Annotated in this window: 62 protein-coding genes, 6 pseudogenes and 1 riboswitch (1 of these 69 only partly in view); of the genes and pseudogenes, 22 read left to right on the top strand and 46 right to left on the bottom strand. The window is 42.2% G+C overall.

All coding sequences use genetic code 11. From position 1 onward, the window contains the following. Positions 1-71 precede the first annotated feature (71 nt). A riboswitch (SAM riboswitch) is annotated at positions 72-221 on the bottom strand. Positions 222-435: 214 nt separating this feature from the next. The 3 genes from H8S01_RS11465 to mgtE all read left to right on the top strand — a co-directional run bounded on the left by H8S01_RS11465 (position 436) and on the right by mgtE (position 3,794). Beyond that, the gene (locus tag H8S01_RS11465) at positions 436-1,551 is read left to right on the top strand and encodes an HD-GYP domain-containing protein (protein WP_207723055.1); all 1,116 of its coding nucleotides are present in this window, start codon (positions 436-438) and stop codon (positions 1,549-1,551) included. An 81-nt stretch (positions 1,552-1,632) separates the two neighbouring features. Next, complete coding sequence (gene spoIIID, locus H8S01_RS11460) at positions 1,633-1,908, top strand: sporulation transcriptional regulator SpoIIID (RefSeq protein WP_021866349.1); 276 nt, start codon at positions 1,633-1,635, stop codon at positions 1,906-1,908. A 458-nt stretch (positions 1,909-2,366) separates the two neighbouring features. Further along, on the top strand, positions 2,367-3,794 hold the full coding sequence (mgtE, locus tag H8S01_RS11455; protein WP_186837244.1) for a magnesium transporter: 1,428 nt from the start codon (positions 2,367-2,369) through the stop codon (positions 3,792-3,794). Positions 3,795-3,908: 114 nt separating this feature from the next. On the opposite strand, the gene H8S01_RS11450 is transcribed toward mgtE, so the two are convergent. Then, the gene (locus tag H8S01_RS11450; protein WP_186837243.1) at positions 3,909-5,252 is read right to left on the bottom strand and encodes an MATE family efflux transporter; all 1,344 of its coding nucleotides are present in this window, start codon (positions 5,250-5,252) and stop codon (positions 3,909-3,911) included. After that, positions 5,245-7,107, bottom strand: a complete 1,863-nt coding sequence (recQ, locus tag H8S01_RS11445) for a DNA helicase RecQ (protein ID WP_243204356.1) — start codon at positions 7,105-7,107, stop codon at positions 5,245-5,247. Before recQ ends, H8S01_RS11450 begins: the two co-directional genes overlap by 8 nt. Before the next feature lie 180 nt (positions 7,108-7,287). Between recQ and H8S01_RS11440 the strand changes: the two genes are divergently transcribed. Beyond that, positions 7,288-8,676, top strand: coding sequence for a TrpB-like pyridoxal phosphate-dependent enzyme (locus H8S01_RS11440; RefSeq protein WP_021866345.1), 1,389 nt, complete (start codon positions 7,288-7,290; stop codon positions 8,674-8,676). 152 nt (positions 8,677-8,828) lie between these two features. Here the strand turns inward: H8S01_RS11440 and H8S01_RS14345 are convergent, their stop codons facing one another. The 13 genes from H8S01_RS14345 to dinB form a co-directional block, all read right to left on the bottom strand. Beyond that, positions 8,829-10,160 carry an HD domain-containing protein gene (locus tag H8S01_RS14345; RefSeq protein WP_186837242.1) on the bottom strand — a complete coding sequence of 444 codons (1,332 nt, stop codon included), beginning with the start codon at positions 10,158-10,160 and terminating at the stop codon, positions 8,829-8,831. An 89-nt stretch (positions 10,161-10,249) separates the two neighbouring features. Further along, positions 10,250-10,699 carry a low molecular weight protein-tyrosine-phosphatase gene (locus tag H8S01_RS11430; RefSeq protein WP_243204363.1) on the bottom strand — a complete coding sequence of 150 codons (450 nt, stop codon included), beginning with the start codon at positions 10,697-10,699 and terminating at the stop codon, positions 10,250-10,252. A gap of 286 nt (positions 10,700-10,985) precedes the next feature. Then, positions 10,986-12,185 (bottom strand): site-specific integrase, encoded by a 1,200-nt coding sequence (locus H8S01_RS11425; protein WP_117918736.1) that lies wholly within the window; start codon positions 12,183-12,185, stop codon positions 10,986-10,988. An 81-nt stretch (positions 12,186-12,266) separates the two neighbouring features. After that, entirely contained in the window at positions 12,267-12,494 is a 228-nt protein-coding gene (locus H8S01_RS11420) for an excisionase (RefSeq protein ID WP_243006712.1), read from the bottom strand. Continuing rightward, on the bottom strand, positions 12,487-12,852 hold the full coding sequence (locus tag H8S01_RS11415; RefSeq protein ID WP_117918740.1) for a type II toxin-antitoxin system PemK/MazF family toxin: 366 nt from the start codon (positions 12,850-12,852) through the stop codon (positions 12,487-12,489). Before H8S01_RS11415 ends, H8S01_RS11420 begins: the two co-directional genes overlap by 8 nt. Continuing rightward, a complete protein-coding gene (locus tag H8S01_RS11410) occupies positions 12,849-13,268 on the bottom strand; it encodes a recombinase family protein (protein WP_117918743.1) in 420 nt (139 codons plus the stop codon). Before H8S01_RS11410 ends, H8S01_RS11415 begins: the two co-directional genes overlap by 4 nt. Position 13,269: 1 nt before the next feature. Further along, positions 13,270-13,620: a helix-turn-helix transcriptional regulator gene (locus tag H8S01_RS11405; RefSeq protein ID WP_117918745.1), complete on the bottom strand. Its 351-nt coding sequence runs from the start codon at positions 13,618-13,620 to the stop codon at positions 13,270-13,272. A 143-nt stretch (positions 13,621-13,763) separates the two neighbouring features. Further along, a complete protein-coding gene (locus H8S01_RS11400; protein ID WP_117918747.1) occupies positions 13,764-14,132 on the bottom strand; it encodes a recombinase family protein in 369 nt (122 codons plus the stop codon). 154 nt (positions 14,133-14,286) lie between these two features. Beyond that, positions 14,287-14,634 (bottom strand): helix-turn-helix domain-containing protein, encoded by a 348-nt coding sequence (locus H8S01_RS11395; protein WP_117918749.1) that lies wholly within the window; start codon positions 14,632-14,634, stop codon positions 14,287-14,289. A gap of 170 nt (positions 14,635-14,804) precedes the next feature. Continuing rightward, positions 14,805-15,008 carry a hypothetical protein gene (locus H8S01_RS11390; RefSeq protein WP_243036308.1) on the bottom strand — a complete coding sequence of 68 codons (204 nt, stop codon included), beginning with the start codon at positions 15,006-15,008 and terminating at the stop codon, positions 14,805-14,807. Between the two features lie 176 nt (positions 15,009-15,184). Further along, positions 15,185-15,439 (bottom strand): hypothetical protein, encoded by a 255-nt coding sequence (locus H8S01_RS11385; RefSeq protein WP_004611568.1) that lies wholly within the window; start codon positions 15,437-15,439, stop codon positions 15,185-15,187. A gap of 5 nt (positions 15,440-15,444) precedes the next feature. Then, entirely contained in the window at positions 15,445-15,687 is a 243-nt protein-coding gene (locus H8S01_RS11380) for a LexA family protein (protein WP_117918753.1), read from the bottom strand. Positions 15,688-15,850: 163 nt separating this feature from the next. Continuing rightward, positions 15,851-17,101 carry a DNA polymerase IV gene (gene dinB / locus H8S01_RS11375; protein ID WP_117918804.1) on the bottom strand — a complete coding sequence of 417 codons (1,251 nt, stop codon included), beginning with the start codon at positions 17,099-17,101 and terminating at the stop codon, positions 15,851-15,853. Positions 17,102-17,337: 236 nt separating this feature from the next. Here dinB and H8S01_RS11370 point away from each other — a divergent pair, with 236 nt between their 5' ends. Both H8S01_RS11370 and H8S01_RS11365 read left to right on the top strand, forming a co-directional pair. After that, on the top strand, positions 17,338-18,072 hold the full coding sequence (locus tag H8S01_RS11370) for an XRE family transcriptional regulator (protein ID WP_117613581.1): 735 nt from the start codon (positions 17,338-17,340) through the stop codon (positions 18,070-18,072). 85 nt (positions 18,073-18,157) lie between these two features. Continuing rightward, positions 18,158-18,358, top strand: coding sequence for a helix-turn-helix transcriptional regulator (locus H8S01_RS11365; RefSeq protein ID WP_022171364.1), 201 nt, complete (start codon positions 18,158-18,160; stop codon positions 18,356-18,358). Between the two features lie 45 nt (positions 18,359-18,403). Here H8S01_RS11365 and H8S01_RS11360 read toward each other — a convergent pair whose 3' ends face one another. The 4 genes and pseudogenes from H8S01_RS11360 to H8S01_RS11345 all read right to left on the bottom strand — a co-directional run bounded on the left by H8S01_RS11360 (position 18,404) and on the right by H8S01_RS11345 (position 21,217). Next, a complete protein-coding gene (locus H8S01_RS11360; RefSeq protein ID WP_117613580.1) occupies positions 18,404-18,862 on the bottom strand; it encodes a hypothetical protein in 459 nt (152 codons plus the stop codon). Positions 18,863-18,879: 17 nt separating this feature from the next. Continuing rightward, positions 18,880-19,269 (bottom strand): DNA-directed RNA polymerase subunit alpha C-terminal domain-containing protein, encoded by a 390-nt coding sequence (locus tag H8S01_RS14145; protein ID WP_242999696.1) that lies wholly within the window; start codon positions 19,267-19,269, stop codon positions 18,880-18,882. Positions 19,270-19,289: 20 nt separating this feature from the next. Then, positions 19,290-19,574, bottom strand: a pseudogene (locus H8S01_RS11350) (macro domain-containing protein); the annotation flags it as partial. Continuing rightward, on the bottom strand, positions 19,574-21,217 hold the full coding sequence (locus H8S01_RS11345; protein ID WP_004607528.1) for a recombinase family protein: 1,644 nt from the start codon (positions 21,215-21,217) through the stop codon (positions 19,574-19,576). The pseudogene H8S01_RS11350 and the gene H8S01_RS11345, both read right to left, overlap by 1 nt. Positions 21,218-21,420: 203 nt before the next feature. Between H8S01_RS11345 and H8S01_RS11340 the strand changes: the two genes are divergently transcribed. The 10 genes and pseudogenes from H8S01_RS11340 to H8S01_RS11295 form a co-directional block, all read left to right on the top strand. Then, a complete protein-coding gene (locus H8S01_RS11340) occupies positions 21,421-21,639 on the top strand; it encodes a hypothetical protein (RefSeq protein ID WP_002604486.1) in 219 nt (72 codons plus the stop codon). Positions 21,640-21,767: 128 nt separating this feature from the next. Continuing rightward, positions 21,768-22,712 (top strand): DUF6017 domain-containing protein, encoded by a 945-nt coding sequence (locus H8S01_RS11335; protein ID WP_002604485.1) that lies wholly within the window; start codon positions 21,768-21,770, stop codon positions 22,710-22,712. Positions 22,713-22,748: 36 nt separating this feature from the next. Further along, complete coding sequence (locus tag H8S01_RS11330) at positions 22,749-23,222, top strand: PcfB family protein (RefSeq protein WP_002604484.1); 474 nt, start codon at positions 22,749-22,751, stop codon at positions 23,220-23,222. Next, a complete protein-coding gene (locus H8S01_RS11325) occupies positions 23,219-25,003 on the top strand; it encodes a VirD4-like conjugal transfer protein, CD1115 family (RefSeq protein ID WP_070087586.1) in 1,785 nt (594 codons plus the stop codon). The genes H8S01_RS11330 and H8S01_RS11325 overlap by 4 nt, the downstream gene beginning before the upstream one ends. Positions 25,004-25,066: 63 nt before the next feature. After that, a pseudogene (locus H8S01_RS11320) lies at positions 25,067-25,195 on the top strand (Maff2 family mobile element protein); the annotation flags it as partial. A gap of 151 nt (positions 25,196-25,346) precedes the next feature. Continuing rightward, positions 25,347-25,721: a hypothetical protein gene (locus tag H8S01_RS11315; protein WP_002591345.1), complete on the top strand. Its 375-nt coding sequence runs from the start codon at positions 25,347-25,349 to the stop codon at positions 25,719-25,721. Positions 25,722-26,407: 686 nt separating this feature from the next. Beyond that, entirely contained in the window at positions 26,408-28,570 is a 2,163-nt protein-coding gene (locus H8S01_RS11310) for a HelD family protein (protein ID WP_117500820.1), read from the top strand. Between the two features lie 206 nt (positions 28,571-28,776). Continuing rightward, entirely contained in the window at positions 28,777-29,196 is a 420-nt protein-coding gene (locus H8S01_RS11305) for a winged helix-turn-helix domain-containing protein (protein ID WP_173821045.1), read from the top strand. Positions 29,197-29,536: 340 nt separating this feature from the next. Further along, positions 29,537-29,932: a plasmid mobilization protein gene (locus tag H8S01_RS11300; protein ID WP_117500819.1), complete on the top strand. Its 396-nt coding sequence runs from the start codon at positions 29,537-29,539 to the stop codon at positions 29,930-29,932. Positions 29,933-29,992: 60 nt separating this feature from the next. Further along, a pseudogene (locus H8S01_RS11295) lies at positions 29,993-30,730 on the top strand (VirB4-like conjugal transfer ATPase); the annotation flags it as partial. Here H8S01_RS11295 and H8S01_RS11290 read toward each other — a convergent pair. The 3 genes from H8S01_RS11290 to H8S01_RS11280 form a co-directional block, all read right to left on the bottom strand. Next, entirely contained in the window at positions 30,681-31,988 is a 1,308-nt protein-coding gene (locus H8S01_RS11290) for a relaxase/mobilization nuclease domain-containing protein (RefSeq protein WP_117500818.1), read from the bottom strand. The pseudogene H8S01_RS11295 and the gene H8S01_RS11290 sit on opposite strands and share 50 nt — an antisense overlap. Continuing rightward, positions 31,949-32,278: a plasmid mobilization protein gene (locus H8S01_RS11285; RefSeq protein ID WP_002584958.1), complete on the bottom strand. Its 330-nt coding sequence runs from the start codon at positions 32,276-32,278 to the stop codon at positions 31,949-31,951. The genes H8S01_RS11290 and H8S01_RS11285 overlap by 40 nt, the downstream gene beginning before the upstream one ends. A 199-nt stretch (positions 32,279-32,477) precedes the next feature. After that, on the bottom strand, positions 32,478-32,834 hold the full coding sequence (locus H8S01_RS11280; RefSeq protein ID WP_044942672.1) for a helix-turn-helix transcriptional regulator: 357 nt from the start codon (positions 32,832-32,834) through the stop codon (positions 32,478-32,480). Between the two features lie 398 nt (positions 32,835-33,232). Here H8S01_RS11280 and H8S01_RS11275 point away from each other — a divergent pair, with 398 nt between their 5' ends. The 6 genes from H8S01_RS11275 to H8S01_RS11250 all read left to right on the top strand — a co-directional run bounded on the left by H8S01_RS11275 (position 33,233) and on the right by H8S01_RS11250 (position 37,937). Further along, positions 33,233-33,418, top strand: a complete 186-nt coding sequence (locus tag H8S01_RS11275) for a cysteine-rich KTR domain-containing protein (protein WP_003431289.1) — start codon at positions 33,233-33,235, stop codon at positions 33,416-33,418. Positions 33,419-33,434: 16 nt separating this feature from the next. Continuing rightward, positions 33,435-34,421, top strand: coding sequence for a 23S rRNA (adenine(2503)-C(2))-methyltransferase RlmN (gene rlmN, locus H8S01_RS11270; RefSeq protein ID WP_006774449.1), 987 nt, complete (start codon positions 33,435-33,437; stop codon positions 34,419-34,421). 469 nt (positions 34,422-34,890) lie between these two features. After that, positions 34,891-35,328 (top strand): sigma-70 family RNA polymerase sigma factor, encoded by a 438-nt coding sequence (locus H8S01_RS11265; protein WP_118341339.1) that lies wholly within the window; start codon positions 34,891-34,893, stop codon positions 35,326-35,328. Continuing rightward, positions 35,312-35,554: a helix-turn-helix domain-containing protein gene (locus tag H8S01_RS11260; protein WP_002604473.1), complete on the top strand. Its 243-nt coding sequence runs from the start codon at positions 35,312-35,314 to the stop codon at positions 35,552-35,554. The genes H8S01_RS11265 and H8S01_RS11260 overlap by 17 nt, the downstream gene beginning before the upstream one ends. Positions 35,555-36,012: 458 nt before the next feature. Beyond that, positions 36,013-36,186 carry a transposon-encoded TnpW family protein gene (locus H8S01_RS11255; RefSeq protein WP_002604472.1) on the top strand — a complete coding sequence of 58 codons (174 nt, stop codon included), beginning with the start codon at positions 36,013-36,015 and terminating at the stop codon, positions 36,184-36,186. 77 nt (positions 36,187-36,263) lie between these two features. Then, positions 36,264-37,937, top strand: coding sequence for a recombinase family protein (locus tag H8S01_RS11250; RefSeq protein WP_002604471.1), 1,674 nt, complete (start codon positions 36,264-36,266; stop codon positions 37,935-37,937). Between the two features lie 7 nt (positions 37,938-37,944). On the opposite strand, the pseudogene H8S01_RS11245 reads toward H8S01_RS11250, so the two are convergent. From H8S01_RS11245 to H8S01_RS14490, 24 genes and pseudogenes are all read right to left on the bottom strand, one after another. Next, a pseudogene (locus H8S01_RS11245) lies at positions 37,945-38,136 on the bottom strand (recombinase family protein); the annotation flags it as partial. Positions 38,137-38,190: 54 nt separating this feature from the next. Beyond that, positions 38,191-38,382 carry a hypothetical protein gene (locus H8S01_RS11240; protein WP_001820669.1) on the bottom strand — a complete coding sequence of 64 codons (192 nt, stop codon included), beginning with the start codon at positions 38,380-38,382 and terminating at the stop codon, positions 38,191-38,193. 71 nt (positions 38,383-38,453) lie between these two features. Next, entirely contained in the window at positions 38,454-38,684 is a 231-nt protein-coding gene (locus tag H8S01_RS11235; protein WP_001206986.1) for a YdbC family protein, read from the bottom strand. A 45-nt stretch (positions 38,685-38,729) separates the two neighbouring features. Continuing rightward, on the bottom strand, positions 38,730-39,584 hold the full coding sequence (locus H8S01_RS11230) for a ParB/RepB/Spo0J family partition protein (protein WP_000743700.1): 855 nt from the start codon (positions 39,582-39,584) through the stop codon (positions 38,730-38,732). Positions 39,585-39,592: 8 nt separating this feature from the next. Further along, the gene (mobV, locus tag H8S01_RS11225) at positions 39,593-40,558 is read right to left on the bottom strand and encodes a MobV family relaxase (protein ID WP_001820668.1); all 966 of its coding nucleotides are present in this window, start codon (positions 40,556-40,558) and stop codon (positions 39,593-39,595) included. A gap of 524 nt (positions 40,559-41,082) precedes the next feature. Next, entirely contained in the window at positions 41,083-42,108 is a 1,026-nt protein-coding gene (locus H8S01_RS11220; protein ID WP_001170964.1) for an AAA family ATPase, read from the bottom strand. A 154-nt stretch (positions 42,109-42,262) separates the two neighbouring features. Further along, positions 42,263-42,737, bottom strand: a pseudogene (locus H8S01_RS11215) (RNA polymerase sigma factor). 83 nt (positions 42,738-42,820) lie between these two features. Continuing rightward, positions 42,821-43,246 carry a sigma-70 family RNA polymerase sigma factor gene (locus H8S01_RS11210; RefSeq protein WP_000323895.1) on the bottom strand — a complete coding sequence of 142 codons (426 nt, stop codon included), beginning with the start codon at positions 43,244-43,246 and terminating at the stop codon, positions 42,821-42,823. A 94-nt stretch (positions 43,247-43,340) separates the two neighbouring features. Beyond that, positions 43,341-43,853, bottom strand: coding sequence for a sigma-70 family RNA polymerase sigma factor (locus H8S01_RS11205; protein ID WP_000241709.1), 513 nt, complete (start codon positions 43,851-43,853; stop codon positions 43,341-43,343). A 596-nt stretch (positions 43,854-44,449) separates the two neighbouring features. Further along, positions 44,450-45,670, bottom strand: a complete 1,221-nt coding sequence (gene tet(40), locus H8S01_RS11200; RefSeq protein WP_024407615.1) for a tetracycline efflux MFS transporter Tet(40) — start codon at positions 45,668-45,670, stop codon at positions 44,450-44,452. Positions 45,671-45,720: 50 nt separating this feature from the next. Beyond that, a complete protein-coding gene (gene tet(O) / locus H8S01_RS11195; RefSeq protein WP_117686175.1) occupies positions 45,721-47,640 on the bottom strand; it encodes a tetracycline resistance ribosomal protection protein Tet(O) in 1,920 nt (639 codons plus the stop codon). A 366-nt stretch (positions 47,641-48,006) separates the two neighbouring features. Then, positions 48,007-48,381, bottom strand: coding sequence for a TnpV protein (locus tag H8S01_RS11190; protein ID WP_186837240.1), 375 nt, complete (start codon positions 48,379-48,381; stop codon positions 48,007-48,009). 54 nt (positions 48,382-48,435) lie between these two features. Further along, positions 48,436-48,678 (bottom strand): annotated as a pseudogene (locus tag H8S01_RS11185) (macro domain-containing protein); the annotation flags it as partial. After that, entirely contained in the window at positions 48,679-49,020 is a 342-nt protein-coding gene (locus H8S01_RS11180) for an arsenate reductase family protein (RefSeq protein ID WP_117918755.1), read from the bottom strand. Position 49,021: 1 nt separating this feature from the next. Beyond that, positions 49,022-49,240 carry an aspartate dehydrogenase gene (locus H8S01_RS11175; RefSeq protein ID WP_117918756.1) on the bottom strand — a complete coding sequence of 73 codons (219 nt, stop codon included), beginning with the start codon at positions 49,238-49,240 and terminating at the stop codon, positions 49,022-49,024. Next, entirely contained in the window at positions 49,227-49,700 is a 474-nt protein-coding gene (locus H8S01_RS11170) for a YaiI/YqxD family protein (protein WP_117918759.1), read from the bottom strand. The genes H8S01_RS11175 and H8S01_RS11170 overlap by 14 nt, the downstream gene beginning before the upstream one ends. A gap of 21 nt (positions 49,701-49,721) precedes the next feature. After that, positions 49,722-50,093 (bottom strand): VOC family protein, encoded by a 372-nt coding sequence (locus H8S01_RS11165; protein WP_117918761.1) that lies wholly within the window; start codon positions 50,091-50,093, stop codon positions 49,722-49,724. Continuing rightward, complete coding sequence (locus H8S01_RS11160) at positions 50,090-50,470, bottom strand: DUF4186 domain-containing protein (RefSeq protein WP_117918763.1); 381 nt, start codon at positions 50,468-50,470, stop codon at positions 50,090-50,092. Before H8S01_RS11160 ends, H8S01_RS11165 begins: the two co-directional genes overlap by 4 nt. 4 nt (positions 50,471-50,474) lie before the next feature. Beyond that, a complete protein-coding gene (locus tag H8S01_RS11155) occupies positions 50,475-51,161 on the bottom strand; it encodes a PAS domain-containing protein (protein ID WP_117918765.1) in 687 nt (228 codons plus the stop codon). Between the two features lie 135 nt (positions 51,162-51,296). Beyond that, a complete protein-coding gene (locus H8S01_RS11150) occupies positions 51,297-52,223 on the bottom strand; it encodes a DUF6674 family protein (protein ID WP_117918767.1) in 927 nt (308 codons plus the stop codon). Between the two features lie 60 nt (positions 52,224-52,283). Further along, positions 52,284-52,973 carry a SpoVG family protein gene (locus H8S01_RS11145; protein ID WP_005340521.1) on the bottom strand — a complete coding sequence of 230 codons (690 nt, stop codon included), beginning with the start codon at positions 52,971-52,973 and terminating at the stop codon, positions 52,284-52,286. 33 nt (positions 52,974-53,006) lie between these two features. After that, a complete protein-coding gene (locus tag H8S01_RS11140; protein WP_117918769.1) occupies positions 53,007-53,375 on the bottom strand; it encodes a hypothetical protein in 369 nt (122 codons plus the stop codon). Continuing rightward, positions 53,368-53,985, bottom strand: coding sequence for a class D sortase (locus H8S01_RS11135; RefSeq protein ID WP_117918770.1), 618 nt, complete (start codon positions 53,983-53,985; stop codon positions 53,368-53,370). Before H8S01_RS11135 ends, H8S01_RS11140 begins: the two co-directional genes overlap by 8 nt. Before the next feature lie 13 nt (positions 53,986-53,998). Continuing rightward, positions 53,999-56,396, bottom strand: partial view of a helicase-related protein gene (locus H8S01_RS14490; protein ID WP_243036948.1) — the 3' portion only. It continues 149 nt past the right edge of the window; 2,398 of the gene's 2,547 nt are visible here — the last part of the coding sequence; its start codon lies beyond the right edge, outside the window; its stop codon occupies positions 53,999-54,001.

Genomic DNA, 56,396 nt, shown 5'->3' with positions numbered 1-56,396 from the left:
TTACATTAATTAAAACATAACGAAAAAAAGAGCCCTCGTAAAAGGACCCGCAATCATCAAGACTCGAAATCCTCTTATTGTTCGAACTTCCGGTATAATCCGGATATCTTCGCTCAGGTTGGCACCTTCCTTGCAACAGCTCAATCATCAAATCACTGCCATTGCCTACGGGGTTGCCGGGCTTCACAGACCCTATGTGTCTCCGCCACTCTAAATAAGGGATGTAATATCATAAAGCATACCGCTACATGATACTCACTCGTTATATTTTTATTTCAAATGAATATTACACAATTAATACTTACTAGTCAAGTGTTTTTACCGAAATATATTTTATTTTATTTTATAAAATTGACAATTTGCCCCATTTTTTCTATAATAAAATCATATTCAAATGCCGATATTATTTTATATCTAAACGGGGGTATTTTAATTATGTCAGATAATAATTCATCATCTAATAACATACATACAAAGACAGTGTTTATTTTTGATGCCGATGACGGAATGACTCTTTCTAAAGATGTTCTTAACAGCGATGGCTCTCTTATTGCTGCTTCAGGCACAAAGCTTGATATGGATATGATTGCAAAGATTTCTGCAAACCATATCCTTGAAATCGAGATTATTGATAAAGATTACACCGAACCTGTAAGACCTGTCGAGAATGACAATTCTACATATTACGAAAAGGTAAGAAACAGTAAAGAATTCAAAGCTTTCTGTAAAGAATACAATGAAGGAATTTCTGATTTAAAATCACAGTTAAATGATATTGTAAACCGTAATGCAGATGTTGACGTGGATGAACTTCTTACTTATCCCCTTTCTCTCATGAATACATATTCAAACAAACTTCAGATGTTTGACATGCTGCACAGTTTACGCCAGTTTGACGACCTTACTTATGCCCATAGCGTAAATGTTGCACTTGTTGCATCTATTATAGGTGAATGGCTCGGTTATTCCGAAGAAGATGTGCATGTTCTTACACTGTGTGGTCTTTTACATGATATAGGCAAAGTCCGTATTCCTAGGAAAATTCTTGAAAAACCAGGCAAGCTTACACCTACTGAATTTGAGGTTATGAAAGCCCATGTAAACGAAGGTTATGATATTATAAAAGATAAAGATATCGACTCAAGAGTTAAAGAAGCGTGTCTGCTTCATCATGAAAAATGTGATGGTACAGGCTATCCTTTTGGACTTACAAGCGATAAGATTCCTGATTTTGCAAAAATAATTGCAATTGCCGACATTTATGACGCAATGACATCAGACAGAGTTTACAGAAGTGCTGTATGTCCTTTTACAGTTATACATCTTATGGAACAAGAGTGTTTTTCAACACTTGATCCTAAATTTGCACTTCCATTCTTTAAAAATGTTGCATCATCATACATTCACAACAATGTCAAACTTTCAAATGGCGAGACAGGTGAAGTTGTACTCATTAACGACAGAAGTTTAAGCAGACCGGTTATACGTTGCAAAGATAAATTTATTGATTTATCTGCAGCACCTGATTTAACTATAACATCCATTCTTTAATCTATATTTTCAAAACGCTTTGAGGTCATATTTGTCTTAATTATTGAATATGATATACAAACAAATATGCAGGGGTTTTGATTGAAAGGTTATATCGAAGAACGGGCTATAAAAACTGCTGAATATATTATCGAAACAAAAGCTACTGTCCGTCAGACGGCAAGAAAATTCGGTGTCAGCAAAAGCACTGTTCACAAAGATGTCACTTCAAGATTAGCACGTATTAATCCCTCACTCGCAAGTGAGGCAAGAAAGGTTCTTGACATTAACAAACAGGAACGACACATACGAGGTGGTCTTGCAACCAAAGAAAAATATCTTCATGAACACAATTTACATACGTCAAAAAATATTTGATTTTTTAATAATAGAGACAGCCATTATATAAGCCATAAATTTATCTGCTTATATATGGTTGTCTTTTTATATAACAGCTCATAATATTTATAATATTATTTCTTGACTTTTTTATTTGCAGTGAACTATAATCTTCTTTGTGGGATTTTTCCGCATATTTATTTTTAATATTATTTTATGAAAACGAGGTGAGATCATGACTGACGACAGTTACGGGCGAAGTAGCATCATTGTCTGCAAAAATCAGAAGAATTCATATAAGAATATAGATTTTAAACCCGGCACTTTTGTCATGGCGGGTCTCATTTTAAGTCTATAGATTTCTTCATTTCTAAATATGAAAAACTTTCATAAATCCGGTTATCTGCATCGGATTTTTTTCTCCTGCTTTTTCTGGCAATGATTTTCATGTCCGGTCGCTACAGACTATTTCTAACTGAATATGAAAGGAGATTGTGATGGAAGAAAAAGACATCGTAAACACAACTGCTGAGGAACTTTCTTCAGCAAAACCTGACTACGAAAAGGAAATCGCTTCTATTATCAGAAGCAACGCATCCCCTGCACAGATTAAAGACAAGCTGCTTGATTATCACGAAAATGATATTGCCGCTGCACTTGACAGCATGAGCATATCAGAAAGACAGAGATTATACAGGCTGCTTAATATTGACGAGCTTTCAGATATATTTGAATATGTTGACGAAGACAATATTCCGACATATTTCAAGGAGCTCGATATCAAGAAGAAAGCTGCTGTTGTATCCGAAATGGACGCTGACAAAGCAGTTTTTGTTCTCCAGCACCTTGATAAAAAAACACGCGATGATTTAATCGAGCTTATAGGTAATGATGCAAGACGTGACATTGCTCTTATCTCTTCATTTGACGATGACCAGATAGGCAGCAAAATGACAACAAATTTCGTTTTAATCCACTCTACACTTACAATTAAACAGGCTATGCGTGAGCTTGTAAATCAGGCCGCCGAAAATGATAATATTTCTACAATCTATGTTGAAGATGAAAATGATGTTTTCTGTGGTGCCATAAGCCTTAATGAGCTTATCATAGCCAGAGCTGATATGCCGCTCTCAGATTTAATTGTAACGTCATATCCTTTCGTCTATGCCAAAGAAGATATTGACGATTGTATCGAATGGATTAAAGATTACTCAGAGGATTCTATTCCTGCACTCGATGAAAATAACAGGCTTTTAGGAGTTATAACCGCACAGGATATTGTTAAAGTCGTTGATGATGAAATGGGTGAAGATTACGCCATGCTTGCCGGTCTTACTTCTGAAGAGGACTTGCATGAGCCGCTAAAACAGAGTATCAAAAAACGTCTGCCATGGCTGATTATACTTCTCGGTCTCGGACTTGTTGTTTCATCTGTTGTAGGAATGTTTGAAACTGTAGTTGCCCAGCTTACTATTGTTATGTGTTTCCAGTCACTTATACTTGATATGGCCGGAAATGTAGGTACGCAGTCACTCGCTGTTACTATCCGTGTTCTCATGGATGAAGATCTGACTGCCAGACAAAAATTCGGACTTGTGTTTAAAGAAGGCCGCGTCGGTCTTATCAACGGACTGATTCTCGGCATATTATCACTTGTATGCATTGGCAGCTATATCCACTTTTTTAAGGGTGCATCAATACTGTTTTCATTCAGCATCTCACTCTGTATCGGTGCTGCACTTATGCTTGCAATGCTTATATCAAGCCTTGTGGGAACACTTATACCTATGTTTTTCAAAAAAATCCATATCGACCCGGCAGTTGCTTCAGGTCCGCTTATCACAACAGTAAACGACCTTGTTGCCGTCGTGACATACTATGGACTCGCATGGATTTTCTTAATAGAAATCATGCATTTTTAAATATACATCTGCACAAAATATGCCATCTGTAACATTGATGTGCAAAGCTTACAAAAAGCTTCACTGTCCGTGAGAATTGCTTTATTCACGGATGCGAAGCTTTTTATCTTTTCTTTATGCTGTTTTTCCTGCTCTCTCAAGTCGTTTTTTACAATACATAAATGCTGGGAACAAGAATATGTCCGCTGCAATCCATGCGAGCGGATTTGCAAGACACGCACCGCTATATCCCATAACCGGAACCAGCATAACTGCCGCAAATGTTCTTGCCGCCATCTCAAACACTCCCGCAAGTATTGCAAATGTTGAAAATCCCATACCCTGTATGCAAAATCTTATTACATTGACAAATGTAAGCGGTATATAGAACAATGCCGAATATACAATAAACTGATGTGTCAGTCTTATTATCTCTGTCTCTGATGCTGCCACAAACAGAAGTGCAATGTAACTTGCAAAGAAATATAAAAGAACAAATGCAACAATGCTGTATATAATTCCTATTATTCCCGCAGCCTTAATTCCCTTTCCGAGACGCTCCGTTTTGCCGGCTCCTACGTTCTGACCGCCATATGTTGCCATCGTCGAACCGAGTGCATCAAACGGACAACATGTAAATGTAAATATCTTTGAGCCTGCTGTCATTGCTGCAACATAGACTGAACCAAGCGTATTAACTGCTGCCTGAAGAATTACACTTCCTATTGCAGTGATTGAATACTGCAGTCCCATAGGAATTCCATTTATGCAAAGATTCTTAACATAAACCTTTTTAAACTTCTTCTCCTGCTTCTGGAATTTCAGTATATCATATTTTTTATTCATATAAACATAACATGCCACACCTGATATAAGCTGTGATATGTCTGTCGCCCATGCAGCCCCGGCAACTCCCATTTTAAATACAAGAATAAATACAAAATCAAGTATTATATTTATAACTGCCGAAACAACAAGAAAATATACAGGTGTCTTGCTGTCACCAAGTGAACGGATTACACCGGAAACCATATTATAAAGGAAAACTGTTGGTATTCCCGCAAATATTACAACAATATATGCATATGCATGCTCATAAATATTGGAAGGTGTCCTTAAAAGTGTAAGTATACCGCGGCAGCCCACAACTGATGCGACCGTCAGCACAACCGAAAATATAATGCTGCAAATATATCCATTGTATACATACTTTCTGAGTTCCGAATATTTGCCTGCTCCAAACTGCTGTGCAACAGGAATCGCAAATCCGTTACATACTCCCATGCAGAAACCAATAATCATAAAGTTAATGCACGCCGTAGCTCCAACGCCCGCAAGTGCATCTACGCCTAATGTTTTTCCAACAATCATTGTGTCCACCAGATTGTAAAACTGCTGAAAAAGCATTCCCATAAGCATAGGAATTGCAAATCCAAGAATCAGTTTCATCGGCGAACCTTTTGTCATGTCTTTAACCATGTGTATCCTCCTGATTTTCGTGTTCTTTTATACATTTAAGAAATTCTTTTCCGTATCTTTCGTATTTATTTTCACCAACACCGTTTACATTAAGCATTTCTGCTTTTGTATGTGGTCTTTTTATGCACATATCAGTAAGTGCCTTATCTGAAAAGACTATATATGGCGGCACATTTTCATTTCGTGCAATATCAATTCTTAACATACGCAGTCTTTCAAACAGCATAAGGCCGTCTGCATCGAGGCTTTTTGGTGTACGCTTTTCTTTTTTGAATTCTTCTTTTCGTTCCGACCATTTCATAATAAGATGCTCTTCACCTGATATCAGCATATCTGAAGTTTCTGTAAGTTTAAGAATTCTGTACATATCATCCGTTTCCCTAAGATACCCATCAAGCAGCATCTTGTCAATAACGCCTTTTATAAAGCTTTCACTCATCTGACGGCACATTCCGAATGTCGAATACCTGTCAACTCCGTAACTTCTTAGTTTTGCCTTATTTTCACCGCGAATCGTCCCTGTTATTACTGATGTTCCAAATCTTTCATGACACTCTTTTATTGTCTTAATAATAACTGAAGCTGTATTTGTTACATCCTTTTCTTCAAATACTGCAGAACAGTTGCTGCAGTTGCCACAGTCATCTTTTCCTGAATACTCGCCAAAATAGTTTAGCATGTATTCTCTCAGACACTCTTTTGTACTGCAGTAGTAACGCATTTTTTTCAATCTGCGTATATCATTGTCATGTACAGCTTTTCTTTCCTCTTCAGTAAATTCGTTATTTTCCCCTTTATTTTCGATGAGGAATTCGTTGATAATAACATCCTGCGGCGAAAAAAGCAATATACATTCTGCAGGTTCTCCATCACGGCCGGCTCTTCCCGCTTCCTGATAATAATTTTCTATACACTGAGGCATATTATAATGAAGCACATATCTTACATTTGACTTGTCTATACCCATGCCAAACGCATTTGTTGCCACAATTACCGGTTTTTCATCATATATGAAATCTTCCTGATTGGCTTTTCTCATATCATTATCAAGCCCGGCGTGATACCTTGTAACTGCAATTCCATTTTTAGCAAGCATCGCATATACTTTGTCAACATTTTTTCTTGTGGCACAATATATTATTCCACTGTCATCCCTGTGAGAAAGCACATAATTAAGCACTTCTGCATCCTTATTATTCGGCTGACGCACTTCAAAATACAGGTTACTCCTGTCAAATCCGGTCACCTTTATAAAAGGATTATTCAGTCCCAGCACGCATACAATATCATCTTTTACTGCCTGCGTTGCTGTTGCTGTAAATGCACTTACAACAGGTCTTTTAGGCAGCATTTTTATAAGATTCACTATTTTAAGATAGCTTGGTCTGAAATCCTGTCCCCACTGTGAGATGCAGTGTGCCTCATCTATCGTAATCATCGAAATATCGGCATTAAGCACAAATTCAAGAAATCTGTTGGTTTCAAGTCTTTCCGGTGCTACATAGACTATTTTGTATCTGCCACACATCGCATTATAAAGTGCTTTCGTAATCTGGTTTTCGGTGAGGGCACTGTTTATGTATGCTGCATGAACCCCTGCCTCGTTCAATGCTTTTACCTGGTCTATCATAAGTGAAATAAGCGGAGATACTACTATTGTTATGCCTGGAAGCAATAACGCCGGAAGCTGGTAACATATTGACTTACCTGCTCCTGTAGGCATTATTCCACAGACATCGCGTCCCAGAAGTATGTTATCCACAATTTCCTCCTGCCCCGTCCTGAATGAATCATATCCAAAGACTTTTCGCAGTACATCTTTTTTTCTGTTTTTCATATCCGCCATTCCTGCCATTGTTTATCTCCGCTAATTACTGTTTTGTGTCTCCGATAGATTATCGCTTTATCGCAAAGTATGCAAGTATTTTTTCTTAATAAATTTGATATTGATGCACTTTTAATCATTGCTAATTTTCACCATTTATGATACGATATTTTAAATATTTTTTAAAAACAAAAGGAGTTATTTATTATTATGGGGTCAGAGAAAAAAATTCCGTACAAAATTTATCTTAAAGAGGATGAGCTGCCAAAATCATGGTACAACGTACGTGCCGATATGAAAAATAAACCGGCTCCGCTCCTCAATCCAGCAACTTTAAAGCCAATGACAGCAGATGATTTGAAAGCTGTATTTTGTGATGAATTAATCGCACAGGAACTTGACGAAACTAATGCATATATTCCTATTCCTGAAGAAATCGTTGATTTCTACAAGATGTATCGTCCGTCACCTCTTGTCCGTGCATATTGTCTTGAGAAAAAATTGCAGACACCTGCTAAGATTTACTATAAATTTGAAGGCAATAACACAAGCGGAAGCCACAAACTTAACTCTGCTATCGCACAGGCTTATTATGCAAAAAAGCAGGGGCTTAAAGGTGTTACAACAGAGACCGGTGCCGGTCAGTGGGGTACTGCACTTTCTATGGCATGCTCTTATTTCGGACTTGACTGTCAGGTTTATATGGTAAAAGTTTCTTACGAACAGAAGCCATTCAGACGTGAAGTTATGCGTACATACGGAGCAAAAGTTACTCCTTCTCCAAGCACAACTACTGAAGTCGGAAAGAAGATTCTTGCTGAACATCCCGGCACAACAGGAAGTCTCGGATGTGCAATCTCTGAGGCAGTCGAAGCCGAATCACGCCAGGAAGGTTACCGCTATGTTCTCGGAAGCGTTCTCAATCAGGTACTTCTCCACCAGACTGTAATCGGTCTTGAGACTAAAGCTGCTCTTGAAAAATATGATATTGTTCCTGATATTATCATCGGATGTGCCGGTGGCGGCTCAAACCTCGGCGGTCTTATTTCTCCATTTGCCGGTGAAATGCTCCGCGGTGAACATGACTATCAGATTATTGCGGTTGAACCTGCATCATGCCCAAGTCTTACAAGAGGCGTGTTTGCATATGATTTCTGCGATACAGGAAAGGTATGCCCTCTTGCTAAGATGTATACACTCGGAAGCGGATTTATACCTTCTGCCAACCACGCCGGCGGATTACGCTACCACGGTATGAGCCCTGTTGTTTCACAGCTCTACCATGACGGAATTATCGAAGCAAGAAGTGTAGAACAGACTTCTGTATTTGAGGCAGCTGAACAGTTCGCAAGAGTTGAAGGCATTCTTCCAGCTCCTGAAAGCAGCCACGCAATCCGTGTTGCAATCGACGAAGCTCTCAAATGCAAGGAAACAGGCGAAGAAAAGACTATTGTATTTGGTCTTACAGGCACAGGTTACTTCGACATGGTTGCTTACGAAAAGTTCAACAACGGCGAAATGACAGACTACATTCCGACTGACGAAGATTTAAAGCCTGGCTTTGACGGAATTCCAAAATTTCCCGGAAATGAATTTTAATATTTTATAGATTTTTATAAATTTTTTTAGTATTACAATACAACACACGTTGGTTAAATAATCCAATTTAATAAATGTCCTGTAAAATTAAGCGGATGAAAAACGATAACTAACTGAATATTTCCTTCTGATTCGTTTTTCATCCGCTGTTTTTATTGTCTTTCTTTTTTTAATGTCGTAATTTCCTTATGTCCCGGATAAATCAGATAATTTCCGTCTATATCTTTTAAACGCTGTAAAGACTTAATCATATCTTCTTCATTTCCACCCGGCAGACTTGTCTTTCCGTGTCCTCCCGCAAGCATGGTATCACCCGTAAAAATTATGCCTTTTATATTATCCGGTTCATTTGAATCACCAACCTGATATATTGTATTTTCAGCATCCATATATTTGGCAGCTGTATCTTTGTTTTCATCTGTTCTGTGTCCCGTGCTGTTTTTAAAATCAATCTTAAATGCAGCAGAACCCGGTGTGTGCCCCGGTAAAATCATGGTTTCAAATCTTATATCATCAAGCCAGATTTCATCACCCTCTCCTAATAAAACAGATGGATATACGGCTTTATAAGGCACTTCAACATATGGTCTTTCATTTATCAGTTCTTCATCAAGAAGACGCGGTGCATCAATCCTGCTGATAACTACAGGAATATTATACTTTTCTTTCAAAGCACCAAGTGCAAGTATGTGGTCCGTATGCCCATGCGTCACCAGAATATACTGTGGCTTCAGCCCATTTTTACTGATATTATCAATTATCTTTTCTGCATCATCCGCCGGGTCAATAATCAGGCAGTTATTCGTCCTGATATTGTATACAATATAACAATTAGTAAAACATGCACCAAGAACAAGCCTTATTATGCCGATATTATCTGATAGCACTGCATCGCTGATATCTTCCTTTACATAACCTGCAAATTTTGCTTTTTCTATCTTTTCTATTGTATCGTTATTTGCATGTTCTTTTAGTTTTTCAGTCACTTTACTAAATGCCGCCTCTTTTTCACCATAAGAGAGCTGCAACTCATATTCTAACGGCAGCCATGTTCTTATATCAGCCTCGTTATGCTGGATAACCGCCTCCATCCTGTCAAGTGCCTTATACAGTTTGGCTTCAGTTGTAACCTGCTCTTCCATCTCTTTAAACAGTTCATGAAGTTCTTTTTTATACGGCTTTGGCAGTTCATCTATCCAATTTTCAACTATTTTCTCTTCTTTAAGGCTGTCTTTTTCTTTCTTTTCAAATGTCGGAATGTCGCCTGTGAACGCCTCCCCGATATCGTGAAACATACACATTCGGATTACCTTATCTATGTCTGCATCTTTAAACTCATCCTTCATAAAATAAGCCATAAGTGTAAGCCTGTAACAGTGCTCAGCAACACTTTCACGTCTTCCAGATGAAAGCCATGAATGTCTTGTATTATTTTTTAGTTTTTCAGTCAGATGCATTATTTCAAAATATTTTTCAAGATTCATAATACTTCTCCCTTTTGATTAATCTGTTGAAATGTTATGTGTTTGATGATTTTTATAAATTTAAATAATATGTTGAGTTTAATATAAATTTATATAATATGCTGTGATTCCAGATATGCAAGGAAGCCTTCACAGCCTTCCACAACATCCCTATATGTATCAACGAAATTGCCTGAATACCACGGGTCAGCAATACTGCTGCCTTTGCGGTCTGTATAATCCAGAAGAAGCTTTATTTTGTTATCTGTGTCAGGTCCTGTAATTCTTATTGTATTGCGTATATTGCTGCTGTCCGCACACAAAAGATAATCATAGTAATTGTAATCCTGCTTTGTGACCTGTCGTGCCCGCTTGCTGCTGAAATTGGTATACGCAGTCTTTCCAATTCCGTGTTTTTTTAGTTCTGTCTGTGCCGGCGGATATATAGAATTGCCTTTGCCATTCCATATCTCCTCGGTCGATGTCGCCGCCGATGCTATATCAAATTTATCTTTTATGCCACGCTTCTCAACCATGTCTTTTAAAATAAATTCAGACATCGGTGAACGGCAGATATTGCCGTGGCAAACAAATAAAATCTTGATTTTTCTCATATTTCCAGTATTTTCGGGCTTTTCAAGCCTTTTTACCTTTCTTCATTTTTCACTTATTCTGGCATATTTTGGCATATCTTTGCATATTTTTGTCATCAATTTTGGTAAAAACTTTGGTAAATTTCAAGTCTGTACCAAAGGCAAATCTGCCATTGGGAATCGACAGGTAAGAAATTGGGGATTAAGATAAATACTGGCATTCAGCCATTTTTCTCTCATTTTCATCAGGTCATTATGAATTAATTGCTTTTTGAAAATCTTCCTGTGCATCCTGAAATTTAACATGAGTATAGGTATTCATCGTAACACTGATATCCGAGTGTCCCATAATATACTGAAGCATCTTCGGATTCATTCCCGACTTAGCCATATTAGAACAAAATGTATGGCGACACACATGTGGTGTAATCGGCGGCATCTGAACCTTATATATGCTATTGTACTTTTCCCGAATATGTTGGAAATACTTTTCCCAATGTAATGCCACCATAGGCATATCATTCTTATCAAGGAATAAAAATCCTGTCATTCCATCAACCATCGGTTCAACTTTGGGATTGACCCTGTCCTTAAGTATTCTCTTGAAACAAGCCACCACCTCATCAGACATTGGAACATATCTCTCACCACTTTCTGTCTTAGGCTTTTCAATGATATACTGCATCTGACTTGTTCTCTGTAATTGATGATTTACCCGTATTCTTTTGTTTTTAAAATCCAAATCTGATTTTGTAAGCCCACAGAACTCTGATATACGAAGTCCTGTGTTAAAGAGAATAAATATTGCATCATAGTACTTGCAAAAATGCGCATCTTCTTTTATGAATCTTAGAAATTCCCGCTCCTGCTTTCTTGTGACAGCTTCTCTTCTCACACTATCATTCACAATAACATTGACCAGTTCAAAGCCAAATGGATTTTTGCGAATCAAGTCATCTTCTTCCGCCATCTGAAATGCCGGTCTTAATACTCCCCGGATAGTATGAATTGAACTATAACCTTTTCCATCTACCCTCTGAAGCTTGATCAACCAGGCTTTCGCATCCGATAATTTCACTTTGTCGATTCTTTTTTTGCCAAAATCATCTTTTTTCAGCAGATTAATTACCGTCTTATAACCAGCATAAGTACTCTGTCTGACCCCTATTTTAAGACTTACATATTTCTCCACTAATTCAAGAACTGTAAGTCCTCCACCTCCTGGAACAAGTCCGTTAAACATATCCTGTTCCAGCTGTTTTTCCTTTTCTCTTAAAGAAAGCTCCATTTTCTTTCCTTTAGGTATAGGATCATTATGGTCCAAACGCCAACTATATAAATTCCCTTCATTTCCATGAATATCTACATATCTAAAACGATAACGTCCATCTGCTCTCTGGTACTCTCCTTCGTGAAGAATTCTATTGCGATTATCTCGTCTTTTCTCACTCATAGCTTTGTCTCCTTTCAAAAAAGAGAGCCCTAGCATGGTTATTGTACCACATTTGTGCCCCCTTTTCTACTACTTTACATATTAAATTGCAGTTGACTCTGCCAGAAATTGCTCAAATTTCTCTTTCTTAAACAAAACTTTGTTTCCTACTAACAGATAAAACTCCCCATTTGGATGGATATCTACAATTTGTCTAAGTCTCTTTTCACCAATGTGATAAAACTGTGCCGCTTCAGTTACAGAAAGCAAATATCGCTTCCATATAGGAATATCTATACTCTGATTCTCTAATTCATTTTCATCATCCATCATATTCTCCAATCTGCAGCTGTCTGACTAACATCGCATCAACCTTTTTTATTGCATCTGTGCTGACAATCATCCCGGCAGTCTGTATTATCTGTTCCTCATTTATTGTGACAAGCTGCTCCGGTAAAAACATTGTTGTATGTCTTAAAAATCCTCTAATTTCTGAAGGCTCAATATTGAAATGTACTGGAATATAATCCTTTTTCAACTTAGTTGTCCCCGGAACAACTGTGTATACAGGTGATTTTCCGTTTGCTTTGTCGCAGCTTATTACAATACATGGTCTCCTTCCAGCTTGTATATGCCTGAGTCCACTTTTTAATTCAGCCCACACAATCATATTTCTCTTTATCTTCACTGCAGATCACCTCTCTTTGGTGGAATATACAAGTCAACCTTGGGTTCCTTCTCATCTACACTGAATAATCTATACCCAGCTTCCCTTACTGCTCCTATTTTTAAATAAGAATCTGCTATTCCGTCTGAAATAGCATCGAGATTTGTTACGATAAGCGCATCTGCCTTTCCTGCTCTCATATATCTTATTGCCTTATAAAACACTTCATCCCTTAATCGTCGTCCAAAAATTCCTCTTCGGAATACTTTCATAGGAATAAGATTGTTATTGTCAGCAAATTCCATGATTCGTTTCAACTGCTTATTTTCCTTTTTCTCTGCTGCAATACAGTCATTCTCCTCATCAGAAGACAACATCACAACACACTTTATCGGCTGTATGGTCAGTGGCTTTTTCTTTCTTCCTGCTCTTCTCATTTCAAACCACTTCCTTTCTTGCCTCTAAGCCTTCAATAAAAATCAAACATGTAGACATTGCATATTCTCTATCATTTGGTTTAAGCATCTGCAATTTATCTTCCAATACAGACAAATCTTTATTCTCATGTTTTTCCCTGCTTTCAATTCCAAACAATGTATTAGGATCTACTCCATACTTTGTTACAATCTTCAGCATAAGTTCCAGACTCATCCGATGTCTTCCCTGCTCAATTTGCGAATAATGAATATAACTTACATCAAGGCTCTCCGCCATATCATTCTGTGTATATCCATATTTATTTCTAATACTTCTCAAAGTATTACCAACTGCATAAATATCATATATCATCCTGAATAACCTCACTCTCTAACCGATTCATGATGTATTCCACTGCCTCAGCCTCTGTTGGGCATTTGATGACTGGCTTCCCATAGTCATCAAATACCACTGTTTCAGAAGCAAATACAATGTAGGAATACCTGCCTGAATTCCTAACACTCAATCGCATAATTGTTGTACCTCGCACTCATAGTACCAAGGTCAAATATTGTCACACCCAAATCATTTATGCGATCCATCATTGACTTTAAATCTTCCGGATTTCTTGTAATCTCATAAATATCTTCTACGACAAGTACCTTGTAATCTGAAATCTCAAGAATTTCCATCAGCTGACGCATCTGAGGTCTGTCAACCGATGTAGATGCTCCATCATCTACAACAGTCTGATCACACTCAATTCCCACACTTAAAGCATATGTCTGATCAAGTTCTTTCTGTCGGTTCACATTATTCATACTCATCATTGACTTTATAAACAAAAGTCCTTTGTAAAGTTCTTTTCCGTTATACTTTTTCATGGCTATTACCTTCCTTAATTGAAATATTAAAGAAAGCATTGTGCACGCCGCTTTCAAACTCTGTGCTGTATCTCAAGCACAAGTATATTGTAATCTGCCACACCTTAATTGCCGACCGTGTACAGGCGACAATTATGTCGTGTAAACACGACAATCACTTTTCAACTGACACGCTTTTCATTGCTTTCATCATTGCAAGACACTGTCTTATCTGCAATTCATCCATATCTGAAAGAACATCCATTGCCTCAGATAATAGTTCTGAATTTTCTTCATTCTTTCCATACATTATGAAATCAACAGATACACCAAGTACGATTGCCAGATTATCTAATGTCTGTGTCTTAAAATCTCCACCATTTTCAATCGCAGATAATGCTTGTCTGCCTATACCTACTCTATGAGCTAACTCATCCTGTGATAATCCTATCGCCTTTCTCCTGTCAGCAATTCGTATTCCTCTCTCATAATCCTTTTCTCTTGTCTGTGCTTTACTGCTCATAAATCCTCCTTGCCGCCCTTGGAAACGAACAAGTCGGATTACCCTTTACATCACAAAAAAGACGCACGAGGAAACCAGTATCATAAATACTGTTCGTTTCCCCTGCGTCTCTGGTGCTTCCATCTTTCGATGTGCCCTTATCAGGTGGGCTGTAATTTAATTTTCAATCATTATATTCTGAAAGTCCCATTCTCAGAATGTTCCTTCATCATTCCCTCGGAATACTTCTTAAGTATCATCACTCGCTTGCATCTGTCACACTTAATTCCAATATTCTGAAGTGCCACAGCGAAATCATCACCGCATACAAAGTATTCCATCATTAACTTGTTGCATTTTTTACATCTAATTTCTATAACATTTCCTTTGTTCAATTCAGTTCGCTCCTTATTCATACAAAATCATCAATCTACAATTCTGTACTCGTAAAGGAAAGGGAAATCACCTTTGCAAGCCTTTTGCCGGGAGTTCCGATGAATGTCTGCACATTCCCCGGCTTTGCTGATCTAAAGCCAACTGATATGAATTGTGCTGTCAGCACACAATCACATCAGGCTCCGGCTCTTTCCATAAACCACATATTGTTATCTTCATAGAAAAGGAATATTTCCTTTCCATCTACCACACAGGTATAACGCTCTCCAACGCCGCCAGCCCTTGTACTGGCTGCTCTGCGCTTGTCTTTTACTCGTGTAATCTCATACTTTCTGCCATCTTCCCACGTTATCTCTTTGGGAATGAGCAGTCCGTCCTTTGAAAATTCTGCAAGTACATCAACATATACCTTATTGCTCAATGTAATCACCTTCCTTACAAGATTGCTATTGCTCTGGAAGCATCCATCTTCCTTGCTATATAGCCTTTTTCTTCTAATATTTTCAGATGTGCATAAACACTTGAAGTCGATGCCACCCCTACCATCTTGCATATCTCCCTGATAGTAGGAGCATAACCATTAACTCTCTGATATTGCATAATGCTTTCATACACATTCTGCTGCTTCTCCGTCAATGGTGCTCTGTCTACCAGATCAATTCTTTCTGCTTCGCTCATGTTCCGCCTCCCTCTTCTTTAACTCTATCGCTACTCGTAGTGCAGCTCAATTCCGCTTCGCTTCATTTCGCTCACGGCAGTCGCCGTATCAGATAACCAAGTCCCATATGTTTATGTACAAGCACAACACATCTGCGCCTTGATTATCTGGCACTTCTCGTTGCTAACCTGAGAAGTACCCATGTGGATGTACTGTGTGTTCTTCTTTTGCATTGACTGCCGACAGAATCCTGTCCCGGTACATGAGTCCCCTCTGGATACTGTAAAATCCAAATCTTCTGCGTATCTCATCAACCGCTGAATCCATCTTCATCTGCTTTTCACGCTTCTCCACACTTGAGAACAAATCAATCTGTTCCCAATAATTATCTGTTACTAAGTCTGCACCTCGGACACCAATACTGCGTATTGGTTTGCTCCAGTTATAGTTTTCCTTAAATATCTGATAAGCGTATGCAGCTATCTCTCCGGTGATATTCGTTGCGTGGTCAATCTTTTTCTGACGGGTAAAAGAGAATAGCTCATTATCCCTGACACTTATCTCAACCACTCTGCACCGGAATCCATTCTCACGAAGTCTTGCTGCAACACTCTCAGCCAGAATATAAAGAACAATCTTTACATCCTCATCGCATACTAAATCCTTTGGTGTCGTTGTGCTGTTTCCCACCGATTTGATTGGAGCGTGGGTATTCTCCAGTTTGACAGGTGATTCATCATAGCCATTAGCAAATGACCATAAGATGCTGCCCATCTTTCCAAGGTGGCTGTTAAGCATCCCTTCATCTGCCCTTGCAAGATCACCTATGGTTCTGATACCGAATTTTGCAAGCTTCTGATTCGTGCTCCTTCCGACATATAGCAGATCACTTACCGGAAGTGCCCATGCCTTCTGCTTAAACTCACTCTTATACATAGTTGTGATTGCATCCGGCTTCTTATAATCTGAACCAAGCTTTGCAAATATCTTATTGAAAGAAACACCAACACTCACTGTGATGCCAAGCTCTGACTTCATTCTCTTGCTGATTTCCTGTGCAATGAGCAATCCATCCCCTTTAAGGGAGCTGCTCCCTGTCACATCAAGCCAGCACTCATCAATTCCATATGGCTCCTGCTTGTCCGTATATTCTGCATATATCTCATGCGCCATCCTTGAGAACCGAAGATATAAGTCCATTCTTGGTGAAACAAATGTTATGTCCGGACAGACCTGCTTTGCCTGCCAGAGCGCCATTCCTGTTTTCACACCGTACTTCTTGGCAATATAGTCAGCAGTTAAGACAATCCCATGTCTTGCCTCCGGGTCACCGCCTACTGCCAGTGGCTTTCCTGCAAGCTCCGGATGATGCAGATGCTCAATCGAAGCATAACAACAGTTGATATCTGAATGAAGTATTACCCTGTCTCCCATCTGCATAACCTCCTGCATTTAATCTATCACTACCATAACCTTTAGTCCAAGTATATGAGTAATGTTCCTTACAGGGCATAGTATAACCCCAAGAATAATCGACTGTCAACGGACACATGTGTCTGTTTTCTCATTATATTGGATTTTTAACTTGAATAATTGGTACTATTGCTATATACTATGGAGTGAAAAGAGACATTAGAAATCAACTAATTGGAAAGAAAAGAGGCGTATGTATGTACTCAATCGGAGAAATCATTTCAACATATAGAAAAAAGAAAGGCTTGCTCCAGCAGGATCTCGCTGATGAACTGGCAAAAGAAGGCATCAAGATTTCCTATAAAGCCATATCCAACTGGGAGAGAAATCTTGCTGAACCAAGCGTTACCATATTTTACAAAGTGTGTAGAATCCTTGGTATCACTAATATGTATGAAGCATATTTTGGAGTAAATCCTGCTGATCCTTTTTCATCACTTACTGATGAAGGCAGGGAAAAGGCTATGGATTATATCAATCTGCTCCACGCATCCGGAATGTATGAAAAGCAAACTGCTAAGATAATTCCATTCAGAAGCATTGATATTTTTGAAAATGCAGTATCAGCCGGAACCGGTAACTTTCTCGTAGACGGACCTAAAGAGACTGTACGCATAGATGAATCTATTCTGCCGGAAGATACAACTTTCGGTGTACGCATTAGTGGTGACAGTATGGAACCTGAATTCCACGATGGTCAGATTGCATGGGTATTGCAACAGGAATCTGTTGCTAATGGAGAAATCGGCATCTTCGCTCTGAACGGAGAAGCCTATATCAAGAAGTTAAAGGACGACAAAGACGGAATTTTCCTTATCTCACTCAACGAAAAGTATGCACCTATCAAGGTTGGAGAAAATGACCGCTTAGACATATTTGGAAAAGTTCTTGGAAAATCTGATGCTTCTGCTCTTACCGATCATTGCCGATAAAAACGCAAGTCCTTTTTATTGGACACATTTTTTTGCATAATTGACAATAAGAAAATATCTATAGAACTGAAAGAAGGGATTTTTTATGGTGGTCACAAATAATATCAGAGAAATCCGTGAACAGCGTGGCATTTACCAGAATGACCTTGCCGCTGCTATCGGATTCAGCACCAAAACTGTCAGCAGGGTAGAACGTGGGGACGGCGCCCCATCTGCCGAATTTATGCTACGAGTATCTAAGTACTTTAATATGCTGGTGGAAGATGTATTTCATGTAGAGGAATAACGTGGAGCGAGTGAGCTCAATATTCAGCTCGCTCCGCTATCTTTCTTAAACTGAAAATCTTCTTTTATCTATTCCATATTCACACCAAATATGTTCTATCATACCATCTCCTCGTCCCAAAAAATCAACTTGTTCGCGCCATGCATTAATACCAGCTTCATCAAGCAACTTTTCAAATTCAACATATTCATCACTATTCAAATTTTTCCTCATAAGATTTTTTAATAATGTATCCTCCTCAGATTGAACATAATCTACACTTATTGGTTCGTCTTTTATTAATTCTTTTATAGCACAGTATGTATTAAATATCGAATCGTTCTTTTTAAGTGTTTTCTCAAGGACTTGCTGAACCAATTGCTTCTCATAATATTTTACATACACTTTATCAACCGCTGGATAAATAAACAATTCTTTAATATTTGTATAATCATCATCAGTGGAAAATACATCGTCATCATAACTTAAAACACATTTACCATCAATATAGTATCTTTTTTCCATAGTTCTCCTTTCGCAAATTAACCATAAATTGCTTTCAACTTTTTAAATCTAACAAATAGTCTCTTATCCTTAGGACACATCTTTTCAAGTTTCTCAAGACTATATCTTTTCAAATCATCCTTGCTTTTTATCCCCATTCCAAACGCATCCAAACATAGAAAGTCATCAAATATGACTCCATGTTCCCTATCATTCAGATCTTCTACACTACGAAGCTTTATGCCTTGCTCTTCACAAATCTGATATAATTCCTGCAATGTTGCCTGCCCCATATTGCGAAACTTTATAAAATGCTCCTTTGGATATTCTCTCAATCCTTCCAATGACTCAAATCCATTTCTTCTTAGGATATTCCGTAATCTGCTCGACATTTCAATATCATCATAATCTGTTTTTTCAGCGTACATAAAAGCTCCCTTTCGTCATTTTATTTGTCGTATAACTTATCAACCTCAGCTTCGTACACTGATTCAGTATGAGTATCAAATAGCACCCATTCCACCAGATCAAAGCTATCCGGATTGTCCTGCAAAAATCTGTTTACTGTATGTACTGCAATCTTTGCCGCTAACTCAACCGGAAAACTATATACTCCCGTTGATATGGAAGGAAATGCAATAGACCTAATTCCATTATCCATTGCCAGATTCATAGAATTAAAATAGCAGTTAGCAAGAAGTTCCTCTTCTCTATCCCTGCCACCATTCCATATCAGTCGGTCATTTTTTGCGGACAGTTCATACATGCTATCCTTTTCTGTTCTCTGCTCCTGCGTTTGCTCTCGTTTGATTTCTCCCTCCGTATCTTCTTGGCACAAGCAGGACAATACCTTGATGCACCAGAGCCCGGGACATATTCAACGCCGCACACCGTACAATTTTTAGCGGGCATTGCTGCCCACCGTTTTGTAGGTATGATATGTAATTCATCGACAAAGCCGATGAATTTATAGTAAATCTTGATTTCCTGCTTCACTGTTCCGTCTGCCATCTTCTCACGCTCCGAAACAAGTATCTTGTCTATGAGTGCGTTTATAACTGTTGCATCCAGTTCTTTTAAGCCTTGATAATTTCGGATAAGGGCGAGGAAGTCACGGATTCCCCGTGATTTCTCGTAGCTTTCATTAAGAGTTTCCGTCACCTCTTTCAGCCTTGCTTCAATTTCAAGCTGCTCTTTCTGGTATTTCCCCGACATCATCTCAAAATTCCGCTCGGTAATACGCTCCATGACCTTATCCTCGTAGAGAGAGGAAAACAGCCTGTCCAGTTCCGCAAGGCGTTTGTTCAGCTTCTTACGTTCTTTCTCTAATGCTTTCGCCCTGCTCTGGTCTGTTTCCGTGAGCCGCTTTTCTATGGCCCTGACCGCCTTTTCATCATTCACTGCCATATCCGCAAAACAGTTGATGTCGGCAAGAACGGCATTGAATAAATCCCTTGCTTCTATATTGTGGGCACTACACTCGCTTCTTCCGTTTCTTGCATAATTATTACATGAATACTGTACACAGTCGATAATCTCTGGGCGTTTCCTCCTGTGTACGTTCATTGCCCGCAGAGCACATCCGCAGTCCACACACTTGATAACGCCTGCAAAAATATTTACAAATCCTCCCTTGTTCTGTGGAAGCCTACGACTTGTAATAAGCTGTTGGACAATATCAAATTCCTCCTGCGTGACTATTCCCTCATGGGTATTGGGTATCACTTCCCATTCTTCGGGCAGCTTAGAGGGGCGTTTCTTGCTTTTCATATTGGCGGCAATCCGTTTGTAGCCTACAAGATTTCCCGCATATATCGGGCTTCTTAAAATGCTCCTCACGCTGTTCCCACTCCAAATATAGCGTTTGTCCTCGTTCCCCTCAAAATGACGTTCAAAGCCTGTTTCGCCACGCTCCGCCGCATAAGCGGCAGGGCGTAGGATATGCTGTTTATTAAGATGTCTGCAAATTTTGGCAACTCCATTCCCTTTTAATGCAAGGTCGAATATCTCTTTTACAACATGTGCCACTTTATCATCTATCAGCAGATGGTTGTGGTCGGCAGGGTCTTTGATATAGCCATAAGGGGCGGTAGTTCCCATGAATTTCCCCTGTTGAAACCTCGCCCGATATGCCGATTTTATCTTAACAGATATGTCAGCGGCATACATTTCGTTTAAAATGTTGCGGAAAGGCGTGATGTCCATAGCAGATTTATTCAAGGTATCTACGCCGTCATTGACCGCTATATACCTCACGTTATGCTCTGGGAAGAAAACTTCCAGATATAACCCACAATCAAGATAGTTTCTCCCCAGACGGGATAAATCTTTCGTAATCACGCAGTTTATCAGACCGCTTTCAATGTCTTTTATCATATTCTGGAAACTTGGTCTTTGGAATAATGAGGTGTGATAGCGATAGCGGCAAAAAGCTAATAAAATCAATGGTTTTGCGGACAGCGGATAGACAGGGAATGTGTTAAAAACTGAATACGCACACAAACGGCGTTACCTTAACCCCTTTGGGGGAGAAAGTAACGCCGTTTTTTTATGCCCGCAGGAAAGGAGGTGCAGCCGGAATGTATTTCACAAAGGGCAAGCAGCGGGCGTTTGAATTGCTCATGCAGCAGAAGCCGGGATTTGACCGCTATCAATCCGGTTGTGCCGGAGATGATGAAGATTGCGGCACTTGCCGTTTCTATCGCCCCGGGTGGAAATATGAGTTTTGCGTTTTCAAAGAGTGTCCCTATTGCCCCGGCAAAAGGACGCGGAAAACGCACGCCAGCATGGACAAATAGACGGGCAAAAGCCCTTGTGCCATGCGGCTTTGCAGACGCGAAAACGGCAAAGGGCATATTGCAATACCAAAACAGCCGAAAACGGCTTTCTAATTGTCCACGCATACCAAGAGAGGAAGTGAGGAAATATGGCAGTTTTCAGAGTGGAGCGAAATACGGGATATACCGTTATGAGCAACCACCACTTGCGAAACAAGGAATTGTCCTTAAAGGCAAAGGGCTTGTTGTCGCAAATGCTTTCGCTGCCCGAAGATTGGGATTATACCCTTGCGGGCTTATCCCATATCAACCGGGAGAAGATCGACGCAATCCGCGAAGCGGTAAAGGAACTCGAAAAAGCCGGATATATCGTGCGCAGCCGGGAGCGCGACGAAAAGGGACGCTTGCGGGGCGCAGATTACGTCATATACGAGCAGCCGCAGCCGCGAGAGCCGGAAGCAGCTACCAGCGGCGGACAGCCGCCTATATTGGATTTACCTACATTGGAAAATCCAACATTGGATAATCCAACGTTGGAAAAACCTACGCAGGAAAAACCTACGTTGGAAAATCCAACGCAATTAAATAAAGATATATTAAGTAAAGAACAATCAATTACTGATTTATCAAGTACCGATTCCATTCCTTTCCATTCCCTAAACCCCTTGCCCTTTGCGCATGGCGAAGCGGCTACGCCGCCGGAAAGGAAAAGAACGGAAGCGAAAAGCAATAGCGCAGTAGAGATTTACAGGGAGATTATCAAGGACAATATCGAATACGACCATCTCATTCAAAACTGCAAAATTGACAAAGACCGTTTGGACGAGATTGTTGACCTTATGCTGGAAACCGTCTGCACAGCCCGAAAGACAATCCGTATTGCCGGGGACGACTACCCCGCCGAATTGGTGAAATCCAAGTTTTTGAAGCTGAACAGCAGCCATATTGAGTTTGTTTTGGATTGCATGAGGGAGAACACAACCAAAGTGCGCAACATCAAGCAGTATCTAAAAGCGGTGCTGTTCAACGCGCCGAGTACCATTGACAGCTACTATACCGCCCTTGTCAATCACGACTTATACGGCGGCGAATGAGCATAGCCGCATTTTACCGGGAAAGGAGTTGATACCTTGCAGGAGGAAGTAACCCAAAAAACGATTGCCCTATACGTCAAAGTGGGAAAAGGCGCGGCGCGGCTTACCGAACAGGCGTTGCAGAAAGCAATCCAAAAGTTTTTGGAGCAGAAAAGCAAGCCCGCGCATGGGAAACAGACCATGCGGCAGCTTATGAAGCAGAACGCGGGTGTTTCCAACATCGAGATCACCGACAGCAATATTAAAGCCTTTGAGAGTACGGCGAAGAAATACAACATAGATTTTTCGCTGAAAAAGGTTAAGGGCGAGCAGACCCGCTACCTTGTGTTTTTCAAAGGCCGGGACGCAGACGTTATGACCGCAGCGTTTCAAGAGTTTTCCGCAAAGAAGCTGAACAGGGAGAAAAAGCCCTCTATCCGCAAAGCCCTTGCCGCTGCAAAGGACAAGGCAAAGCAGCTTAACGCCGCCCGCGACAAGGTAAAGAAAATGGACAGGGGGCGCGAGATATGAAGCAGATTAACTACAAAAAGCTAATACTTCCGAATATCCCCTATGTGTTCTTTGTCTATCTCTTTGATAAAGTCGGACAGGCGGTGCGGCTTGCCCCCGGCGCGGATATTTCCGCAAAGATACTGAATATCACGCAGGGATTTTCCGCAGCCTTTGAAAGTGCCTTGCCGAGCATTTACCCGCTGGATTTGCTTGTCGGCATTGTCGGCGCGGTGATTATCCGCTTGATTGTCTATGTCAAAGGGAAAAACGCGAAGAAATACCGCAAGGGCGCGGAGTACGGCTCTGCCCGATGGGGAAACGCCGAAGATATTAAGCCCTACATAGACCCGGAGTTTCAAAACAACATCATTTTGACACAGACGGAACGCCTTACCATGAACAGCCGCCCGAAGCAGCCGAAGTACGCAAGAAATAAGAACGTCGTCGTGATCGGCGGCAGCGGCAGCGGAAAAACAAGGTTTTTCGTCAAGCCGAATTTAATGCAGCTTCATTCCTCTTACGTCTTGACAGACCCGAAAGGTACGGTTTTGATTGAGTGCGGGAAGCTGCTGCAACGGGCGGGCTACCGCATTAAGGTACTGAATACGATTAACTTCAAAAAATCTATGCACTACAACCCCTTTGTGTATATCCGCAGCGAGAAAGATATTTTGAAGCTGGTAAACACGTTGATAGCGAATACCAAAGGCGAGGGAGAAAAAAGTGCGGAGGATTTTTGGGTAAAAGCGGAAAGGTTATTGTATTGCGCATTGGTTGGCTACATCTGGTATGAAGCCCCCGCCGAGGAAATGAACTTTATTACCCTGTTGGAACTTATCAACGCCAGCGAAGCCCGCGAGGACGACGAGGAATATCAAAGCCCCGTCGATCTGCTGTTTGCCGACTTGGAAGAACGCGACCCCGACCATTTCGCGGTGAAGCAGTACCGAAAATATAAATTGGCGGCGGGCAAAACAGCAAAATCAATCCTCATTTCTTGCGGTGCGAGGCTTGCGCCTTTTGATATTAAGGAATTGCGCGATCTCATGTCCTACGACGAATTAGAACTTGACACGTTAGGCGACAGAAAGAGCGCACTTTTCCTCATAATGAGCGATACGGACAGCACGTTTAATTTTGTTATCGCTATGCTGCAATCGCAGCTTTTCAATTTGCTTTGCGACAAAGCGGACGACGAATATAACGGCAAATTGCCTGTTCACGTCCGCTTTTTGCTTGACGAGTTTGCGAACATCGGACAGATACCCCGATTTGATAAACTGATTGCCACAATCCGCAGCCGGGAAATGTCCGCTTCTATCATTCTGCAATCGCAGAGCCAGCTAAAAGCCATTTACAAGGACGCGGCAGAAATCATACTTGATAATGCCGACAGCACCTTGTTTTTGGGAGGACGTGGGAAAAATGCAAAGGATATTTCGGATAACTTGGGACGGGAAACAATTGACAGTTTCAACACTTCCGAAAATCGCGGCACGCAGGTTTCTCATGGACTTACTTATCAAAAATTAGGAAAGGAGTTGATGACACAGGACGAAATAGCAGTTATGGACGGTGGGAAATGTATTTTGCAGCTACGCGGTGTACGTCCCTTTTTAAGCGACAAATACGATATAACGAAACACCCGAACTACAAATACCTTTCCGACTTCGACAAGAAAAACGCTTTTGATGTGGAACGGTATATGTCTACCCGCCCGGCAATAGTAAAGCCCGATGAAGCCTTTGACATATACGAAATAGATTTGTCCGACGAGGACGCAGCCGCCGAGGAATAACGGCGGCATTTTCATTTTCAACAACATTTTTTGAGCCGCAAAGCGGCAGAAAGCGAGGTTTATATGGATTTCTTTAACAGCGCAGTTGGTGTATTGCAGACTTTGGTTATCGCGCTTGGCGCAGGTCTTGGCATTTGGGGGGCTATCAACCTCATGGAGGGTTACGGCAACGACAATCCGGGCGCAAATGCTCATGTGCCATAAAGTAACACACTGATAAATGCAGACAGCCAACCTCTATTCCGTATAAAATGGCATATATGGCATTTCAAATATGTGGTTCAGAAGTAGAAGAAAACTGAAAACAGTATTCCACAATTTGAAAGGATAGAGGTAATTGAGCATGGAAAAAACAGTATATATCACAGAGGAAGAACGGGAAAAGTGTCGCAAAGTGATTGATGTGTTTGAGGAACTGTACGAAATAGAGGACGAAGATATTTTGTTGGTTGATGTTGGTAGGTATGGCTTTGTTAAACTGCAATGCTATACAGCGTCACATGGCTTTGAGGAGCTTGACACCTATACAGACAGTAACAGCTTATTTGAGGGGCTTTGGGAGGAATGGCTTAGTCTAAATGTATTTTTGCTTGCGAGAGAAATGCAGTTAGCTGATGTTCTTTATGATGATTTATTCAACAATCTTCCAAAGGAAAAACAGTCAGAGCTTACCGGGAGAAAAGACTACTTTGCAAAAAAGGCGGGTATCACTCTGTAAAATGAATTTTGCAGAAAGGAAACGCTCTATGTAGTGGATAAAAAAAGATTAGAATGGCTCTGTATATAATAACATACAGGGCTTTTCTTTTCCGAACCAACGACCAAAAGACAAACATTGTGGAAATGTGCATAACAGGCTATGGAATCATGGATAACTCTATTCACAGCACATGGAAAAGCTAAAGTGCAGCTTTCCCACGTCCTGCAAACAGAGTTACCCACAATTCCATGATACAGTCAGTTATACACATTACGCACAATGCCGACTACTACGGAATCCAACTCATTTTTTCACAGAACAAGATTTGCTTTTACAGAAAGAGATTATAGGTTGGAATGGAGATACGGGAGCCTGCATAGAGCACAGTGGAAAAGTTGAAGAAACTGATTGAGGAAGAATTTGTCGGGCTTGTGTTTCTGTCTGCTGAAGATATGGAGTAATAGCAAATTGGGACATAGCGGTATAACTGCTTTGTCCCAATTTGTTTATTGCTTAAATTACACGTCCGTATTAGAATTGATATGCTTGCAGAAATCAAATATCTAACATACTTCTTCCCACTATAATAATACCATACAAATTTTATAAATACAAGACTGTTTATATAAGCTGACACATGCTAAACTAGCCTAGCAATGTTTCAGTAAAACTTTCTTTCATTTTTCAAGGAGGTCATAATCATTATGGGGAATAATCAGACAGAAAAAGCGTTTGAAGAAAAAAGATTAGCACAAACAATCTCTTTAGCCGAGGAACAATTAAAGCAGGCAAAAGAAGCGGCAGACAAAAAGAAATCAGAAATTATCGAAGCCAAAAAAGATGTGCGTGAAAATACAGAACACGGCATTACATCACTGTACACATCAGACGGTTTCGAGGCACTTGTTGAATTAAGCCAATATATCAATCCTGTTACAGACAAAATTATAGATTATGAAGAAGAAGAACATAAAATACTTCTGTTAGAAAAGATGATAAAATCGCCCTATTTTGCCCGAATTGATTTTAAATTTGATGATGAGGACGAATTTGAAAAAATATACATTGGACGTTCTTCTCTACGAAAAAACAGCTATCAAGAGATGTATGTTTATGATTGGAGATCGCCGATTGCCAGTGTTTTCTATCGTTTTATGACAGGCGAAGCGTTTTATGACGCTCCATGTGGACGAGTAACAGGTGAACTCAATTTGAAACGCCAATATGAAATAAAAAACGGAATACTGGAATATTTTTTTGATTCAGATGTTCAGATTGTTGATGAATTTTTAAGGCAATTACTGTCACAAAACACTACTGCTAAAATGAAAGCTATTGTTGAAACAATTCAGCATGAACAGGACGTGGTTATTAGAGATATGGAAAATGACCTGCTAATGGTACAGGGTGTAGCGGGAAGTGGAAAAACCTCTATTGCTCTCCACCGGGCTGCTTATCTTATGTATCAAGGTTTACAAACAAAGCTGTCCGCAAATAACATTATGATTATTTCCCCAAATTCTATATTTGAGCAATATATTTCAAATGTATTGCCCGAATTGGGAGAAGATAATGTTATTTCTTCCGTGTTTGAAGATATACTTAGTGAGTTATTAAATGGCAGGAAAATTCAGTCAAGAAATGATTTTTTAGAAAACTTGATTGTCAATTCAAAATACAAGGAAATTTCAAGAAATAGTATAGAATTTAAAACGTCAAGTTTTTTTAGGGAAATTTTAGACCAATTTCTCATTGATATACCCCGCCAGTGGATAGAATTTGAAGATGTTTATTATGAGGGAAAATGCGTTGTAAGCGGGCAAATTCTAAAAGACAAGATATTAGGAAGACCAGAAACACCATTAGGCATAAAATTAGAACAATTAGAAGATTATATTTTAGAACAAATATTTGGAACAGGAAAAGGGCGGGGGCATAAAGAAGAAAAAAATCTAATCAAGCAGGAAATACAGAAATTTATAAAAATTGACATTGTTGAATTATATAAAATATTATTTAGCAATGAAGCCTATTTTTATAGCCTGCTGCAAAATAGCAATCCGTCACAAAACATAAAAAATATTTGGAAATATACTAAGGAAAATTTGGAAGCAGACAGCTTGTATTATGATGACGCAATAGCAATCGCTTATTTGTATTTAAAAATATACGGAACAAATAAATATAAAAATATTAAGCAGGTAGTCATTGATGAAGCACAGGACTACTACCCTCTCCAATATGAAATATTTAATTTGCTTTTTTCTAATGCCAAATTTACTATTTTAGGAGATATGAAACAGACTCTTGCCAAAAAAGAAGATATTTCTTTCTACGAACAAATTCAAAAAATATTGAACAAGAAAAAATCTTCTCTTATTATGTTGGATAAAAGTTTCCGTTGTACGAATGAAATTTTAAATTTTAGTTTAAAGTTCATTGAACAAAGTTCACAGATAAAAAGTTTTAATCGGAATGGCGATAGCCCAAAAGTATATATTGCTGATAATTCCGAAATCTTCATTGATGAAATTGTTAAGGAAATAAAATTATGCCAAGAGAAAGGGTTTCAGTCGATATGCTTAATTTGTAAAACCGAAAAAAATTCAACCTATCTATTTAATAAAATTAAACACAAACTTGATATTCAATTAATTAAAAATGGGAGCGTATCAGATTTACAAGGCGTGTTTATCTTACCAGTATATATGTCAAAGGGATTAGAATTTGATACTGTCTTAATTTGTGATGCAGATAGCCAAAACTACCATGATGAAGATGATAAAAACCTCTTATATGTTGCCTGCACAAGAGCGCTTCACAAACTTAGCTTATTTTGTGAAAATGAGGTTAGCCCGCTGATATAGATAAATTTACAATATATTGAATTGCCTAAATGCCAAACGCAGCGTAAGTGCATATGAACAAAATGATAATAATTAGACAGACCATCTTTCTCTTTTAATGGCATTAAATTGACATTACGCTCTCTATCATATATATTTGTTGCTTACTGTCAAAAACACGACAGAAAAATATAGTTTAAATTCAACGGATAAAAGAGGTAATGAACATGGGGAAATTACTACTGCTGACACTTAACGAACAAGAGGAAACAGCGATTGACAAAATCATATCGGCAATATCTGATTATATACAGATTGAACCCATGCAGATCACAACCGCTTCCGTGTTATCTTTTCCGGGACTGGAAATAAAGCAGAACCAACGCCGGGTATTTCAAGACGGGGAGGAAGTAAGCCTTACCCGCCTTGAATACAGTACCCTTGTATATCTTGCTTCCAACCCCGGCATTGTCCTCACACGGACACAAATATTTGAAGCCGTTTGGAACATGGAAAGTGAAAGCTGCCAGTCAAGCGTTGCAAATGTGATTTACAACCTGCGGAAAAAAATAGAGCCGGACAGCCGCAAGCCCATTTACATAAAAACCGTTTTAGGTATGGGCTACAAGTTTGCTTCCGGGGAATGACAACAGAATAACCGCCGCCCGTTACAGCGGCATACCATGACAGGAAATCAGAAAAGGTTTCCTGTTTTTTTGCGCCAAAAACCGCGCTGATTTTCCAGCTTTGTCGAAAAGTTTTATCAAAAAGTTTTTCAAAACTTTGCCATATTTGCATTTCTCTGCGTAGTAAGGAGTAAAGGGGGAGTTTCGCCGTTTTCTTAGAGCAAGATTCTACCACAGTACCAAATTTCGCCTACCGGCTCATTTTGTCCTATGGGAATCTTGTTGGGGTTGCCACCCCAAGCCCGCCTTTTGCGGCTTGCGCCGCTTGAAAAAATCCACCCACGAAAGGAGGTTCACAGCCATGAAAAGATACAACACGCCCCACCGAAGCCGGGTAATCAAGACACGCTTGACCGAGGAAGAATACGCCGAGTTTTCCGAGCGTGTCACCCTCTGCAAAATGAGCCAAGCCGAATTTATCCGACAAGCCCTCATTAAGTCAAGCATACGCCCGGTCATTACTGTTTCCCCGGTCAATGATGAGTTACTCTCTGCCGTTGGGAAACTCACAGCCGAATACGGGAAAATCGGCGGCAACTTAAACCAGATTGCCCGCTGTCTGAACGAGTACGGCGCACCCTATAACGCCCTCTCCCAAGAGGTACGAGCCGCCACAGCGGAGCTTGCCGCCTTGAAGTTTGAAGTCTTGCAGAAAGTAGGTGAAGCCGTTGGCAACATTCAAACATATCAGCTCTAAAAATGCCGACTATGGAGCTGCCGAGCAGTACCTAACCTTTGAACATGACGAGTTTACCATGAAGCCCACACCCTCAACCATTTTAAGGTGATCGGCGCGGCGGCGCGGGTATTGGACGGGAAACAGCGTCTTGAAGTGCTGCATGGGATTTTCCACCCGGACGGGGAACGCTTTAACTTTGCGTGGGAATGGCTACCCGCAAGCGGTCTTTCTGTCAAAGACTTTATCGCGCCGTCCTCTTTCCGATTTGGCGACGGGCGAATGTTTCAAATGGGCGGCAAGTTTGGCGCAGTTTCCTTTTTGCAGATCGTCGCGCCGGAACTCTCCGACCGTATGCTTGCCGACTTCATGGACGCGGAAAACGGGATTATCGTCAATCTGCACATTCAGAGTATCGACCACAACGAAGCAATCAAGACGATTAAGCGCAAGATTACCGACCTTGACCGTATGAAAATCGAGGAACAGAAAAAAGCAATCCGCAGCGGCTACGACATGGATATTATTCCGTCCGACCTTGCCACCTACGGCGGGGAAGCAAAAAACCTACTCCGCGATTTGCAGAGCCGCAACGAAAGAATGTTTCTGCTTACGCTGCTTGTCTTAAACCTTGCAGATACCAAGCAGAAATTGGATAACGAAGTATTTGGAGCGGCGGCAATCGCGCAGAAATACAACTGCATTTTGACCCGCCTTGACTACCGGCAGGAACAGGGGCTTATGTCCTCTATCCCGTTGGGGGAAAACCTTATCCATATCCAGCGCGGCTTGACGACCAGCAGCACCGCCGTTTTCGTTCTTGCATTTGCTTTTTCGCTTGGCGGTAATCCTCATACAATTTGCTTTTTCTGTCGTTTAAGCTGCTATACTCCTTGCGCAGCGCGGCGAGATCGGGCAGCTTCTTTATCTGCATTTCCTTTAATGCCCTTGCCGCAGCTTCAAACAGGATAATTTCGCTTTCATGCCCCCGCAGATACTTTTCCTTGTCCCGCGACTTCTTGTATTCCTCGTAAATCGGTTTTAATTGTCGGTATGTGGTCGTGTGCTTGATAAGCAGCGACAAATCAGACATACGCTGCTCTACGTCCTTAACCGCCCTTGCCGCCGCGTCATGGGCGGTCATAATATCGGCTATCTTGCTTTCAAGTTCGCTATAATACTCAATCTTGTTTTCGGTTAGGAAGTTCATGCTTTTAGCAGCCTGTTTCAGATTATGGATTTTTGCCCACCGTTCATAGCCCGCCGACTGTTGGGCTTTGATACTGTTTTCAAGATCGACGACAAGCCGGATTTTCTTATCTTCCCGCAGCGTTTTTGTTTTGGCAACATACACGCCCTTGATACGCTCCTTTATCGCTTCTTCCGTATAGGCCGCGCCGAGCGTCTTTGTGCGGGTAAACCGTTCCTGTCCGGCAGCGCGAAAGGAAATGTATTTGCCCTGTTTGATTTCATACCCCATTTCCTGCAAGCGGCGCAGCAGTTCGTCAAAATCTTTCACTTGGGGAATGAGAGTATCTATCGCCGTTTTCAGCTTTGCTTTGTAGCTTGTCCCTTGCTTTTCGGCGGTGTATTCTGCATAGCTTTTTCCCTTGTCCTGTCCCGGTACGACGACGGATAGCCCATGCTCTTTACATATCCTGTCGCTGGTGCGCCGGATAAAGTGATAGCTTTGCTTGTTGGAATGGTACTTTTTGTAGTCAACGAAGCTAACCGCGTTGAAAATCAAGTGATTATGCAGATGGTCTTTATCGACGTGAGTTGTCAAAACAAACTCATACTTGCCGCCTAATACCGCCCCGGCAAGTTCCATGCCGATTTTGTGCGCTTCTTCCGGTGTGGTTTCTCCCACCGCAAAGGATTGTATCAAGTGCCGCCCTAAATGTGTGCCGCGATCTCCGGCAGCTTCCCGCGTCCATGCAAACTCAATATCGGCGGTTTCCAGCCCGCAGCCGAAAGAGGACGCAAGCAGCTTCCCGTCTGTCTTTTCGGGATTTAAGATATAGTCTATCGCAGCCTTTAAGGTTGATTTAATAGGGTGCGTCTTTGTAACCGCCATATCTCGTCCACCGCCTTTTTAATGTCCTCTATATCCTGCCTGTAAACCGTCCCCGTCGCATTGGCGCGTTTTGCAATCTGGTTGATGTTCCGGCTCACCGCTTGCAGTTCCCGGATATATGCTTTTGTGTCGCTTCGGTCAACGACAAGAATATACCCGTCTATCGCCATTTTACGGAAGTATGCCCCATACTGCTTTATGGGAAGCTGCTTCATCTTCTCGTCGATCAGCCGCTTTTCTTCTTCCGTAACGTAAAACTTCATCTGTATATTTCTCTTTCGGTTTTCCATTTCCGCACCGCCTTTCGGTATAAGGGTTTGGGATTATCCCAACAAGCACTTTTCGCAAACGGGTACTCGTTTGCTGTGCTTGCTATCTACTCCTTATCCCGTTTCAAAGGCAGCGTTTGTTGCACTCTCTTTCTAATTTGGCGCAAAAAAAGATTGCAGCCCCTATGCGCTGCAATCTCCTGCTTCCCATATTGTGAGGTTAGTCCTCTGCTTGTTCGACTTCTGTTATCTCCCTTGCCGTTGCGGTTACAATCCGTATGCCTTTATCGCTCATACCGTCCAGCAGCGCGTCAAGCTGCCGCCGCCCGGTGGATTTCTCCGCATTGCTGTTCGGGAAGAAAAATTGATCTACCGAAATATGATACCGGGTTACAAGGTCATAGAATACCTGTAAACTCGGCTGTTGTCCCTTGTTCTCGATATTCGCAAGGTAGCGCGGGGAAATATATAACTCGTCGCTTACCTTTTTGCGGCTCTCGCCGTATTCATTTCTCGCGGCTTTTATAGCTGCCCCGAAAGCCTTAAAGTCGTACAATGGTACGGGTCTTTTTGCCATTTTCATTCACCCTGTTACATTTTACAGTTCACCTTTCTTTTTGGATATGTCCACACAATTCATATCATTAGGTTAAATACTTCCTGTTGTGTATTGACAGTAGACTGATTTTCTGATAAAATAAAATTTATGTAAAAGGAGGCGGCGTTTATGTTGCATAGCATGCGTATTAGATAAGCATTGAAAAAAAGGATTTTCCCATTTTCAACATGGGCTTTTTTGTCATGCTTATTTTGCGGATGCTATACAAAAAACTAACGACGTATAGATATAGTATAGACATAGTGCAAGCTATGCCTTAGTTTTGTTGTACTGCTCTGTGCATTATAAATGCAGGTCAATGCTCATGTTGAGGATTGACCTGCATTTTTTTGTGTAAAAAGGACGAGTGAAATATAATGCTTAAAAAATATTGGATAAAATGTCCGATTTGTAACGGAAAGACGAGAGTTCAAGTATTTCATAATACTGTATTAAAAGATTTTCCTCTTTTCTGCCCTAAATGCAAATTGACGCATATCATTGATGTAGAAAAATTAGAGATTGTAATCAAAAATACAGAAAAACAAACTTTTATTATTTAGAAGAAAGGATATAAAAATGAAACGTTTACCTAAATATACGCCTGCGGAAGTACGGAATGATCCATACGGATTTACTTACAAAGAAATGTCGGAAGTTATTGGCGAGAATGAAGCAAAAGCCTTATATGAAGAATTATATAAGCAATTACCACGCAAAAAAAATCTATCAATGTTGGTAAAAAATATTTGCAAAAGCAGTGATACTGAAAAGTATGTTTACGAACTGAAAGACAACAAATACATTGAAACGGTTTTTATCAAGCGGCGAGATGGTGGAACTGTTTGCGTGAGCACACAAGTCGGTTGTCCTGTTGGTTGTATTTTTTGTGAGTCCGGGCGAAATGGCTTTGTTCGTAATCTAACATCGTCAGAAATCGTACAACAGATTATATTGTTGCGTCGAAAAGTAAACCGTATCGTTTTTATGGGTATGGGAGAGCCTTTATTCAATTATGACAACTTGATAAAAGCAATCCATATTCTCCGAGATAGATATGGGCTCAACTTTCCAACCGACGGCATTACCATATCAACAGTTGGTCCGGTCGATCAATTAAAAAAATTGCGCGAGGAACATCTTAAAATTCAGTTGACAATATCTTTACACGCAGCAACACAATCTGCAAGAAATCGTATTATTCCTCACATGCGCATATATGCTATTGAAGATGTTGTTAAGCAAGCCTTATCCTATTCTGAAAGGCATAATCGCAAAATTGTCTTTGCGTATTTGCTTTTACCGGGTATAAATGACCGGCCCTCAGATGTAAGACAACTTGCAAAATGGTTTCGGGGCAAAAAAGTTATGATTAACGTGTTACAATACAACCCAACAAGCAATTCAAGAATTAAAGCACCACAGAAACGGGAAATAGTTGCATTCAAACATCAATTAGAGCAAGCAGGACTTGAAGTTACTATGAGAGTTTCTCATGGCAGAGAGATTAACGCGGCTTGTGGACAGTTAGCTAACACATATAATAAATTCAAAAAAAATGATTAAAAGTGCCAGACGCATAGACGCAGAGCCGATAACGCATTAGGTCAAAAAACCTATGTGTTATCGGCTTTTTTATTTAATATTGCGCAAAAGCCGCTGTTCCCTATTATAGAATGGATTGCGGGTAGTGTATTAAAGTCGCCCTTTTTTAAGGATACGGCGGTATCGGGGAGGTATCGCCGTGTCCATTTTTATTTACTGTAACCCGCCTAATGCTTTGCGGTCAAAAAAAGCTATGCTCCGCAAGCGGGATATTCCGGCTATGAATGTGAACTGTCAATACATTTAGCTACTGCTTACATTTCCTTTGCGCCCGTCCGCGTCTTGCGGACGGGCGCATTTTGCTTTTTTCAACTTTTTTCTGAAAAGCGCACTCAAGAGCCATCTCCCGAACGGGTACGGAGCGAAAGGGGCAGAGAGGACAAGCCCTTAACTCCCGTCCTCTACTCCACGCGGGAAGGAGGTGAACTCTATGGAGCTATCTTCTTCCGACAAGGAAAGAATACAACATCAGTACGACGCATTAGCAAAGAAAACTTTGGTCGGCGAAGCGAAAAGCCACCGCCGCACTCTTGCGAAACGCGCAGCACGCGAAGTTACTTTTTCGGATTTGAGCGAAAGCGAACTCGCGCAGCTTTTCACAACGGACGAATACGAAAGCGATTATTTCCGTTTTCAAGTGTCCGGCTTTGATGTACTCGTCAAAAATGAACTGCTTGCCGAAGCCCTTAACGCTTTGCCCGAAAGGAAACACGACATTATCCTTTTGTCCTACTTCTTGGATATGAGCGACGCGGAAATTGGCGAACTGCTGAATGTTGTACGCACGACGGTTTTCCGGCACAGGAAATCCGCGCTTGCGAAAATCAAACAGTATTTGGAGGGAAAAGCAGATGATGAATACCGTTAGGAAGTCTGAAAATCTGTTGCCGTTCCCTGTCATTTCCGCAGCGGCAAACGGCGACACAACCGCCATGTGCGCGATCTTGAAGCACTACGAGGGTTACATAGCGAAACTTTGTACCCGCACGCTGAAAGACGACGCGGGCAATACCTATTCCTATGTGGACGAGGAAATGCGTAACAGGCTGCAAGTGCGCCTTATTACCCGCACCCTTGCTTTTCATGTAGGATAATCTTTTAGCCCATGCGGGGAGCGTGTCCCCTTTCCACGCTTCCCGTTATGGGCTATTTGTCGTTCCGCAAAAGCATATCCGCTGTTGATGTGCTTTTGCAGGCCGACAAAGCCTATTGTTCTTTGACAAAGAAAGCGGCCTTTGGTGCGCAGCATAACAGGCAAACGGGTACATTCCGTCTGTACCGAGCCAGTCGGCGGGTACGCCATGACAGCTTTTCCCCATAGGGGAAAAGCCGAGCGAGAACTACCGCGCCGTAAAACAGGTTTAGCAGCTTGTGGGCGACGACATACAAGGCGGCACAATGATACTCCCGCGTTGAACACCCTCAAAGTATTGCGCGGCGCACCCATAAGCATGGGCCGGGGTGAAACTCCCGTGAGGTTGCAGCTAACAACCGCCCGTTTTTGCCTTTTGACGAATATAGTTTATCCATACAGGAAAAGGAGGTTTTTCTAATGGATAAAAAACAGACAATTACAACCGAACGCAAAATAGGGAAAATCACCTATCTTGTTCAAGCGTTGCCGAGTGAAAAGGCAACCGATACAATCCATAAAAAGATTGAGAAACTCATTGTAAAGGATTTGCAGAAAAAGCCCGGAAATCCGGGATTTTTAGCGTCCGAGTAGTGCATTAGGCGGCGGGATATGGTATAATGATAGCAACACATTATACCTGTTTATTCGGCTGTCGGAAAGGAGGACTAATGTTACAGTCGAATAAAATCACCGCCCTTTACTGCCGTTTAAGTCAAGAGGATATGCAAGCCGGAGAAAGCGGAAGCATACAGCACCAAAAAATGATACTTCAACGCTATGCGGACGAACACCATTTTTTGAACACAAAGTTTTTTGTGGACGACGGATTTTCCGGCGTGAGTTTTGAGCGCGAGGGGCTGCAAGCGATGTTGCAGGAAGTGGAAGCCGGACGAGTGGCGACGGTCATTACCAAAGACCTTTCCCGTCTTGGCAGAAACTATCTGAAAACGGGCGAACTCATAGAGATTGTATTTCCCGAAAACGGAGTACGCTATATCGCGATCAACGACGGAGTTGACACAGCGCGGGAGGATAACGAGTTTACCCCCTTGCGGAACTGGTTTAACGAGTTTTACGCCCGCGACACAAGCAAGAAAATCCGCGCAGTTAAACAGGCACAGGCGCAAAAAGGCGAGCGCGTCAACGGGGAATATCCATACGGCTATATCCCAGACCCGAACAACCGCCACCACCTTATACCCGACCCGGAAACCGCGCCGATTGTCAAACAGGTTTTCGCTATGTTTGTTAGCGGCGTGCGTATGTGCGAAATCCAAAAATGGCTTGCGGAAAACAAAGTCTTGACGATTGGAGCGTTGCGCTATCAGCGTACAGGACAGGCGCGGTATCAGCGGGCAATGATCGCCCCCTATACTTGGCCGGACAAAACGCTCTATGACATATTAGCAAGGCAGGAATATTTAGGGCATACCATAACCGCGAAAACTCACAAGGTATCCTACAAGTCGAAAAAGACCCGGAAGAACGAAGAAGAACAACGCTATTTCTTCCCAAACACCCATGAGCCGCTTGTTGACGAGGAAACCTTTGAACTTGCGCAAAAGCGGATTGCTACCCGCCACCGCCCGACAAAAGCAGCGGAGATTGATATTTTTTCCGGCTTGCTGTTTTGCGCTGGTTGCAGACATAAGATGTATTACCAACAGGGCGTAAATATCGAGCCGCGCAAGTTTTCCTATTCTTGCGGCGCATGGCGCAACAGGGCAAGGACAGGCAGCGAGTGTACCTCTCATTATATCCGCAAAAACGTACTTCTTGATTTAGTGCTGGAAGATATGCGGCGGGTTTTGCGGTATGTTAAGGAACACGAACAGGACTTTATCTGTAAAGCTACCGAGTACGGCGACATGGAAGCGAGAAAGGCATTAGCGCAGCAGCAAAAGGAACTTTTCAAAGCACAGGCGCGTATGACCGAACTTGACACGCTTTTCCGCAAGCTGTATGAGGACAACGCATTAGGCAGACTGACAGATGAACGGTTTGTGTTTCTAACTTCCGGCTATGAGGACGAAAAGAAATCCCTTGCCGCAAGGATAGACGAGTTACAACAGCAGATCGCAACCGTTACCGAGCGAAAAAGGGATATATCAAGGTTTATTCAGATTGTCGGGAAATACAGCGACATACAGGAATTGACCTATGAAAACGTCCATGAGTTTATCGACCGTATTTTGATACATGAATTAGACCGGGAAACCAACACCCGGAAAATCGAAATCCATTATAGCTTTGTCGGACAGGTTGATACCGAGCAGGAGCCGACGCAAGTTGTCAACCATGACCGCCGCAACATGGTAGATGTAAAAAGTATCGCTATCTAACCCCAGCAAAATTTGTACCAGAATAACCATCGTCCACATACGTTTTTGCTATGTGCCATCCCTGCTTTTTCACATAATCCGTGAGGATGGATTTCTGTGTCGCAATGCTCGCACTCTCGTTATCCGTACCATCGTCTTTAGATAAGCGGCAATAAATGCCGACTAAATAGATTTTCTTTTCTTCTTTGATTCCTGCCATACTGTAAAACCTCCGTATCTGTCCTATCTGTTTTCATGTCCCATTGCGTACATTCTAAGCGGACAGCCCCTCATTGTCGAAGGTGTCGCCCTCGGCAATCTTCTTCCGAATATCCTCGGAGATAATCGGGACAAACGCTTCTGTAACGGTCTGTGTGCCGACATATTCACGGCTGATTATCATCTGCACTGGTGCTTTTGGCACGATACGCTTTCTCTTTTTATCTGCTTTCTTATCCTCGCCCATACTTAAATCTTCCTTTCCAGACAGGGCAGGGAAGAGTTTGGAAATGTCCCCGCCCTGCCAATCAGATACCATTAATCCTCGCTGTTTAATTCTTTCTGTAATGCTTTAAGGAGTGCCGCCGCTTCATCAGCGTTCAGCGTGATTCCCTTGCCGCACTTTTCACGGTTCGGGGAAAAGCTGCGGATGTCATACTTCGGCTCTTTCCCATTCCATGAAATGAGATTGATTTCCTTTGTGTAGCCACTGTCGCCCGTAGACAATACTGCGATTTCCTTTACGATTTCATACTGGATTTCTCTCATTCTCCATACCTCAACTCTCTGTATTTACTTCCCGAAAAAAGAAGATTAGCGGCTGTCACGGTTGCGTTTCCTCTGCAACTCACGCTCCAAAAGTTTGATGATGGTTTCCTCCATCTGCTTCGGCGTTGTGTTCTTCGGAAAGTATTTTTTCAGCTTGCTTGTGTTGATTTTCAAGGTTTCTTTCTGGTTGCCCTTTTCCTCCGTCATAATCGCAAATATCGTATCCATGTCAAGCCGCCCGCTCTGGCTTAACTGTTTCATCCGCTGTGCCTGTGAGAGTGAGGGCGTTGCTTCTTCGCTCTCCATCGTGGCAAAGAGGTTTTCCTGCTCGTCTTTCTTCAAGAAGGACAGTTCCACCGCAGGCGTGAGGGCGATTTTCCCCTCGTCCACCATCTGCAAAATCGGCGGTATCAGTTCCGTCAGGCGGATAAAACGCTGCACGGTCATCCTGCCCACGCCGAAGCCCTGTGCCACCTTGTCGTCCGTCCGCAACTTCGTCACAACTTGTGACGAGGTTAAGTCTGTGCGGAAACCCTGCCGCTTCATGGCTTCGGATTTCATCTTGTAAGCAAACGCCCGCTCCGATGGCAGGATATTCTCACGCTGCAAATTGCTGTCTACAAGGGTGATGATGGCTCGGTCACGGTCTAAGGGCAGGACAAACGCAGGCACGGTATTTATCCCTGCAAGTTCAGAAGCACGGACACGCCGCTGTCCTGCAATCACTTCATAACCGTCCCCGTCCTCTTTCGGGCGTGTGATTATCGGCGTGACAATGCCAAATTCCTTGATGCTTTCCGCTAACTCTGACAGTGTTTCATCTTCTGCCACATGAAACGGATTGTCGGGGAACGGGTACAAGTCTTTGGTCTTTAACACCTTAAAATCCTGTTTCTTCATTCACATATCTACCTTTCTTTCGCTCTGCTTCTATGATTTTTCTGCAATTCTTCCAACACTTCGGGCGGTATTTTTGACAGCAGCCGCCCCATCTGCTCGTTGGTTCTCTGCAATTCAAATATCTTCTGATTCGCTTTCTGCACCTTTAGTTCCTGCTCGTACTTTTCATCACGCATACGCCCCGCATAGTCTGATTCCTGCCCAATTCTCTCTTTCAAACTGTCGATATACGCCTGCTGTTTCCCGATTTCCTTAGAGAATTTCTCCACGTCTGGCAGCCATGCAGAGAGTAAATCTAACGCTTTATCCCTTTTCTTCCCTGCGTTAAAGGCGTTGATGTCGGATAGGGCAGACACGATTTCTTCATACTGTTTATCAAGCCTGCCGCCTAATTTATAGAGCCATGTGGGGACGTGTTTCCGCTTGGTTTCCATTGAGGACTGCCCCCGTTCAAGCTGATTCCACCGTGAGGACATCCGCTCATGGTAGGCGGTCTGCCACTCGGATAATGATTTCTGGTTGCCTAAGATAGCTTTCGCTGACAGCTTATTGTCTGGCGTAATCGGCACAAAGCAGAGGTGCATATGGGGCGTTCTCTCGTCCATATGGACGACAGCGGAGAGGATATTCTGCTTTCCAACACGCTCCGAAATGAAGTCAAGAGCCGTCTGGAAATACGCTTTTTGTTCTTCGGGCGGTAACTGGTTCATAAATTCTGGTGAAGCTGTGATGAGCGTTTCCACCATCATCACGCTGTCTTTCCTTGTCCTGCACCCCGCTTCGGCTACCATGCGGTTAATCTCTTTCTTGTAGGTGTACTTTGGTGGTGCTATGAGATGGTAATTGTTTTTAGAGCGTTCCATATCTATATCTGGGTTGCTTTTGTAGGCTTCTTTCTTCCGCTCGTTGTGGCGTTCACAAGCCGCAACGCCGCCCGCTTTTCGTTTCTGGAAACGCAGGATTGCATAAGGCATAGGCGGATTCCTCCTTTCTTTCGGCGGGTGACCGTCCTTTGGGGTGACAGCGGTGACGGTGGTGACAGCAGTTTTGGGATACCCCCTGCCGACTGCCGCAACTGTCACCCTCACCCCCTGCATGACGGTCATGTCGATGATGACGGTGTTTTTGGGATACCCCCCTCGCAAGAGCCGTCACCGTCATGCCGCCATTCTTTTATCCGAAGCCGTAAGGCGTAGGATAGCAGGGCACAGCCCTGCCTTAAGGGAGTCCAGAGGGAACGTCTGGCACACGACTTTGCAGGGCAAAGTGTAGTGTGTTACACCCTGTAAACGCAGTCGGAAAAATCGGAATGATTTTTCTGACCGCAGGGGTGATTTTACACGACCGAAAAGGGCGAGTAAATCTCACGCCTGCATTTTGCGTTTACGGGGTGTTCTCCCGTAGGGATGACAGCGGCAGGGTATCCTAAAATCACTGTCACCACCGTCACTGCTGTCACCCGCAGGGCAGAGCCGCCAGCTTTACATGGCTTTAAGCGTCAATGACAGTAACAGGGGGGTATCCTAATATCGCTGTCACCACCATCACCGCTGTCACCCGCCCTCCTTGCAAGGGCAATCCGCCTGCCGTCTTTCCTGCGGCTGTACTGGTAGCAGATACGGTTCTCGCTTAAAAATGTGGTGCGGTATTCATTCAGCCATTTCGTAATCACCGTGGGTATGGTTTCCGTTTCCCCCATAGCGGCTAACAGTTCCGTTGCCGTGCCTATCCATTCTTCCTTATCCCTCATAAAATCCACCAACCGAAAAAGGACATCTGGTATCGTTTCTTTCGCAAGCTGCTCCTGCGTTTTCCGCTCCACAAGCTCCCAACGGCAATCACGGAAACGCAGCGTGTATTCCTGATAAGGCGTGTCCCTGCCCGTCACATACAGCTTGGCGGTGTCAGACGCACGTTTCTCCTTTTCCAGAACAAAGGTAGCGTCCGCACTCCCCGTTAATCCTGTCGTCCCAGACACCTTGTTGAACACGTCGCTGTCATTCTGCTTTCGGATGTGGTGTACGACAATGACCGCCAGAGAGTGCCTGTCGGCAAAGTCTTTGATGAGGGAGATGTCCCCATAGTCGCTTGCATAGGCATTGTCTTTTGAAGCTGTACGGACTTTCTGCAAGGTATCAATGACAATGAGCCTGCTGTCTGGGTAATCTTTCAGATAATCTTCAAGCTGCACGATAAGACCGTCTGACAGCTTGCAGCTTGCCACGGCAAAGTGGAGCCGCCCGCTTGCTTCGTCCGTCAAACGAAATAACCTGTCCTGTATGCGGCAGAACGTGTCCTCAAGGCAGAGGTAAAGCACATCGCCCTCCATTGTCGGCATATCCCATAAAGGGATTCCCTGCGACACGCATAAGCATAGCTTCAGCATGAGCCAGCTTTTGCCTATCTTCTGTGAGCCGCAGAACAGCGATAAGCCTGTCGGGATAAGGCTGTCCACCACAAAGGATGGTTTCTCAAGCGGTTCATAAAGGAGCGTTTCGGCGTTGACTGTCTGTAACTTCTGCATGGCTTTCCTCCTTTCGGGCGGTGTCTTTGTTTTCGTTGCACATAGGCGTTGACCTCCTTAAAAATAGATTTACTCCCACGGAAAAAAGTGAGAGTATGTAATGCCGCCAATCCCACACAAATAAAAAACAGATTTCTTTTTCGGGCGGTGTCGGTCACGGTTGGAGATATTTCTTCAATTTCCGCCTTTACTTTCTCCTTTGCAATCGCAACAGATTTCTGTATTGCCGAAGCGGTGCAATGCTCCATAGCGGCGATTTGGTAAAAATTGAACTCATACTCGTAGTAGAGCAGGAAACGCCGCCTTTGTATCTCTGGAAGGCTCCCAACCGCCTTATAGAGCGTTTCATTCCGTTCTTCCTCAACCATGCGTTCATCAAGGCTCTTAGGCACACGCAACGCCCGTCTGTAAAGGGTTTCGTCCCATACCTCGTTAAACTCCCTGTGCCGCTCGTCCCATTAGAAAAGATTCCTGTTCCTGCGCTCCATCTGCCGAAACTCCATAAAGAACTGTTCCGACACTTCCAACTCGTGGGATTTGCCCTGCCCGTCCTTAAAGCTGATAAAATACCTTGTGCCGCTTTCCGTGGATTCCTCCCGAAGCGTGTATGCCTTAACCCTGTATGCCATCCTGTTGTCCTCCTGCAAAAAATGAGTGAGGGGATTTCCATCCCTCACCCAGTAGCCCGCAGGATGGCAGGCTGTTTTAGAAGCTATAAAATTTTCCGCAGCTTCTTCCGCAGATGGTCTAACCTCGCATAGATGGCACCAGTCGTCAAATGCACAAGCGGGGCAATCTCCTTTGTGGAATACCCCTGCATTTTCAGCAGGACGATTTTCAAGGTACGCCCGTCCACCGTGACTAATACTTGATAGAGATTTTCGCTCTCAATCTCTTCCAGTAACTCCGCAACCGTACCCACTTCCGCCTGCCGCTCCCTGCCTGCCATGTCCTCAAGATATTCCGCAACGTCATTCGTCCATCGGTAAAACCGCCTGTTGGAATTGAAGTCTGCCCTGTCCGCCATGCGTATCTGCTCAATGGTCGCTTCATCAACGCCGCACTCACGCAGCAGCTTTTCCTCCGCTTCTTTCCAGATACGCCATTTCCTGTCCTCCCGTCCGTGGTTGTATGCCATTCTTACTTCCTCCAATCAGAATTGATTGAGAGGGCAGAGAAAAGCCCCCTCATCTTCCCAAAGGAAAAAACAAGGGGGCTGAACGCCTTAAATTTTAATTTTCTATTATCTTTCTTAGTTTTATTAGGATTCTGGCTTTGCGTTTGTTTACAACGCTCTGGGTTATGCCCAACCTCGCCCCGACTTCACGCTCGGAAAGTCCGTCAAAAAAGATTGCCTGTATCAGCTCCTGTTCACTATCCGACAGCAAAGGCAGGGCGGCTTTCAGCCTGTCCACCATGACCGCATTGACAACGGTTTCTGCAATGTCCACCGCTTCATCAGTGATAAAGTCCAGAGGATTCCCCTCGCTGTCCGTAAATCCGTCGAGAGATAGCAGTCTATTCTTTGTATCTAATTTTTGCAGATAACGCCACCGTTCCTTGTCACGGTAGAAGTCTGTGTATTGCTCCCTCACGACTTCAAGCAGACAGCCTTGAATGGGGATAAACAGCTTGTCCATATAGGTCTGGTCGGATTCCCTGCAACGGCAGAACTCCGTGTAGGATAATTCCACATAGCCGCCACTTTCTCTGATATATACCTTTCTTGGTGCATATTTCACCATAAATACCTCCCATCTGAATTTTTGAAATGTAAAAAATCCAGATGGAGAGGCGGAGAACGACACCGCATATCAGAAACAGCCCTACGGCACTTTCCAACAAAAATCGACAAAAGAAAAACCGCAAAGGCTCTGTGACCTTTACGGTTATAGGAAATAGTAATTCTATTGTATGGAGATTGTACTTCTACTTTCAAGGTGAGAAGTACCGTTGCACTGGCAGAAATTTTTTTAACTGGTTTCCTGCCGTTCTCTGATATGCTATGTATTGATAAATTTTGCTTCGTATGAGCAGATAGATAACTGCCCGAAAAAAGGACATAAAAAAATCCCTCCAAATTTAAAAACAAATTCAGAGGGTAATTTAGGGTATAACAAAATAACCCACCCGAATATCGTTTTTTTTATTTGGTGAGTTTGTTCTTTCAAATACGAAACAAATGCTCATGTACGGTAAAGTATCACAAGAAAATTATGTCGAATTGACAGCCGCCTCCGCTATACCGAATAAGGAAATAAAGAGTCCTCAAATTTTGCGCTACTAAATGAAGACGAGCGGAAGTAATCTCCCGCTCGTCAGTAAACTTAACTATGCCATATCAATCCCGCTTCTTTCCCGCCACCGGCACTAAGAACAGCGCGGGCAACAGCAGGAAAGCGGTACAGACCAGCCCCCAGGGTATGGACACCTGCTGGGCTACCAGCCCCACAATAGGCCCGCCGATGATCTGCCCGAAAGAGTCCAGCTGTCCGCTGGTGGAAAAGACTGTGGCGCGCATTTTCTCATCCACATGGTCGTTCATCCAGGCGGCCAGCACAGGCTCCTTGATGGTGCGCATAAGCCCCGCCAGCAGGAACACCAACAACATGAACCAAAAGCTCCGCCCCACCGCGAAGAGAACCAGGCACAGGATATACCCGGCACTGGTGGACATGACCACACTGGTTCGGCTGACAGTCCCTTTTTTCTCCATGCGGGCGATGAGCAACTGAGAAGCCAGAATACCTAAGCCGTTGCCGATAAGACTGATAACACCGAACCAAGTGACGCTGTTCAGCGGCCCGATAACGGGTATTACCGTGTCATCCAGAAAATGAGCGGTGGAGAGCCGGTCAAAGCCTTCACTGGCAAGTCCCCCGCATAGTGTGATTGCTAAGAGCGCCAGCAACACAGGTGCGCCTTTCACAAAGCCCAGGTTGAGCTTGAACAGGCAGACAAAGTCTTTAAGCAAGCCCTGCCGTTCCTCAATAGCAGGGGAGAAGTTGGTTTCTGGCATGATGCGAACCATCACCAGCCCCAACAACAAGCACAAACTGCCCCCCAAGATGACAGGCATTTGCAGGTTTATGTTTCCCAGCAGTGTGCCCAGCACCACGCCCAGAACGCCGCCGATTTGCCCCATTTGACTGCCCCGCAGGAACACCTTGTCTATGGGTTTGTCCTCTTCCTCCGAGGCAATCCACGCCTCCAGAGCGCCGGTGATGAAGGTATCACCGCAACCCCAGACAACCTGGGCCAGCAGAACCGGCGCGAACCACGGTAGCGCACCCTCCATCAGAAAGCCCAGGCCGTAGAGGAACATTCCAATCAGCACCGAGCGCCGACGGCTATACAAATCCGCCACCACACCGGTGGGTATCTCGAACAGAAAGCAGGAGGTCTCCAGAACCGTCCCTACCAGGACAAGCTGGAAAGCATCCAGCTGCACCACCTCCAGGTGGTACACGATGGAAAGCACTGTGGACATAGAAACCGCCAGGGAACAGACAAATCGGAACAGCAGGTAGACAGAATATGCCTTTGAATTTTTAGCAAACATGAAGTTACATTCTCCTTTCAAATCTCATTTTATATGACTTTTGCAAGCTGTTAAGCTAACTTGTGGAACATATGCCGAACCTTATCTATACGGCTATTCGGGCGGCGGGGTTGGCAAATAAATTTACCAATAGCTGGCTGGTATCCTTTTAACTCTGTCAAGCAGACTCCCTGCCCATTTGTGAAATAAGTTAAATCGTTCCTGTATTCTTGAATACATCTAGCAGGGATTTCTCCTTTCAGAATGACCTCGTCATTCTTTATCTGAGTACTTACAATATCTGCACAATACCTTGGAGCATCATGATACGCCCGTGAGAGATATTCCTGCGGTGCATAAATTTCAAAGTGGAGATATGGCTCTAATAGTTCTGTCCCTGCTTTTTTTAAAGCCTGCTCCAATACGATAGGGGAAAGCAGCCGAAAGTCTGCGGGGGTACTTACAGGACTATAATACAATCCATATTCAAAACAGATTTTACAGTCTGTCACTTTCCATCCATACAGCCCCTGCTCGCAGCCATAAAGAACCCCCTCCATAACCGCATTTTGGAACGATTGATTTAAATATCCAAGTGAAACTCTGCTTTCATACTGCACTCCGCTTCCAATAGGGAGCGGCTCTATGGACAACCCGACAGAAGCCCAGAAAGGATTTGGCGGGACTTCTATGTGGATGGTATATTCTGCTTTTCTAAGCGGTCTTTCCATATATATAACAGTAGGCTCTTTTATTTCTGCCTCCACATGATATTTTTCCTCAAGGATGGCACAAATGACTTCCATCTGCACATTCCCCAAAAAAGAAAGTATAATCTCATGCGTTGTAGTATCCACATAATATTTTAAAAGAGGGTCGCCATCTGAAATTTCTGTAAGTGCCCCAAGCAATATTTCCCGCTGTTCAGGTTTCTTTACTGCAATCGTTGTTTGGAGCATAGGGAGAGGATTTTCAATAAATTTTCTCTGCGGCAACAGCATTTCGTTCCCCAAAATACTGTTTAGCTGCAAAACATCATTTGGTAAAATTACAATATCACCAGAGCAGGCTGTATCGGATGGATATAATTCACCGTTTGTCGGAACACACATCTCTGTGATTTTTATTTTCTCTTTTTCAGATATTCTAATAACATCCCTCAAATGCAATGTTCCGCTATATATACGCACATAAACAAAACGCCGCCTTTTCTCTGAATATTCAATCTTAAAAACCTGCCCGCATAATTCAGATTGACCTTCAGGCGTTGATGAATAAAATTTACTGGCAATCACTTCTATAAGCTGCCGAATCCCCAGATTGTTTTTAGCGCTTCCGTGATAAACGGGAAATAACGTTCCGTTTTGGAATCTCCTGTTTTCTTCCTGTTCCAGTTCTGACATTTTAAACGGTTTCCCTGACATATATTTCTCTAATAGTTCATCGTTTCCCATAATTACCGCATCCCACTGTTCCATATCGTCATTGTCCGTTACATTTATATGGGGATGCTGCCCAACCTTTTGCTTCACTATAATTTCCGAAGAAAGCTTTGCTTTCATTTCCCGATATACCATTGGCAAATCAATCCCCTCTTGGTCAATTTTATTGATGAAAAAAATTGTCGGAATCTTCATTATCTGTAGTGCATGAAACAGTATACGGGTCTGTGCCTGTATGCCATCCTTTGCAGAAACTAATAATACTGCTCCGTCTAATACGGATAAAGAACGGTATACTTCCGCCAAAAAATCCATATGGCCTGGCGTATCTATAATGTTGACTTTTACATCCTCCCACTGAAAAGATGTCACTGCTGTCTGGATAGTGATTCCCCTTTGACGCTCCAAATTCATTGTATCTGTCCTTGTTGTGCCTTCATCTACGCTCCCTAGTTCTGCAATTGCACCACTGGTATACAATAAACTTTCCGTTAATGTTGTCTTTCCTGCGTCAACGTGAGCCAGAATGCCTAAGTTAATTATTTTCATGTGATTTTCCTCCTATCAACACCCAAAAAAGGGCATAAAAATACCCAGTGATAAATACTCCTATCACTGGGTAAATAACTCCAATAGCCCCAAAACACTTATATGTTTTCGGGCATATAAAATTACATGATAAAAGTATTCTTAAACTGGGTACAAAAAACTAAGCCCCATATTAAAAGTGAAACGGGACTGCTACTTTTTGTTCCCACTATCAAATTGACAGTTTATTTAAGAATACCTTGCCGCATATTTATTAACTCCTTGTATAATACTGAATCTAATTATATTCCTTAACCCTTTATTTGTCAAGCTGACAAACTAAAGCAGAAAAAGCGGCAGGATTTCCCCCTGCCACTAATCATCTGTTTATGCAAAAATAATTTCCTTTTCCACAATCTCCCTCGCACAAGCCCTTATGTTATTGAGGCATCCTGTCCATTCTAAGGCGTTTTCTGCCTTTAGCTGTTCCGTTATGCCCTGTGCCTGTTTCATACCCTCTATGAGCCTTTCAAAGCGTTCCTGTGCCTGTCTGTTGATGTCGGCAAGGTAGCCGTTTAGCCTGCCGCTTGTAAGAAGATTGGTGTATGTAACTTTACGGTACTGTTTTAGATAATCTAAATGCCGTTGCCCCCAGATGCCTATTGCCTGTTCTTCTTCGGCGGGTACAGTTAAGCACGGTATCAAATAATCCCCTTGCCTTTCGTATTTGCCGCCCAGTTCCTCAAATAATGATTTTGCCATTGTCTGTTACCTCCACATTCTTTTTTATTTTGAATGTCCGCAAAATCCGTCCTACATCGGTCCTACAGTATGTATCACATAATCACATGACAGATTATATCCTTTTGTTATCTTTGCTTCTCCAGTCTCACATCCGTGTAGTGTCCTGCACTCCGCCAGAAGCTCCGGTCCTGCTGCTCTATGAATTGCACCATCTACACCGCCTCCGCCAAGAAGAGAGTTATTTGCTGCATTCACAATTGCCTGCACATCTGTTACTTTTGTTATATCTCCCATTAAAGTCTTAATTAAGTACATTTAGTTCCATCCTTTCCAGATATCCGGCTGATAACCAAATGTTGATTGCTTTCCGTTTCTTACTACTGGTGTTTTAATTACTTGTGGATTCTCAAGCACTTTTTCAAGCTTATCTTCATCTGCGATATACTTAATAAGAGCAAGTAAATCTTTGTCCTTACCATCCCAGTTAACCATATTTTCTAATCCACCATTTGCCTGAGCTACTGAATTAAATTCTCCTTTGCTCATACCTTTTTCTTTCATATCAATGAACTGATACTTTATGCCCCGCTCCTTGAAAAAACGCTCCGCCTTCTTAGTATCATTGCATTTCTTTGTTCCAAATATCTGTATATTCATATCAGTATTCCTTTTCTATCTCTCCATCTATTCCATACATTTTCTTGAATGCATCAAGGTCTGCCTGGTTCTTAATCAGCATAACCTCTTCTATTTTACCTGTATGAATATCCTTAAAACCTGCAACTTGTTCACCATTACATATGCTGGCCTTAATTACCGGTTTCTTATTTTCCTTATCATATGTCTTTGTAACTGTCTTTTTCCTAAATAGTCCCACTTTGAGCACCTTCTTTTGACTTTGCCATCAGTATAAGTTTTTCAAAGGACTGTGCAAAGCGTACATCATCTTCTTCCGTATGCTTTCTCGGTCCTTTCATATGATTCTTATGAGAGCTGCGTCTTGCCTTCTTGTTAAGATGTCGCTCCATAAGCATCTGATCTATGTTCTCATTCGTGTACCACTTGCCTGATTGGTGAATAACATATGCACCTTTCCCAAGTGCCATTGCAGCGACACCATAATCCTGCGATACTACTACATCCCCTTTATGACATATGCTAATTAGTTTATAATCTACTGCATCTGCTCCTGCGCCTACCACAATCACCTCACTGTAATCAGAATACAAAATATGATTCGTATCACACAGCAATGTGATGGAAATATTGTATTTCTCTGCTATTGTCTCAACAATGTCCACTGCCGGACACGCATCCGCATCTACAAATATCTGCATTTTTTCTCAAATCCGCTTTCTTCAGTTGTGGCTAACTGGTGTTCGTACTTCTATAAGATTTCCTGATGGATCATAAAATCTTACAAGCTTCTGTCCACATTCAAGTTCCATTAAATCCGTAACATAACTTACAACATACTTGCCAGACTCCAGTTTTTCAATAATACCTTCTATATCATTATCTTCAAAATAAAGTTCTGTCATATTGTTATGTGGAGTTGTATGTATTTTTGTACTATCATACCATACATCTACATCCTGCAATACAAGCCCCTCTGACATTATCACATTACCTTCCTGCCTTGTAATCACACGCAGTCCAAACAGTTCTTCATAAAAATCAATTGATTCGTCAATGTTATCAACAATAATCAATACATTTTTCAAACTCATATTTTATGTTCCTGCCTCTCCATTTCTTTTTGAATCCATGTCATAATTACATCTACAAGATAATCCTGCTGCACCTGACTTAGTTCCTTGCCAGGCTGCATTTTATGCCACTTTCGGATGCGCTCCCTGCAGCATGTTGCTGTAGCGTGCTGAGCAATAAATACTGGATGTCCACGCATTGGTGTCTGTTTGCCATCATTTGCTATATATGCCGGAGCTTCTCTCTTTGCAATAAAATCCTTTGCATGTTGTCTTATTGTATCAAGACCTTTTTCATTTATGTAATCAATATCTTTCTGCTTCAGATGGAAACTGCTTCTGAACTTGGAATTATCCAGTCTCTCAAATAACTGCTTGTACCATTCATCCTTAGTCATATCATCACCACAAATCGTATGGTTTCATGGTTTCTGAATTTCGATATTCATGTTTCTCATAATATCCTATCAGATTACCCTCATCTCTGAGTGCCACCATGTAAACATCTTTATTCTGTTTCTCATTATGAAAAGTATAAACGATATTATGTCTTTCATCTGCTGCAAACCAGTCCACTACCTGCTGTATTCTATCTCTTGATTCCGGATTATGGCAGTCTAACAGGCTTCTTCCGATAAGTTTGTCGCCTCCTCGCTTCGCATAGCTGGTAACAGCTGCCGGATTCATGTAGATAATCTCATGTTTGAGATTGCATATAACAACGGATGCCCTGTCCTGATCAACAATGCTCTTATAAAAGCTGACATATGATTTAAACTCAATCAACTTTTCACTATCAAGCCTCTTCTGAAGTTGTGGTTTCTTTCTTCGATAATAATCGTATATCTCTCCATCTGGTATCCAGATTTGTGCCTCATTTATCTTATCAAGTACAGCTTCAACAATCTGTTCATCAGCTAATGAATCCGGGGCTTTTTCATGTTCTGCTACATATTTTTTATATTCTTCATACACCCAGCCTGTAATCTTATCCTTCTGTTTCATCTTGAGATTACTAAACTTCTTGTTCATCTGTAAAAGCTGACCATCTATCTTTTTATGTGTTTTTGTCTTTTTACTTTTTGCCAAATTTCTCCCACCTTTATATAATTAATAACTTTTGCTAGTATAGCGCATGTTTCGCATTTATCTTTTCACATTATAACATCTATCAAATTGATCCGCACTAAAAAAGGACGCAGAATCTCTCCCACGTCCTCAAAACTATCTGGCTTTATCTTCTCTTACCTTTGATACTTCCTTATGTGCCGCTTCCTGCTTCACCTCATCCACACCTCTAGCATCAAATGCATCTGCATTATACTGATACTCCTGTGGTTCAGCAACCATCGGTGAATATACAACCTCTGCTTCCACTCGCTCAGCTTCTGCCCTCTCCGGCTCTGTCTGTTCCTGTTCCTTTGTTTTCACATTCTCCATATACTTTTCCTTATCAAGCTGCACATTCATAGCCAGATTATCCAGCTTATCTATAGATGCATCCAAATGCAGCTCCATTGATACAAACAACTTTCTCACTGCTTTCATAGGTGCAAGCACCGCCTTTGTAATGGGATGTTTCTGCTCTTTCTGTGAATAATCCACCTCTGGCTTGTCAGCAAAAGTACGGAATGCATTAGCTGCTGTCTGACCAGCTTCACGAAATCCTTTTGTAAGAAGCGCTGTCTTTGCTATATCCTTATCCGTGGTCTTGATTGCACCTCTTACATTCTCTCGGATATCAAGAAGCCTTTTCTTAATTGCTAAGAACTCCGACACCCTGTATAATGCAGTTCTTCCCTTTGCCTTTGCTTCATCAACTATGCTCTTTGCTGTAGATTTGACCTGTTCTTTCACTTCTAATACCTGTGACTTTATCTGCTCACATCTGGTATTAAGTCGCTCCTGTGCTTCTGACAATGCCTTTTTTGCATTATTGACAAGTGTATCTTCCTGCATTTCTTTGATCTGGTTCTGCATGTTGGTGAGTTCTTCCATCATGGAATCAATCTTTTTCTCCAGACCATCCACATAACTGCATATTTCAAATACATCATTTGCCTGCTCTTTCATGGTATTCTTTTTTAGTAATTTGAGAAGTTCCCTTATAACCTCCTCATTGGTAAGTGTTTTTCCTGCTTCCATATCCATTCTGTTTCCTCCATTCTGTAAATGGGGCAGCCTTGGCCGCCCCTGTACTCTGATTACTGATTATCGAAAGGGCGTCGCCTCTTTGTCCTTCTCTTTATCGGGATTGCCATGATGTTTCTCTGCACTCTCTCTTGCCTTTTCGTTGCTCTTATCCTTTGCTTTCTCATATTCAGAGATAATCTCATTATAGAGTTTTTCCCTGAAATCCTTTGTGACCGGATAGCAGACATCCTGATAGATTGGCTTGCCCTGCTCATCCACCTGCTTTGTCTTATAAGAAGGCATTGATACAAAGATTTTCTCTTTACCCTGCACGATATTGATATTATTTACGATGAAACTGTTTTCAAAATAAATGCGTGCAAGTCCCTTGATGTTACTACCTTCCCTCTCATAAGGTGTCACAGTTACGGAAAACTCCGGCATTTCCTGTGTACGCTCCTGCTTCTGTGTCTCCTCTTTCTCCGGTTCCTTAATTCTTGCATAGGCATCAAGGATATTGGTATAGAGTTCCTCTCGAAACTCTGCTGTAATAGGATTGCACACATCCTTATAGATCACACCGTTGCTTTCATCACGCTCATTGGAGCGGTATCTTGGCATTGATACGAAAAGCTCTCCCTTATCCTTATTCTCAAGGATTGCAATATTGGTGATCTTAAATGAATCACCGAATACCACTGTTGCAAATCCTTTGATATTGCTGCCCTCTTTTGCCCTTACTTCGTTTACCTTAATTGAATACTTCATATGCTATTCCTCGCTTTCTTTTTGTTCTTTGTTTTACTCCGGTATGATAAACTCACACCAAAGCTGTTCTATCTGTTCACAAGACAATCTGCCATTTAACCAGTTGCCAAGTGTAACGACCATTCCGTCCTGCTCATAGTAGAGCCACTCCTGTGTTTCAATGTTCCCCTCATACACGATGGTCACATCAAAATCAGGCATAAATAATCCTTCCACTGCATCCCATACACAGGCTATTCCCTGTCTGAGTGTCAGATTCAGGCTTTCGACATACACAGACCAGCCGCTTACGACTATCTGAAATTCATCATCAATCTCTGCAATATCATCCTCGATGTCAATTAGCTCTTCCATTTCCGATACTGCCTCTTCTATCTCACCTAACCGGTATCTCTTATTCATCCATCTCCGCCTCCTTATAAATGCACCTGACTACAAAACGCATGGTTCCTTTCTGGGAACAGGTAAAAAGAGTTAGTTCTTTTTCATCACCCTGTGTCTTGATGCTGTTATCATACGGATTTACTACATCTGTCTCTGTTACCTCATAGATATGCTTCTGTCCATTTTTGTCGGTTATCATTACTTCATCACCTATGGATATCTGACTTAGTGGTGTAAAAAATGTGCCATATCTGCTGCCATTGTGACCGCACAATACACAGTTGCCACTCTCCCCAATCCCTGCTGTTTCTTCTATATGACCGATCCCGGCATTAAGCACTTTACTTGTGGTTCCTTCCATTACCGGATACCGGATATCTATGCCCGGTATCTCAATGATACCGATAACACCGCCTTCTTTAAAAATGGCTTCATCCTCTTCACTAATGGAGGTTTGCTCTTCCTCCACACCTGTTTCTTCATCGTAATCATCCTCCAATGTCTGCTCAAATTCACTTATGAGCTGTTCTGTCTGTTTTTCTCCTGTTGCCCGCCAGAAAAAAGGGACTGCCATAATGGCAATCCCTGCTGTAATCAGTAGTCCTGCGACCACTTTTCTTATGCTCATATTATTCACTCTCCTATCGTGTTCTGCCCTCTCTGTCGGCTGGATAAGCACCTTTATCCTCTGCCACAATTGCTGCAGATTCCATCCTGTCATCTGTTTCTCTTTCTTTCTCCGGTCCGCTCAGGTCTGCATCCACAGCCTTTGCGTTCTCAAGGTCAAGCTGAGCATTCAGTTCACACTGCCTTGCCAGTTTTTCTTCCAGTTCCTTGCTGTATGCAAATGGCTTGTCATACTCTGCCTTTGAAGCTTCAAGGTCATTCTGGTACTGCTCAATCTTCTTTTCTAAGAAATCAATGTTCTCATGGAGTCCATTGAACAGGTTTTCCAGCTTTACCATGCTGCCGACCGGACTTGTGGAAAGTTCTGCCTTGTACTCAGTCTTTCCACGAAGCACCATATAATTGATGTCAAGGAAGTTCTTTTCCACAAGCAGCTCAAATCCATGGAACTTGCCGATTGCAGTTGTCTCTCCGGTCTTGCATTTGCTGATTGCTTCAAGCATCATCGTTCCGCCATCCACACGCTCAGTGTAAGTTGCTTTGCCTATAGTAATGGCAAATTCCGGATTATCAATCAGCTCCTTATCCCTTGCCTTTACATCCTCACGGACATTGGCAAGCTTTTCTGTTGCTGTCTTAATGAGCTTCGGGTACTTAATCATAAAGTTGTCCTGAAGTCCATATCTCTGATTGTCATAGGATGCCTTTAAGAGCTTTAATCTCTGGACATCATTGTCAATCTCCATCTTTTCTTTGATCAAAGGATTACCTGTGGCAACCGCCTTAATCTCTGCATAGGAAAGTGTTGCCTCGTCGATATCCTCGCAGCTTCGGCTTACTGCCTTGCTTGTCATAACCTGACTGATGAAACGCTGCTTATTTTCAACGAGCGACCAGTTGTATGCATCAAAGGTTCCTTTGGTGACATATCTGTAGATTGCCACCTCTTCATTTTCGTTGCCTTGTCGTATGCCTCGTCCTTCCCTCTGTTCAATAGAAGAAGGCTTCCACGGACAATCCACATGATGCATTGCAACAAGGTGTGTCTGCACATTGACACCCGTTCCACACTTGTCCGTTGAACCAATAAGAACTTTCTTTTTACCTGTCCTCATCTCCTTAAAAAGTGCATCCCTCTGTGCATCTGTCTTGGCATCATGGATAAATGCTATCTCTTCTGCCGGAATACCATACTGGATAAGAGTTTCCTTCAGATAATCATAAATAGTGAAGTCCTTATCCGGTCCCGGTGTGCCGATATCCGAAAAAATAAGCTGGCAGCCTATATGACCGTTGGCATTTCCTTTCTCATATTCTTTCCACACATTTTCTGCTACCTTATTGAGCTTTCCGTCAGGATTATTTGGTGCATCCTTATCAATCAGTCTTGCATCTGTTCCAAGAAGTCTTGCCTCATGGGTAATCTTTAAGAAGTTATCCACACTTGGATCAACTCCACCACCTCTGATACGCTCTGCCCTCACAACAAAGTCTTCCATAACCTGCTTCACATACCAGTCAGGCTCCGACTCCACAATAATAGGCTTGCCTCCTCTGAGGGCTGGCACATCAAGGTCAAGCATGTCTGCGGTCTGCACATCAGCTACCTCTCTAAAGATATTCATAAGCTCCGGCAGATTCGTAAACTTATTAAACCTGCTCTTAAAACGGAAACCGCTTCCCTCTACAGTAAGCTCAAGTGCTGTTGTCACTTCACCAAAGTTCGCTGCCCATGAATCAAAGTGATAAATCCCCATCTCTTCAAGTGCCGCTTTCTGTAAGTAAAGCTGCATGACATACATCTCACACATGGTATTGGATATTGGCGTACCTGTCGCAAACACAATGCCTCTGCCATCATTTATCTCAGACAAATACTGGCATTTAAGCTGCATATCCGTTGACTTCTTCGCTCCACTGCTGCTGATACCTGACACATTATTCATCTTGGAAAAAATCGCAAGGTTCTTAAAATTGTGCGCTTCGTCAACCATGATAGAGTCCACACCAAGTTCCTCAAAGGTTATAAGGTCATCCTTCCTGCTCTCATCTGATAAGGATTTCAGCTGCTCCTCCAGCTTTTTCTTCTGGCTTTCCATCTGTTTTACAGTCCAACGCTCCCCGTTACGCTCCTTCATCTCATCAATCGCATAGCTGATTTCATCAATCTGCTCATTGAGCATTCTTTCCTTTCTCTCTGCTGAGATCGGGATTTTTTCAAACTGCGAGTGCGACATGATGATACAGTCATAGTCACCTGTTGCAATCCTTGATACGAACTGCTTCCTGCGGCTCTTTTCAAAATCACGCTCTGTGGCAACCAGGATATTTGCTGACGGATAAAGCCTTAAAAACTCTGATGCCGTCTGACCGATAAGTGGCTTTGGAACAACCATGATCGTCTTATTGGCA

The organism is Lachnospira hominis (ex Liu et al. 2021) (assembly GCF_014287955.1).
GTDB lineage: Bacteria > Bacillota > Clostridia > Lachnospirales > Lachnospiraceae > Lachnospira > Lachnospira hominis.
The sequence above is the reverse complement of the archived record's forward strand: the minus strand, read 5'-3'. Positions and strand labels throughout refer to the sequence as shown.

What these genes read in the sequence shown, in the direction of transcription:
- H8S01_RS11340 (WP_002604486.1), top strand. Translation starts at nt 21,421, where the DNA reads ATGTATTTCACAAAGGGCAAGCAGCGGGCGTTTGAATTGCTCATGCAG.
- H8S01_RS11265 (WP_118341339.1), top strand. Translation starts at nt 34,891, where the DNA reads ATGGAGCTATCTTCTTCCGACAAGGAAAGAATACAACATCAGTACGAC.
- mgtE (WP_186837244.1), top strand. Translation starts at nt 2,367, where the DNA reads ATGGAAGAAAAAGACATCGTAAACACAACTGCTGAGGAACTTTCTTCA.
- H8S01_RS11290 (WP_117500818.1), bottom strand. Translation starts at nt 31,988, where the DNA reads ATGGCGGTTACAAAGACGCACCCTATTAAATCAACCTTAAAGGCTGCG.
- H8S01_RS11275 (WP_003431289.1), top strand. Translation starts at nt 33,233, where the DNA reads ATGCTTAAAAAATATTGGATAAAATGTCCGATTTGTAACGGAAAGACG.
- H8S01_RS11440 (WP_021866345.1), top strand. Translation starts at nt 7,288, where the DNA reads ATGGGGTCAGAGAAAAAAATTCCGTACAAAATTTATCTTAAAGAGGAT.
- H8S01_RS11380 (WP_117918753.1), bottom strand. Translation starts at nt 15,687, where the DNA reads ATGAGCGAAGCAGAAAGAATTGATCTGGTAGACAGAGCACCATTGACG.
- H8S01_RS11180 (WP_117918755.1), bottom strand. Translation starts at nt 49,020, where the DNA reads ATGAATATACAGATATTTGGAACAAAGAAATGCAATGATACTAAGAAG.
- H8S01_RS11170 (WP_117918759.1), bottom strand. Translation starts at nt 49,700, where the DNA reads ATGCAGATATTTGTAGATGCGGATGCGTGTCCGGCAGTGGACATTGTT.
- H8S01_RS11165 (WP_117918761.1), bottom strand. Translation starts at nt 50,093, where the DNA reads ATGAGTTTGAAAAATGTATTGATTATTGTTGATAACATTGACGAATCA.
- H8S01_RS14345 (WP_186837242.1), bottom strand. Translation starts at nt 10,160, where the DNA reads ATGAATCTTGAAAAATATTTTGAAATAATGCATCTGACTGAAAAACTA.
- H8S01_RS11230 (WP_000743700.1), bottom strand. Translation starts at nt 39,584, where the DNA reads ATGAAGAAACAGGATTTTAAGGTGTTAAAGACCAAAGACTTGTACCCG.
- H8S01_RS11285 (WP_002584958.1), bottom strand. Translation starts at nt 32,278, where the DNA reads ATGGAAAACCGAAAGAGAAATATACAGATGAAGTTTTACGTTACGGAA.
- H8S01_RS11420 (WP_243006712.1), bottom strand. Translation starts at nt 12,494, where the DNA reads ATGGATGATGAAAATGAATTAGAGAATCAGAGTATAGATATTCCTATA.
- H8S01_RS11255 (WP_002604472.1), top strand. Translation starts at nt 36,013, where the DNA reads ATGGATAAAAAACAGACAATTACAACCGAACGCAAAATAGGGAAAATC.
- H8S01_RS11205 (WP_000241709.1), bottom strand. Translation starts at nt 43,853, where the DNA reads ATGGTGAAATATGCACCAAGAAAGGTATATATCAGAGAAAGTGGCGGC.
- H8S01_RS11325 (WP_070087586.1), top strand. Translation starts at nt 23,219, where the DNA reads ATGAAGCAGATTAACTACAAAAAGCTAATACTTCCGAATATCCCCTAT.
- H8S01_RS11395 (WP_117918749.1), bottom strand. Translation starts at nt 14,634, where the DNA reads ATGAGCAGTAAAGCACAGACAAGAGAAAAGGATTATGAGAGAGGAATA.
- H8S01_RS11305 (WP_173821045.1), top strand. Translation starts at nt 28,777, where the DNA reads ATGGGGAAATTACTACTGCTGACACTTAACGAACAAGAGGAAACAGCG.
- rlmN (WP_006774449.1), top strand. Translation starts at nt 33,435, where the DNA reads ATGAAACGTTTACCTAAATATACGCCTGCGGAAGTACGGAATGATCCA.
- H8S01_RS11365 (WP_022171364.1), top strand. Translation starts at nt 18,158, where the DNA reads ATGGTGGTCACAAATAATATCAGAGAAATCCGTGAACAGCGTGGCATT.
- H8S01_RS11425 (WP_117918736.1), bottom strand. Translation starts at nt 12,185, where the DNA reads ATGAGTGAGAAAAGACGAGATAATCGCAATAGAATTCTTCACGAAGGA.
- H8S01_RS11150 (WP_117918767.1), bottom strand. Translation starts at nt 52,223, where the DNA reads ATGGATATGGAAGCAGGAAAAACACTTACCAATGAGGAGGTTATAAGG.
- mobV (WP_001820668.1), bottom strand. Translation starts at nt 40,558, where the DNA reads ATGCCTTATGCAATCCTGCGTTTCCAGAAACGAAAAGCGGGCGGCGTT.
- H8S01_RS11190 (WP_186837240.1), bottom strand. Translation starts at nt 48,381, where the DNA reads ATGGCAAAATCATTATTTGAGGAACTGGGCGGCAAATACGAAAGGCAA.
- H8S01_RS11250 (WP_002604471.1), top strand. Translation starts at nt 36,264, where the DNA reads ATGTTACAGTCGAATAAAATCACCGCCCTTTACTGCCGTTTAAGTCAA.
- H8S01_RS11160 (WP_117918763.1), bottom strand. Translation starts at nt 50,470, where the DNA reads ATGACTAAGGATGAATGGTACAAGCAGTTATTTGAGAGACTGGATAAT.
- H8S01_RS11310 (WP_117500820.1), top strand. Translation starts at nt 26,408, where the DNA reads ATGGGGAATAATCAGACAGAAAAAGCGTTTGAAGAAAAAAGATTAGCA.
- H8S01_RS11400 (WP_117918747.1), bottom strand. Translation starts at nt 14,132, where the DNA reads ATGAAAAAGTATAACGGAAAAGAACTTTACAAAGGACTTTTGTTTATA.
- H8S01_RS11335 (WP_002604485.1), top strand. Translation starts at nt 21,768, where the DNA reads ATGGCAGTTTTCAGAGTGGAGCGAAATACGGGATATACCGTTATGAGC.
- H8S01_RS11430 (WP_243204363.1), bottom strand. Translation starts at nt 10,699, where the DNA reads ATGTCTGAATTTATTTTAAAAGACATGGTTGAGAAGCGTGGCATAAAA.
- H8S01_RS11345 (WP_004607528.1), bottom strand. Translation starts at nt 21,217, where the DNA reads ATGATAAAAGACATTGAAAGCGGTCTGATAAACTGCGTGATTACGAAA.
- H8S01_RS11220 (WP_001170964.1), bottom strand. Translation starts at nt 42,108, where the DNA reads ATGCAGAAGTTACAGACAGTCAACGCCGAAACGCTCCTTTATGAACCG.
- H8S01_RS11240 (WP_001820669.1), bottom strand. Translation starts at nt 38,382, where the DNA reads ATGGGCGAGGATAAGAAAGCAGATAAAAAGAGAAAGCGTATCGTGCCA.
- H8S01_RS11315 (WP_002591345.1), top strand. Translation starts at nt 25,347, where the DNA reads ATGGAAAAAACAGTATATATCACAGAGGAAGAACGGGAAAAGTGTCGC.
- H8S01_RS11140 (WP_117918769.1), bottom strand. Translation starts at nt 53,375, where the DNA reads ATGAATAAGAGATACCGGTTAGGTGAGATAGAAGAGGCAGTATCGGAA.
- H8S01_RS11450 (WP_186837243.1), bottom strand. Translation starts at nt 5,252, where the DNA reads ATGGTTAAAGACATGACAAAAGGTTCGCCGATGAAACTGATTCTTGGA.
- H8S01_RS11210 (WP_000323895.1), bottom strand. Translation starts at nt 43,246, where the DNA reads ATGGCATACAACCACGGACGGGAGGACAGGAAATGGCGTATCTGGAAA.
- H8S01_RS11405 (WP_117918745.1), bottom strand. Translation starts at nt 13,620, where the DNA reads ATGATATATGATATTTATGCAGTTGGTAATACTTTGAGAAGTATTAGA.
- H8S01_RS11300 (WP_117500819.1), top strand. Translation starts at nt 29,537, where the DNA reads ATGAAAAGATACAACACGCCCCACCGAAGCCGGGTAATCAAGACACGC.
- H8S01_RS11235 (WP_001206986.1), bottom strand. Translation starts at nt 38,684, where the DNA reads ATGAGAGAAATCCAGTATGAAATCGTAAAGGAAATCGCAGTATTGTCT.
- H8S01_RS11465 (WP_207723055.1), top strand. Translation starts at nt 436, where the DNA reads ATGTCAGATAATAATTCATCATCTAATAACATACATACAAAGACAGTG.
- H8S01_RS11280 (WP_044942672.1), bottom strand. Translation starts at nt 32,834, where the DNA reads ATGGCAAAAAGACCCGTACCATTGTACGACTTTAAGGCTTTCGGGGCA.
- H8S01_RS11410 (WP_117918743.1), bottom strand. Translation starts at nt 13,268, where the DNA reads ATGAGAAGAGCAGGAAGAAAGAAAAAGCCACTGACCATACAGCCGATA.
- recQ (WP_243204356.1), bottom strand. Translation starts at nt 7,107, where the DNA reads ATGGCAGGAATGGCGGATATGAAAAACAGAAAAAAAGATGTACTGCGA.
- H8S01_RS14145 (WP_242999696.1), bottom strand. Translation starts at nt 19,269, where the DNA reads ATGTACGCTGAAAAAACAGATTATGATGATATTGAAATGTCGAGCAGA.
- H8S01_RS11360 (WP_117613580.1), bottom strand. Translation starts at nt 18,862, where the DNA reads ATGGAAAAAAGATACTATATTGATGGTAAATGTGTTTTAAGTTATGAT.
- H8S01_RS11370 (WP_117613581.1), top strand. Translation starts at nt 17,338, where the DNA reads ATGTACTCAATCGGAGAAATCATTTCAACATATAGAAAAAAGAAAGGC.
- H8S01_RS11145 (WP_005340521.1), bottom strand. Translation starts at nt 52,973, where the DNA reads ATGAAGTATTCAATTAAGGTAAACGAAGTAAGGGCAAAAGAGGGCAGC.
- H8S01_RS11135 (WP_117918770.1), bottom strand. Translation starts at nt 53,985, where the DNA reads ATGAGCATAAGAAAAGTGGTCGCAGGACTACTGATTACAGCAGGGATT.
- dinB (WP_117918804.1), bottom strand. Translation starts at nt 17,101, where the DNA reads ATGGGAGACAGGGTAATACTTCATTCAGATATCAACTGTTGTTATGCT.
- H8S01_RS11260 (WP_002604473.1), top strand. Translation starts at nt 35,312, where the DNA reads ATGATGAATACCGTTAGGAAGTCTGAAAATCTGTTGCCGTTCCCTGTC.